Below are 57671 nucleotides of genomic sequence, written 5' to 3' on the forward strand. Positions count from 1 at the left end.
ACTTGAGAGAAGAATAAGGATAAAGAAAACCGCTAAATTTTGTCTCACTACTAATCTGTTATTATTATTTTACTTGTGCCTAATGTAGCAATAATTCCCGCATACCGTGTGCTGTGTTGAGGTTTGCGCTGTGAAGCACAGGTTGGCGGATGAATTTGGCGTTGGCAGCAGGTATTTTCATTCATTTAATCTTTCGGTGGATTTAAGTCATCATACACCTTTTCCACTTCGGAAAAATAGGGAGATAAGAACTTATCCGCTTGTTTGTACAACTTTCCTCGCTTTAAGACATAGACTTGAAATTCATTGTGTAAGCTATCATCTTCTTCATCATGAAAGTATAACATCCCGTAACTTCCTTTTCCTTCTTTGGCTACCCATTCAAATATTTTTAAGGCATAAAACTTTCCTTTATGGTTATGCTGTGTATGTAGGGAGAAACAGTCTAAGCCATTATATACAATTAATTTACAATAATCCTCCTGTAGTAACCAATCATAATTGGCTTGAAGATATTGTTTGAAATGAGCAATGAATTTCCTCTGATACTCTTCTTCCGTATCATAGTCATCATAGCGAAGAGTAATCCATGCGTGTATTTCTATCATTTTCTTCCTTACTTGCTGCCTATTAAGTGAATATACGCAACTCTTAGCAACAGGTGCGTATAGCTGCCCGGATAGACGAATATACGCAACATTTGTAGCAGCAGCATCCTGCACTGATTTCTTAAAAAGTTGCAATCATCAAAAGTATATAAGCTACTTAAACAAAAAGGTCTTTACTTAGCAGAAGTTCTGTTTTACCCGATAGCCAGTAATTCTTCAAACACCGGATGCTTCTCCTGAAATACCTCACCTGCTACCTGCCGGATTACCTGGATGCCTGCCACATTGCAGCAGAAAACGGCTTCAGCGGACAATAAATCTTCCTTAAAGAACAGCCCTTCCTGTATAGGCACTTGCAGCTCAGGTGCTTTTCTAAAAATCTGTTTCCGCATAATGCCTTCAATACAGCCACTTGCCAGCCCAGGGGTATACAGCACATTTTCCTTTATCCAGAATAGATTAGAAGCCACACACTCCGATATATGGCCATATACATCCAGTAAAATCATGTCATGGGCTCCTTTTTGCTTCATGGCTATACCGGCCATTACATATGGCAACGCATTGCAGGTTTTGAAGCGGGAAAGGGGAGAGGCCACCAACCGTATATCTTCATAGAAATATACGTTTTCTTTCACAGCAGAGGCTGTAGCAGAAAGTGTATGCGCGGTTATGCAAAATTCGGCCTCATGGTGAAGTGGGGTATACGTACCGCCGGCTTTCCGCCACATATGAATGCGTATCCTGGCCGAATTTCCCAGATTATTCGCTCGAACAATCGCCTGGATGCTCTCCTGCAGATAAGGCAACGAGAATTGTATAGGTACCTGCATCCCAAAAGCATTTGCCCCTTGCATTAGCCGCGTATAATGATCTTCCAGGAAGCGGGTCTGGCCTTGCTTGTAGATAATGGTCTCAAATAATCCATCGCCATACTGAAAAGCCCGGTTGCCTGGCTCGGGCATCAGTGAAAATTCTTTGGCCCACTCAAAATTATAGATAATATTCATCTGGCTTGCAGCAAGTTGACAATAGTAATAACGCAGAAACAAAGTTCATCTAATCATTTTGCCATTTATCAATAATTATTTCAGGCCCTTAAAAATACTATGTATTATTGAAAAAGCTTAAATTAAGTAAGCCATCCCTATGATATAATCGGCATATTTGTACAATGAGTAGCAGAAGCAGCATTTTTGATATGATTGGGCCGGTAATGATCGGGCCTTCCAGCTCACATACAGCCGGGGTGGTGCGTATTGCCAGAGTGGCCAGACGGATACTTGGCCAGCAGCCAGATGAAGCTACCATTACCTTTTATAATTCTTTTGCCCGTACCTATGAAGGGCATGGCAGCGACCGGGCCGTAGTGGCTGGATTGCTTGATTTTAAAACAGACGATACCCGCATAAAAACGGCGTTTGATCATGCCAGGGAAGCTAATCTGGTGTATAGCTTTAAGTCCGTAGGCAATGCTTCTACCTTGCATCCCAATACAGTGAAGCTGAATTTAACAGCCGGTGGCAGGAAGGTAGAAATAGTAGGCGAAAGCAGAGGAGGGGGGCTGATTAACATTGCCCAGGTAAACGGTTTCCGGGCCGATTTTTCAGCCCAGTTGCATACACTCATTATTACAGCGGAAGATATAAAAGGCAGTATTGCTTTTATTGCGGATGTAGTAGCCCACGATGATTGTAATATTGCTACCATGAATGTTTCGCGGAAAGGCAAGCATGACCTGGCCTGCCAGTTTATTGAAACAGACTCTGGTATCCGGCCATTAACGCTGGAATACCTGCGGAGCCTGCGGTGGGTAAATGAAGTAATCTACATTCCGGATATTGATCTTTAATATATTTGTTCACCCTCCTGCAATAGGAGTATACCTTAAAACATCTAACGACTATCACCTACTTATTACACCCTTATGTCAACTTCTAAATTTTTATTGTTCTGCTTTTTACTCCTGGCCGGCATTGGCAGCACCCAGGCACAAAATCAAAAGACCACCTGGTCGCTGCAGGAGTGTGTAGATTATGCGTTTGCCAACAGTATTAATGTGAAGCGTAGCCAGCTGCAATTCGATGCCGATAGAGCCATTCTGTTTCAGTCGAAAGCGGCTTTTCTGCCAACGGTGAATGCCGGAGCCAGCTACAGTTTTAACTCTGGCCGTTCGCTTGATCCTACCACGCAGGATTTTATTACCCGTAATCAACAGACCAGCAATGTTAGCTTAAATGGAAGCTTAACTCTTTTTCAGGCTGGGCAACGTCTTAAATCTATCAAACAAAGCCAGAGTGCGGCTGAATCCTCTCAGTATGCCATAGAGCAGTCTAAATATACTGTCGGGTTAAACGTGGCTTTATTTTATTTGCAGGTAATCTCTAACCAGGAGTTACTGGCCATTGCCAGAAACCAGGTAGAACAATCTGACCTGCAGGTTCAGCGTACCCAAAAACTGGTAGAAGCTGGTTCTTTACCACAAACCAATCTATTAGACTTACAAGCTCAGCTGGCCATAGACAGAGCTTCATTGGTAACTGCCCAGAATAACCTGAACCTGGCTAAACTCAACCTGATGCAAGCCATGAATTTGCCGGCACAAAATGACTTTGAAGTAGAAACAATTGAGGTACAAGATCCGGCCTTATCCCCCTATGATAAAACAGCTGTAGAAGTATATGCAATTGCCGAAAAAACACTGCCCAGTGTAAAAAGTGCAGATTTATTGGTAGAAAGCAATACGTATGGCGTACAAGTAGCCAAAGGCGCTTTGTATCCATCTTTATCTGCCGTAGCTGGCCTTAATACGAACTACTCTGACCAAAGCCGCTTATTGGACAATCCAAGTTCTGGTGGCCCTAGCCCAACAGGCGAAATTCTAGGTTACGTACGGGGCAACAACGAGGCACCTGTTTTTAAAGAAGCCATTCAAACCACACCAACGGCTACCAGAGAATATCCGTACTTCCGGCAGTTAGGCGATAACCTGAGTAACTTTGTGGGTTTGCGATTGAATGTGCCGATCATTAACGGCTGGCAAACCCGCACACAGATTAGCCGGGCGGTGGTTCAACGAAAGTTAAGCGAACTGGATGCACAAAATGTACGCATTACCCTGCGCCAGGATATTGAGCAGGCGTATAACAACATGCTGGCTGCTGCTGCTTCTTTTGCTTCCTTCAAAGATCAGGTAGCTTCGCTGGAACTGGCTTTCCGCGCTACCGAAAGCCGTTTCAATGTAGGTTTATTGAATTCTGTGGACTATAACCTGGCCAAAGTAAATCTGGACAGAGCCAGAGCCAACCTGATCAATACCAAATATGAATACATATTCAGAACCAAAATATTAGACTTTTATCAGAATAAACCTCTATCTTTCTAATTAAAAACTACCTGAATGGCTAAACGCAAAAAATCCAACAAGTTATTATATATCCTGGGTGGCATAGTGCTGTTACTGGTAATTACAGCGGTAGTAGCTAGGCAGGCGGGGTGGATTGGTAAACCAAAGCCTGTAGAGGTAGAGTTAGCCAAAGCAAAACGGACAGAGATCATCGAAAAGGTAAGTGCTTCCGGAAAAATTCAGCCAGAAGTAGAAGTAAAAATCAGTCCTGATGTGTCCGGTGAAATTACCGAACTCCATGTAGCCGAAGGCGATTCTGTCGTGCAAGGCCAGTTGTTACTAAAAATCCGGCCAGATAATTACCTTTCTGCCGTAGACCGGGCGCTGGCAACCGTTAATAACAACCGCGCTAACCTGGCTCAGGCACAGGCACGCTTAGCCCAAAGCCGAGCACAACTTGCCCGGTCTGAAGTAGAATTTGCCCGCAATAAAAAGTTATATGAAGAAAAGGTAATTTCTGATTCAGATTTTCTGCAGGCACAAACAGATTTTAAAGTGGCTCAGGAAGAAGTGTTATCTGCCGAACAGAATGTGCAAGCATCTAAATATTTAATTAGCAGCGCCGAAGCCGGTTTACAGGATGCCCGCGAAAACCTCCGTAAAACAACTATACTGGCACCGGTTAGTGGCACCATTTCTAAGCTAGATGTAGAAAAAGGCGAACGTGTGGTGGGAACTTCCCAAATGGCTGGTACCGAAATGCTGCGCATTGCCAACCTTAATAATATGGAAGTATTGGTAGATGTAAATGAGAACGACATTGTGCGGGTAAACCTGGGAGATACGGCAGTTATTGAGGTAGATTCCTATGCGAATACCGATAAAAAGTTTAAAGGAATAGTTACGCTGGTTTCTAATACTGCCAAAGCTGCTGCTTCGCAGGATGCCGTAACAGAATTTGAAGTGAAAGTGCGTATCCTTAATGAGTCGTTTGCCGATCTGGTACGGGATAATAAAAAACTGCCGCCTTTCCGCCCAGGCATGACGGCTTCTGTGGATATTATCACCGAACGGAAATCAAGCGTATTGTCTGTTCCCTTGGCTTCAGTTACTACCCGGAATCCTAATGTACCGGTACAAGGCACAGAAAATCCGGAAGGTGGTCCGGAGAATACTAATCCGCCGGCCCGCCAAGTTGCCAATAAGGCCGATGAAATTAAAGAAGTAGTATTTGTACACAATAATGGCAAAGCCGAGATGCGGGAAGTTAAAACCGGCATTAGTGATTTCGAAAATATTGAAATTTTAAGTGGCCTGAAAGAAGGCGACGAAGTAGTATCCGGACCATTTATTGTAATTTCTAAGCGGCTTAATAATGGCGATGATGTAGCCAAAAAGCAAGCTGGCAAAGGAGATAAGAAAGATAAAGCTACTCAGGGCGGACCTCAGTCCTAAGAAGTAGGAAGGCACGGAAATCCCTGCTAAAAAATAGTTTTACCCTGGTTGCGAAAGTCCGGTAGTGGATAACTGCCGGATTTTTTGTTTATACCTGCTGGTCGTGTATATATTTGCATACAGGTTCCGGGTAACAGAGCCTTCAGCATTAACTTTTTACTTTTGAAACCAAAATCCACCTATACCTCTGAGCTGCCCTGCATAGCCATTATCGGCGGCGGAAGCTGGGCCACGGCTATTATCAAAATACTTTCTGAAAAAGAGCTGAAAATTAAGTGGTGGCTACGAAACGAAGAAGACGTAAACTACATCAGCCAGTATGGCCATAATCCGCATTACCTGAGTGATGTACAGATCAATCTGCGGAAAGTAAAAGCCTACACCGATATTCGTAAAACAGTAGAAAAAGCCCGCTACGTCATTATGGCTGTTCCGGCAGCTTTTGTGCAGCAAGCCATGCAAGGGTTGTTGCCGGAGCATCTGGCAGGCAAAACCCTGATTTCAGCCATTAAAGGGATGATTCCGGGCGAAAACCTACTGGTAACCGATTGGGTGGAACGCGACTTTCGTGTGCCGGCAGAGCGGCTATGTGTTATTGCCGGCCCTTGCCATGCCGAAGAAGTAGCCCTGGAAAAGCAATCGTACCTGACCATTGCCTCTCAAAGCATAGACCAGGCTGCAGATTTTGCCAACCTGATGAGCTGCCGTTTTGTACAGGCTTCCCCGACAGATGATGTATATGGTATTGAGTACTGTGCTGTTATGAAAAATATTATTGCCCTGGCCTGCGGTATCACCCATGGCTTAAACTATGGAGATAATTTTCAGGCAGTGCTGGTGTCGAATGCGATGCAGGAGATTAAGCGGTTTATCGATCATATTTACCCCAAACACCGGGACCTGAGTGGCTCGGCTTACCTGGGCGATCTGCTGGTTACAGCTTATTCGCAATTTAGCCGCAACCGTACCTTTGGCAATATGATTGGCCGGGGCTATAGTGTAAAATCGGCACAAGTAGAAATGAATATGATTGCAGAAGGCTATTATGCTGTAAAAAGTATTCATGAGATAAACAAAGAACATAAAGTATCCATGCCGATTACAGAAATGGTGTATAGCATTTTGTATGAAAAAACACCTCCGCATACGGCAGTGCAAGCATTAAAAGAAGTTTTAAGGTAAATTCAGGCAATCATCAGCACATCAGCATATCATTTAATCAGCTCTATCAACATATGTCTTCCAGAAACCCCCTGACGGCTGAACAATTATTATATGGCTATGCCAATGGTGTGTTTCCGATGGCCGAAGGCAAACGTGGCCGCATTTACTGGTATGCCCCAGATCCCAGAGCCATTATTCCCATTTACACCTATAAACCACAAAAATCATTAAGGCCCTTTATTAACCAGAAGAAATTCGATATCCGCTTCAATACTTGTTTTGAGCAGGTAATGCACTACTGCGCAGCCCCCCGCAAGGATGATGATAATACCTGGATATCGGAAGAAATTATCCGTGCCTACACCCAGTTGCACCAAATGGGCTTTGCACATAGTGTAGAAGCGTTTGAAGGCCAGGAACTGGTAGGCGGCTTGTACGGCGTAGCCCTGGGCGGGGCATTCTTTGGCGAATCTATGTTTTACCTGAAACCCAATGCCTCCAAAGTGGCTTTTTACTACCTGATTGAGCAGCTGAAAAGGCAAGCATTTGAACTATTGGATACCCAGTTTATCAACGATAATGTAGAGCGGTATGGTGCGGTAGAAGTAGCCCGAGAAGAATATATGCTGCTGCTGGAAAAGGCCCTGCTGAAGCAAACTTCCTTTTTGTAATGAACAACTGCTTTAGTTGCAGATTTTGGTACATGTACCTGCTGTAGCTAGTCTCGTTAAAAAGCAAAGCCAATGGTAGCTCCTACCCGGAGGCCTGCCGGATTTACTAACCTTCTATTTGCAAGGTCTGCTTCCGAATTGGTAAGTAGGATGTTTTTACTCAGATGAGGCCCAGCAAATAAGTCTATGGATAGGTGCTTGTTGAGCAAAAGCTTTTGATAGCCTACAGTGAAACCACCCCCATAGGCGGTTCTAATTCTATACCCATCATTGTAATAATAAAAATACGTCGTGTTCCAATAATGGTACCTTAAAAACCCGCTTACATACAAACCTTCCAGAGCCATGGTCTGTTTTTTTGGGTAATACTTTACTTCTCCAATCCCTCCATAGGTAGTTTCTGTAGCATTTATCCAGGGAAACGCTACGCCAGGTGTATGAGAGAGGCCTAGTTGCAGGCTCCAGCGTTCACTAAGGGCTCTTTCATAATAGCCGGAAAATGTTAGTACTCCTAAACTTAAAACATTTAGCTTAACCGCATTTTTGGGTTGCGCTTGTAAGCGGTGGAGGCATACTAGAAGAGTCAGGACACTCATTAGAAAGAATCTCTGTAGTAATTTAGCATGTCTCATGTCTGTATAGATCAGGGTTTGATTGGCTAGTTGTCCGGTAGTAGTTATTTCCTATCCATGCGTTTACTGATAGATTTACTACTTTGCAAAGATGACCTACAAACAGAATGAGACCTGTGAGGTTTACAAAACCTCACAGGTCTCATAAACTAGGGCACCATATTATACAAATTCTTTAGCTTCTCATTCTTCTCATTTTCCCGGATTTCTTTGCGGATGGTTTTTACTTCTTCCATCTCTTCAAACAAGCCCAGCCACTGATAGGCCGAGAGCCGCACCTGGTAGGCCGGATCTTGGCGGGCTACTTTTTCCAGTACTTTTATGCCTTCCATCTTTTTTTCTGCCGGAAGTTTGGTAAGGTAGGCAGCAAAGAATTGAATAAATTGCTGTTGCATCTGCGTACTGCCCCCTTGCAGCCTTTCCACAAACCAATCGTAGGCACCTGGGTCGCCAGATTCAGTGTAGTAATAGGCAACGGTGAATATAATATTGTTGTCGGTATACTGTTTAAACTTGGCCACTTTTTCAGCCAGATCTGGTGCTCCGGTTTGCATGTAGGCAAACAGCGAAGCAGCCGCTACGGTATACGACTTATCTTCCAGGCCTTGTGCATACAAAGCTGTATAATCTTTGCCTTCCCAGGAAGAAAGCACGTTAATGGCTTCCGCCCGCACATACGATCTGGGATCGCTGGTAGCCAGGTTTCTGAGCTTTGCTTCCACTGCAGCTGCCTGGGAGCCATTGTATTTTTCAAAACTCTGAATAGCCAACTGGCGCAAATGCCAGAATTTATCATCTAATGCACGGATGGCTATTTTTTCGCCCAGGGAATCCATCGCCGGACGGATGCCGGTAGAATCTTTGGGGTCATCTACGTGGGTAAGTTCAGCTATGGCTTCGTAGCGGGCCAGGTATTTGTCGCTGTTGGCATACTGGAAAGCCCATTCTTCCGGTGATTTCTCATGCATTATCAGGCCCAGTAGCTGCGTTTCTCCGTCAAATAAAACCAGATCAGGTTTGGCAGCAGCTGGAATTTCAATGGTCTGGCTGGCTTGGTTCACAACTACCTGGTGCCGTTCTTTTTTGCCATTCACCCATACGTCTACTTTCAGAGGTAGTTTATAGATAGGTGTATAGACCGAATCTTGTAGCTGATTTACCTGTAATAGTACCTTTCCATTGGTATACTGATGGCTTACTTCCAATTCCGGATGGCCGGGAGAGAGAAACCATTGATTAAAAAACCAGTTCAAATCTTCACCGGTAACTTCTTCAAACGCCAGCCGCAGGTTATGTATCTCTACATCTGAAAACTCATTCTTCTTCAGGTAAAGATTTAACGCTTCAAAGAAGGCATCGTCCCCCACATATTTACGGAGCATATGCAGCACCCTGCCTCCTTTGGCATAGGAATGGCTGTCGAACATATCTTCTTTGTCTACATAATTATAGCGGATAAGCGGTTCTTGCTTATCTTCCGATTCGGCCAGGTATTGGTCTTCTTCGCCTTGTGCATGAAAATCGGCTTCGTCTATGCCATACTTGTGCTCGTTCCATAAGTATTCCGAATAATTGGCAAACGACTCGTTCAGCGGCAGATTTGCCCACGATTCAGTAGTTACCAGGTCGCCAAACCAGTGATGGAACAGTTCATGCGCAATAATGTTATCCCAATGCTCATCCAGCAGCGAACGGTTGTCTACCTGTACGGCTTCCATAAAAGTTACGGCGGAAGTATTCTCCATGGCTCCGGAAACAAAGTCGCGCACAATTACTTGTGAATATTTATCCCAGGGAAACTTGTACTTTAGTTTGTTAGAGAAAAACTCCAGCATTTCCGGAGTACGTCCAAAAATATCTTTGGCATATTTCGCATACGCTGGTTCTACATAATAATTTACAGGTATATTATTCCATTTGTCTTCCACAACCGCATACTCACCTATAGCCATCATAAACAAGTACGGCGCATGCGATTTGTCTTGTTTCCAGTAGTCAGTGCGGCTGCCATCGCGGTTAGTGCGGGAATAAACCAAAGCTCCGTTGGAAAGGGTAACAAAATTGCTGTCTACGGTGATGTACATCTCCTGCGTAGTGCGCTCATTGGGCGAATCAATGGTGGGGAACCAGGCAGAGTTGGCTTCTGTTTCGCCCTGCGTCCATATCTGGCGGGGCTTGTTAGGATTGGAGCCATCAGCATTGATGAAATACAAACCCTTGTCTGAGGTAATGGCTTCGCTGCCTCCTTCTGGCAGTTCATTCGGCTTGGCGGTATATACAATTTCTACCACATATTGCTCTGCACGGGTATAGGTTTTATCTAGCTGAATGGTCAGGTGCTTACCGTCGTACTGGTGTTGCAGCGGCGAGCTTTTTTTGGTTTTCTCATCTAGTAACTTAATTCCTTTAATATCAAACCCTTTGGCATCCAGTATCAACGTGTTTTGCGGATAAAAATAGGGCTTGAAAGTGAGGGTAGCTATTCCATTCAGGTATTGCTTCTGCCAGTCGAAGCTTACTTCCAGCTTGGTATGCAGCAGGTCGTTAAGCTTAGTCCGTTCCGGATTGTATTTTCCTTTGCTGGCGGCCCATGCAGGCAGGGTGTCTGTTTCTGTAATCTCTGCACTCTCCAAACTGTCGGTTGCTGCTACAGGTTCTTCCGTTACCGGGGTATTGGTGTTGGTAGTAGTTTTAGCAGGTTTGGTAGTCTGGCAGGCACTCATTATCCCTACGCAGATAAAGGTATATATGAAATTTTTACGCATATTTGTTTTTACTAGTGAGTATAAATAAATCCTGTAGGGCGTATAGGAAACCAGTGCTAACCGGAATGAGCTGTCTGACCGATCAGGAACTTTACAGGTTTTTCTGTAAAGAAAATGATATTACTTTTCCTAAACAACAAGACTGATGTTCAAAATAACAGTTAACGACCAACAAACCTACGAAATTATACAGGATAATGGGCAGTTGGTAGTGGATGGAAACCTCTTTGCCTGGGATGTACAGCCTGTAAACGCTCATACCTTTCATATATTGAAAGATAACCAGTCGTATACGGCAGAAATACTACAGGCAGATTATGCCAGAAAAGTACTTGTTATCAAGATCAACGGACATATCTATCATATAAAAGCCCAGGATCGCCTGGATTTATTGCTGGAAAAAATGGGTATGGCTAATGGCGGGGCCAGGCAGGTAAAAGAAGTAAAAGCACCAATGCCCGGCCTTATTTTGCAAATACAAACAACCGTAGGCGCCACCGTAAACAAAGGCGATATTTTATTGATTCTGGAAGCAATGAAGATGGAAAACGCCATAAAAGCTCCGGTAGATGGCATTATTAAAGCCCTTCCAGTGAATATTGGTAAGAGTGTGGAGAAAAATCAGGTACTGGTGCAGTTTGAGTAATAACCAACGACTAATAATGAATAACCCATGACGATATACGAAGAGACTGATTTTTATACGATAGCTATTGATGAAGAGGTACCCTGTTTTCATGGTATGCTAAGGGGCTATGCCAGATCCAGTGAAGACTTCCGGGCAGTAATGGTGAAAGCTTATACCTACGCTGCTGAACATGCAAAAAAGTATCCCAGATTTTACTGGCTTAGCGATGTGCGGGATTTAAGAATAGTAATAGACGAGGACATAGCCTGGCTGGTAGAGTGGCTAAATCCCAGACTGGTAGAAGCCGGCATCACGCATATGGCTGCTGTACAGCCAATGAGCTTTTTCGGACAGTTTTCAGTTAATGAGTATGCTGCCATGACTGATCCTTCAGGGTTAGTCATTTCCTTTTTTCCCGATGTAGAAAAAGCCAAAGCCTGGCTGAAAAGTTTATAAAAAGTCAATAAACAAAAAATCTCTGGTGATCAGGACTGTGCTGCTCACCAGAGATTTTTTGTGTACCTACGTAAGCCAGTTTCCACTATTTTTAAATTCCTTCCCCTTCAAAAAGTAATTTCATTATCTTTGCCAGATTTTTATACGTACTTATTTCAACTTTAACGTATAGGAACCGGAAAAGCTCTTAGCCACAGGCCAGTATATTTCTGTGCAAAAACCTGGGAGCCGCCTTCACCGGATATTCCCTGTAACCAGTAGAAATAAAATTAGATATACATGAAATACAAAAGAATCCTTCTCAAGTTGAGCGGCGAAGCCCTCAGTGGTACCAAAGGCTATGGCATTGACCCTAAAGTTTTATTGCAGTATTCGGAAGAAATAAAAAAAGTGATACAGGCTGGCACACAAGTAGCCATTGTAATTGGAGGAGGAAACATCTTTAGAGGAATAGAAGCCCAGCAAGCCGGCATAGACCGTGTGCAAGGCGACTATATGGGTATGCTGGCAACGGTAATTAACGCCATGGCCTTACAAGGAGCCTTAGAAAAAGTGGGCTTATATACCAGAGTGATGTCGGGCATCCGGATGGAACAGGTATGCGAGCCGTTTATCCGCCGCCGGGCTGTACGCCACCTGGAAAAGGGAAGAGTGGTTATTTTTGGCGCAGGCATAGGTAATCCGTATTTTACTACTGATTCTACCGCCAGCTTGCGGGCCATTGAAATAGAAGCCGATGTTGTATTGAAAGGCACCCGCGTAGATGGCGTATACAGTGCCGACCCAGAAAAGGATAAAACGGCCACCCGTTACTCCACCATCTCTTTTGATGATGTATACAAAATGGGCCTGAATGTAATGGACATGACCGCCTTTACCTTGTGTAAAGAAAACAAATTGCCCATTATAGTATTTGATATGAATAAATCCAACAATTTATATAAACTAGTACAAGGAGAACAAGTAGGTACATTGATTAGCATGGATTAATATACTACTCAGTGGGTAGTTATACGTTAGTAGCCTAAGATGCCGTCAGACAAGACAACGCCTCTTTTAAAAACTATATCAACGAAACTTCAAAAAACATACACAAACCGATGGAAGAGATACAACTATTTCTGGAAGATGCCAAAGATTCCATGGAGAAGGCTGTCAAGCACACAAGTATTGAACTGAGTAAAATCCGGGCAGGGAAAGCCATGCCTTCTATGCTGGATGGCATTTCTGTGGAGTACTATGGTACCATGACTCCCATAGCTCAGGTAGCTTCTATCAATACGCCTGATCCACGCACTATTTTAATTAAACCTTTCGAAAAAAAGATGGTGGGTGAAATCAACAAAGCCATTAATAACAGTGACCTGCGCCTGACACCTATGCTGGATGGCGAATTCGTCAGACTGAATATTCCTCCCTTAACCGAAGAACGGAGAAGAGACCTGATGAAGAAGGTGAAAAATGAAATCGAAAGCGGCAAAGTAAGCATCCGCAACATCCGCAAAGACACCAATGAGTCTTTGAGAAAACTGCTGAAAGAAGGAGCTTCTGAAGATGAAGTAAAAAGAGCCGAAGAAAAAGTACAACAACTGACAGATAGCTACATTGCCAAAACCGAAGTGCTGTTGACTAACAAGGAAACTGAGATTATGACAGTTTGATGTTCTTAAACAAGTATATAGTTCAATACAAAAAGCCTGATGTATAGCCAGGCTTTTGTTTTTCAGGAAATGTTCTGGAAGCAGATAAACCTGTTAGGTTTCAAAAACCTAACAGGTTTAGAGTGCTATACTAAATTAGTTTGCTCCGGCGGCTTTGGCTTCCGGCATAGTTTTGCGGGGAAGTTTCTGGTCACGCATGGCGGTGTGGTACACAAAGGAAGCTACAATAACAGCGGCCTGCTTCAAATCTTCTTCCTGTAAGCGTTCGTAGGTATCCATGTTGGTGTGGTGCGTACGGGTGTTATAATCTACCGGATCTTGGATGAACTGGAAACCGGGTAATCCTACTGCATCAAAGGACTGGTGATCGGTGCCGCCAGTATTGCGGATGGTGACTGTTGTAGCTCCCATATCTTTAAACGGTTCCAGCCAGGCCTGGAAAATGGACCGTAATGCTTCGTTCCCCTGCAAATACACTCCCCTGATTTTTCCTGTGCCATTGTCTACATTATAATAGGCGGAAAGCTTGACATGGTCTGGCAGTAATTTCATGGTCTGGGCATCGCCAAAGTGATTTTTTACATAGTTGCGGGAGCCAAATAAGCCCTGTTCCTCAGAGCCCCACAAAGCAATCCGGATCGTACGGCGGGGCTTTATCCCAATGGTTTTTAGTATCCGCATGGCTTCCATCATCACTGCGGTTCCGGCAGCATTATCGGTAGCTCCGGTAGCCGAATGCCAGGAATCCAGGTGGGCACCCACCATCACCAGTTCACTTTTTAGCTTTTTATCGGTACCCGGAATTTCAGCTACCACATTGTAGCCGGTTAGGTCAGTATTGAAGCGGGTTTTGATCTCTGTTTCTATTTCTACTTCCTGCTGTGCTTGCAAGAGGCGCAGCATACGGGCATAATGTTCGGCTGCCATTTCCAGTTCAGGCAATACAGCTGGGGCATCTGCCGCGTAAGAGGCTCCATTAGAAGTAAAATAGGTGCCATGCATGCCGCGCCCATTGGAAATAACCAATGCTGCTCCTTCTTCCATCAGGAACTGGCTCAGTTTCTCCCGCACGGCCCGGCGGGCCCGGTACTCGGCCATGCGTTCTGGAGATAATCCGGAAGAGGAGGGAGCCGATGCTGCAGTACCGGCCATTTCTGCCAGCCGGTCGTCGGTAAAACGTCTGGCATCTGGCTCAAAGGTGGTTTTTATATCAGGAGTAGTTTGCACCAGAATAATTTTATCTTTTAGCTGGCCTTTGTATTGGGCAAAATCTTCTTCTTTCTCGGCATTTACCAGCATCAGTTTTCCTTTCACCAGGCCATTGGTACCGGGTGTCCAGGCTTTAGGCGAAGCAATAAGCGGCTGGTAATAAGGGGCCGTCATGGCTGCATACGATTTTTCAATATCCCAGCCCCGGCCAAACTCTCCCCAGGGTTCAATAGTGGCATTGGCCAGTTGCCAGTCAGCTAATTGCTGGCGGGTCCACTCATTAGCATGCTTCAGGCCTGCGGAGCCGGAAAGCCTTGGGCCAATCACATCGGTCAGGTAAAAAGCCGTTTTCATCACCTGCGAACGGTTCAGGCCTTCGTCTTTAATCTTTTCAATCATTTGCAGGTCTACCGGCTCTTGCTGGGCATAGGCAAGGGAAACAAAAAGCAGCAAAAAGAAAGGTATTATTAGTTGTCTCTTCATACGGGTTAGGTTGTGAGGGTTAAGTAAGGAAGGTTTAAATATATACAGAAGCAATCCTATTCACAAAAGTTCTTAAAAAACTGGCGGGTGTTTGCCATTCAGGCTGGTCTGGCGCATACATTTCATTTGTTTTTGTGTTGTTTACGGACGCCCATTGTATCAGAACCGGACATTTATAAATCCGATAAATTGATTTAAATGTCTGAAAAACAGATATTTGTAAACTTTGCATTATTTTTTCTAGTCATTAATCTGCACCCATCAAACTGAAATAGCCATGCTGAAAAACTATTTGACCATTGCTTTCCGCAACTTGTGGAAAAATAAAGTATATTCTTCTCTCAACATTGGTGGCTTAGCCGTAGGCATGGCGGTGGCTATACTGATTGGACTTTGGATGTATGATGAGTTTTCCTACAACCGTTATCACCAGAATTATGACCGCCTTGTGCGCGTGATGCAGCATAATGTATATAATGGAAAAAAAGAATCTCAGGTATCCAACCCGGCTGTAATGGCTGAAGAAATCCGCCAGAATTATGGCAGCGATTTTACCTATGTTTTGCAGTCATCATGGAATTCTTCACACATCCTAGCCTATGGAGATAAACGGCTTTTACAATCTGGAAACTACTTTGAACCGGCTGTGACGGAAATGCTGTCGCTGAAAATGTTGAAAGGTACGCGTAACGGGTTAAAAGATCCTTATTCTATTTTACTTTCCCAGTCAACCGCCTATGCCATCTTTGGAGATGCTGACCCCATGAATAAAGTAATCCGGCTGGACAGTAAATATGATGTAAAAGTAACTGGGGTGTATGAGGATATACCGTATAATTCGGAGTTCCGGGAGATGAGTTTCCTCTTGCCCTGGGAATTGTATATCAGCAGCAATGACTGGATTAAGAATATGACCGACCCCTGGGGCAGTAACTTCTCGCAGACCTTTGCCCAGGTAGCGGATCATGCAGATATAGCGCAGGTATCGGCAAAAATCAAAAACGTAAAACTCAATAATGTCTCCGAAGAAGATAAAAGATATAAAGCGGAAGTTTTTCTGCATCCAATGAGCCAGTGGCATTTGTATTCTGAATTTAAGAATGGCATAAATGAAGGCGGAAGAATTCAGTTTGTCAGGCTGTTTGGGGTAATTGGTGTATTTGTATTGCTGCTGGCATGCATCAATTTTATGAACCTGGCCACCGCCCGCAGTGAGAAACGGGCTAAAGAAGTAGGCATCCGGAAAACCGTTGGCTCGGTGCGGCAGCAACTGATTTTTCAGTTCTTCAGCGAATCTTTAGTAGTGGTTGTCTTAGCATTCGTCTTAGCGTTGATTCTGGTCGAACTGTCCTTGCCTTTTTTCAATGAGGTGGCTGATAAGCGCATGACGGTATTGTGGACCAATCCACTGTTCTGGCTTTCCTGCATCAGTTTCATTCTCCTAACCGGGTTAATCGCTGGCAGTTACCCGGCTTTGTATTTGTCTTCTTTTCAACCAGTAAAAGTATTGAAGGGTACCTTCCGGGCCGGCCGGCTTGCTTCTGTACCCCGCAAAGTATTGGTCGTATTGCAATTTACGGTTTCTGTTACCTTAATTATTGGTACGGTTGTCGTATTCCGACAGGTGCAGCATGCCAAAGACCGCCCGATCGGGTATGACCGGGATGGCCTCATACAAGTAGATGTGGTGATACCAGAAATCCACAAGCATTGGGAGGTGGTGCGCAATGAACTGAAAACCGCTGGTGCCATTGTAGAAATGACAGAAGCTACCAGCCCTACGACAGACGTATGGAACACCAATGGGGGGTTCACCTGGAAAGGCAAAGACCCGAATCTGGCGCTAGACTTTCCTAATAGTGGCGTAACACATGAGTTTGGTAAAACAGTTGGCTGGCAGTTTGTTGCCGGGCGGGATTTTTCCAGAGAGTTTGCAACTGATTCTTCGGCCTTTGTTATTAATGAAGCTATGGCAAAATTCATAGGCATGGAAAATCCGGTTGGCGAGCAAATCACCTGGGACGACAATTCATACACCATCATTGGCGTAATTAAAGATATGGTGGTGCAATCGCCTTATCATCCGGTGCGGGCAGCACTCTTTCATTTGTCCAAAGACAATGGCAATGTAATTCTGCTTAAATTGAATCCTGCCAAAAATGCCCGGGCATCTCTGAATATTATTGAACAGGTTTTTAAACAATACAACCCGGCTGCGCCTTTCGAATACAAATTTGTGGATGAGCAGTATGCCCAAAAATTTGGTGATGAAGAAAGAATTGGAACCTTGTCAGGGGTATTTGCCGGATTTGCCATATTTATTAGTTGCCTGGGTCTGTTCGGCCTGGCTTCCTTTACAGCGGAGCAGCGGACCAAAGAAATTGGCGTGCGCAAAGTCCTGGGTGCTTCCGTAACAGATTTGTGGATGCTGCTTTCCAAAGATTTTGTCCGGCTGGTATTTATTTCCTTGCTGATTGCAGCACCAGTAGCTTATTACCTGATGTACACCTGGCTGCAGCGCTACGAATACCGCTTGCAGATTTCCTGGTGGATTTTCATAGGAGCGGCAATAGGCGCCTTGCTCATTACTCTGCTTACGGTAAGTTATCAATCCATTAAAGCAGCGCTGGCTAACCCGGTGAAAAGTCTACGGAGTGAGTAATCGCTAATGACAATAAAAAATATCGGCTAATGCCTACCTAATCATTAGTCATTAACCATCATAAAACCATGATAAAAAATTATATAACTATCGCCCTGCGGAACTTCAGCAAACACCGGATATACACCTTGCTGAACATATCCGGGCTAGCCGTAAGCCTGGCTGTGGCCACCTTAATCATGCTGTATATCCGGCAGGAGCAGAGCTATGATACCTGGATTCCGAATGCGGAGAACATGTACAGGGTATACCGGCAATGGGGTGGAGGCCCGGGGGGAAGTGCCTGGACTCCGCCACCGCTGGCACCTACCATGAAGCAGCTGTTTCCGGAAGTAGAGGCTGCTACCAGTCTGGCTAACAATGGCCAGATACTGCTGACGACAGAAGAAAATAAATCACTCTATACCCAGTTAGCCGTTACCACCGACAGTAGTTTTCTAAAGGTCTTTCGTTTACCCTTAATCCATGGAGACAGGCATACAGCCTTAAATCAACCTTTCTCGGCCGTGCTTACCCAGCCATTAGCTCAGAAACTTTATGGACAGGAAAATCCGGTGGGCAAAACCTTACGGGTAAACGATAAACAAGATTATAAAATTACCGGGGTACTGGCTCCCTATGCCGGGAAAACACACCTGGAAGCCGAAATTTACTACACAGATCCAGGCAGCTATTTTGAATCATGGGGTGGCAATAATCCTGAAACCTATGTAGCCCTTCATGCCCAATCGAGTATTGATGCTTTAGAGGCAAAAGTAACAAAAGTAGCCACCGACCGCACAAAAGAAGAAGCCGCCAAATACAACGTGAAATATGGGCAACTGCCAGACTGGAAATTGCAACCGCTGAAAGCCATTTATCTACATTCCGACGACATGGGCGGCCCTTTCACCATTAAAGGAGATTACCGCAATTCTGTTATTCTGGGTACGGTAGCTATTGTGATATTACTTATTGCCAGTATCAATTATATGAATCTGGCCACCGCTCAGGCAGCCAAACGGGCAAAAGAGGTAGGTGTTCGTAAAGTAACCGGAGCTTCCCGCCAGGAGTTGGTTACTCAATTTTTGTCAGAATCGGGATTGCAAAGTCTGGCCTGTGTGCCTTTGGTGATCTTACTGGCATACCTGTTCCTGCCAGCTTTCAATATCGTTACTAACAAACACTTGCAGCTGGAATGGACGCAGTGGATAGATATAAGCCCCTATCTGCTGATGTTAGTGCTGCTTCTGGGCATAGTTTCGGGTTTGTACCCGGCATTTTTTCTGTCGTCGTACCGTCCGGTAGAAGTGCTGAAAGGAAAAGGGTTGCAGCGTGACCGGGGGCAGTTTTTACGGCAGGGTCTGGTCATTGCGCAGTTTGCGATGGCTATTACAGTAGCAATTGTGATGAGCTTTATTTACCGGCAGGTACGGTATATGCAAGACCAGGAACTAGGCTTTGCGGCTGAGCAAATTTTAGTAGTGCCTATCAATACTCCGGAAGCGGTAGATCAGATACAAGCCTTAAAGTCCGAAATGATGCAGAACCCCAGGATAGCTGGAATTACTGTAGCTTCCAGCCTGCCTGGTACCTGGAGTCCGGATAATATGTTTAAAATTGCCGGGGTAGAGGAAGACCAGGATGCGTTTATGTACTGGACAGATCCTGATTTCATAAAAACAATGGATTTGCAAATGATACAAGGGCAGTTTTTCTCCTGGCAGGATTACACAGATACTACCGGCCGGTCTTTTATTGTAAATGAAGCTTTCGTCCGCAGATACAACCTGCAAAATCCGGTGGGCCATCCGATAGGCTCCAGCGGCCAGGAAAAGCTGGGTACCATTATTGGCGTAGTGAAAGATTTTCATTTTCAGAGCCTGCAGTTAAAGATAGAGCCGCTTATTATGCTGCCTAATTTAAAATCGCGTGGAGCCAGATATGCAGCTATCCGCATGGCTTCGCAGGACATCCGGTCTACGGTAACTTATGTAGAAAACTTCTGGAAACGCATAGAGCCGGCTCATCCTGTACAGTATAGCTTCCTTAACGAAGATTTTTCCAGACTCTATGATAACCAGACGCGGCTAGGCCAAACCTTATTGTATACCACCTTGCTCACTATTTTCATTGCGGCTTTAGGCTTATTTGGCCTGGCTTCTTTTATGGCTGAGCAGCGGGTAAAAGAGATTGGGGTGCGCAAAGTACTAGGCGCCTCCATGAGCCAGATTATCCTGCTGTTAGGCAAAGATTTTCTGAAACTGGTATTGATTGGCGGCTTGGTAGCCGTTCCGGCTGCCTTATGGATCACTAATGAATGGCTGGCGAATTTTGCCTACCAGATTACAATTAGCCCGGCTCCATTTCTCATAGCCATAGCTGTATCCTTAGTGGTAGCTGCCCTCACTGTAAGTGGCCGGGCTATTAAAGCCGCCCTAATGAACCCTGTCAAAAGCCTGCGGAATGAATAATGATGAATGATTATTGACCAATGAACATATACCATAAGTAACACTTGGCTAATCATTTATCATTAGTCATTAACCATCTTAATCCTATGTTAAAGAATTATTTCATCATTGCCTTCAGGAGTTTGCTCCGGCATAAAGTATTCTCTCTGATCAATATCTGGGGCCTGGCTATTGGTATGGCGGCTTGCCTGCTGATTGTGCTGTTTATTGCTGATGAACTACAATTCGACCAGCACCATGTGAAGAAGCAGCGGATATACAGGGTAGAAGGGGCTTCTATACGGGGCGGGCAGAACATGGAGCCCTTTGCTAAAACTAATTTTGGCCTGGCTCCTTTGCTGCAAACGGCTTTTCCGGCTATAGAGAGTTATGTGCGGATGGATATTGTGCCAGACCTCGTGAAATACAAGAATCAGCAGTTTATTGAAGGGCGGATTGGCTTTGCTGACAGCACCTTTTTTGATATCTTCTCTTTCCAGTTTGTACAAGGGAACCCTGCGAATGCTTTAGATGAACCTAATTCGGTAGTCATTACTGAAAACATAGCCAGAAAATATTTTGGTGCGGAGAGTCCGCTGGATAAGCAGTTAACCATTAATGAAGATCTGGTGAAAGTGACTGGGGTTATTAAAGAAGCCCCCCGTACATCACATTTCCAGGTAGATCTGGTCGTCTCTATCCGCACAGTTGAACCCCGCTATCCGGACTGGATGCGCCATCCACGAAGCGGAGGCACTTCTCACTATACATATGTGCTTCTTCCGGAGAATTATAACTCGCAAACCATAGAATCGCAGTTCAACGGCTTTATTAACAAATATGTGGGGGAGAATGCCACTAATTATATGCAATTAACTCTTCAGCCGCTCACCAACATTCATCTCTACTCTCAATCTAACGATCAGATAGAAGCCAATGGCAGTATTACCTATGTCTATATTTTTGCAGCAGTGGCATTCATCATTCTGCTCATTGCCTGCATCAATTACATGAACCTGACTACGGCCCGGTCTATAGAACGGGCAAAAGAAGTAGGCTTACGGAAAGTAGTAGGTGCCAGCAAATCTCAACTGATTTCTCAGTTCCTGGGTGAATCTGTGCTTATTTCTATCCTGGCTCTGATGGTGGCCTATGTCATAGCTTTTCTGGCTATGCCCTGGTTCAATGAACTTTCCGGAAAAGAACTCTCGGTTAGCTTTACCAATAACCTCTGGATAGCTGTTGGGTTATTTACTTTTTCTTTATTAGTCGGATTGCTGGCAGGCAGTTATCCGGCATTCTTCCTGTCTGCTTTTAAAATGACAAGTGTGCTAAAGGGGAATGTCACCAAAACCGGAAGCAGCTCTCTGGCTTTACGGAAGAGCCTGGTGGTGATGCAGTTTGGTATATCTATTATCCTGATTGTGTCTACGCTGCTTATTTCTACCCAGATGCAGTTTATCCGGAACACCAAATTAGGCATCAACACCGATCAGATCCTGACTATTCCCTTATCATCCAAGGTATCTGCCAGGTTTGAAGCAGTAAAATCAGCGTTGCTGCAAAACAGCCAGGTGCTGGGTGTAACAGGTGCCAACAATGAACTGACAACCGGCCGTACAAACTGGCGGCAGTACAAGGTAAGAGACAATACTAAGGAAGAAATCAGTATTGCTACCATGGATGTAGATCCGGATTTCTTCAAAACCTTGCAAACAGAAATTATTGCCGGCCGTGGGTTCTCTAAAGATTTTCCTTCCGATGTAAAAGATGCCTGGGTGGTTAATGAAACAGCTGCTAAATTCCTGAACCTGGACAATCCGGTAAATGAACCTCTTTCAGGCAATGTATTTAATGGAAAAGACTGGGGTATGAAACAAGGACGGATTATTGGCGTAGTGAAAGATTTTCATTTTTCTTCGTTGCATAATGAAATTAAGCCGGCGGTGTTTAACTTATCTTCTCCGGTATCTAATCCTATACAGTTTATGTGGGTTCGTATCCAAGGAAAAGATATGCCTGCCACCATTGGTTTTATTGAACGTACCTGGAAAAAGTTTGACGCTGAGTTTCCGCTGCAATATTCCTTTATGGATGAAGATATACAGAACCTCTATGTGGCGGAACAACGGTTTCTGCAAGTGTTTATCACCTTTGCCACCCTGGCTATCTTCATTGCCTGCCTGGGCATATTCGGGTTGGCTTCTTACACTGCTACGCAGCGCACCAAAGAAATAGGTATCCGCAAAGTATTAGGCGCTTCGGTGCCGTCTATTGTGCTGCTGCTTTCTAAAGATTTTACCCGGCTTGTGCTTCTGTCATTTATTATAGCTGCACCCATTGCATGGTATATGATGCACCAGTGGCTACAGAACTTTGCTTACCGCATAGATATTGGCCCCAGTGTATTCATAATCTCAGGTTTACTAGCCTTACTTATTGCCTGGCTTACGGTTAGCTACCAATCTGTTAAAACGGCCCTGATGAACCCCATCAAAAGCCTCCGGAATGAATAAGTAAAGGCAGAGCGCAGAGGGAAAGTTTATATATTTGAATATATCTTTTAGTGTACTGCCCTTTGCGCTCTGCCAATATTTCTTGTTACTCATTACTCATTAACTACTCTACCCGCATGTTCAAGAACTACCTCACGATTGCTATACGTACATTGCTGAAAAATAAAGTGTTTTCCCTGATTAATGTGGCTGGCCTGGCCATGGCCACCACAGCTTTTCTGCTGATTATCTATTATGTGCAGTTTGAGTACAGTTATGAGAGTTTTCATACCAAGGCAGACCGTATTTACCGCGTAACCCTGGATTTATACAAAGGGGCTGAGTATGTAGCAACCGACTGCGAAACCTATCCTGCTTTAGCGCCAACGTTGAAAACACAAATGCCGGAAGTGGCCGATTATGTACGTGTTCAGCAGATAGGGCAATGTGAAGCAGGAATGAAAGAAAAATCCATACTGGTAGAACGGGTATACGCCGCAGACCCTTCTCTGTTTTCTATGTTTAGTTTTTCATTTCTGAAAGGCAATCCGGCTGAAGCTTTACGACAGCCGATGCAGGCGGTACTTACCGAAACAGTAGCCAGGAAAATTTTTGGCAGTACAGACGTAGTAGGCCAGGTATTTCACGTAAAGCCGCTTGCTGATAATGTAATGGTAACAGGTGTTATTGAGGATATTGCAGAGAATACGCACCTGAAACTGGACATTATTCTCTCCTTTCTTACCCTTGAAAAACTTGGCTGGGACATGAATAACTGGAATGGAAATAATAATTATACCTATGTGGAGCTAACGCCCGGAACTTCCCTCGCGCAGCTTAACCAGGCCCTGAAAACTATCTCCGGAGAAAGGCTGAAAAACGAAGTACTAACCGCTGAGCCTATCAAAAATATTCACCTGTACTCTCACAAAGAGTTTGAACCCGAAGTAAACGGAGATATACAAATCGTTCATTTCCTGCTGGCTATTGCCTTTGTCATCCTGCTGATTGGCTTAATCAATTACGTAAACCTAACTACCGCCAGAGTAATGGAACGGACCAAAGAAGTAGGCATCCGCAAAACCCTGGGTTCGTCTAAACTATCCCTTATTCATCAGTTTCTGGTAGAATCAGCCATAATTAATATAGCTGCCCTGCTGCTTTCTTTACTTCTCATACAAATCTGCCTGCCCTTATACACAGAGATTATTGGCAAACCCATTCCCACTACTATTTTTCAAAGTCCGGATTTCTGGTATACCCTGGCTTTTACTTTTCTTATAAACAACTTGCTTTCCGGTATTTATCCGGCCATATTTTTATCTTCCGCCAGGCCAAGCCTCATTTTGCAAAAAAGATTTTCTGGTACTCACCAGAGTAGCTATTTACGTAAAGGACTGGTTATAACAGAGTTTGCTGCTTCCGTTATACTAATTGCTACCACCTTTATTGTGTACCAGCAGGTACATTTTATGCGAAGCCAGCAACTAGGCATGGATGCCAGCCAGATTCTGGTGGTAACATCACCTGCTATGAGCAGTGGTGATTCGGTTTCTTTACTCACCAAAGAGGTTTTTAGAAATGAACTGTTAAAAAATCCATATGTTCAACAGGTAGCCGGATCAGGTTCTGTCCCTGGCGTAAGCGTACATGAACTGAATACCAATAACTCAATTGTCCGGTATGGGTCAGATGACAAAGGCGGATATAATTACTATATGTACGGGATTGATCACCAATTTATTCCTACTCTTGAAATTGAAATGGCAGCCGGCCGTAATTTTTTTGAATCTTCCCCCAATTCCGGAAATGTGATCGTTAATGAAGAGGCAGCCAGACAACTGGGTTTTGCTTCACCTGCGCAGGCTTTAGGCGGAAAGATCAGTTTGCGAGCAACAGATGCAGGGTATTCAACCATTGTAGGGGTGATCAAAAACTTCCATCAGCGTTCGCTGAAAGAGACCCATTTGCCCATGATTTACTGGTACAGTGGCAATTATAATACTTTCTATTCGATCAAAATAGACACCAGGCATGCCAAAGACATCATAGCAGCTACTGAAAATACCTGGCAACGATTATTTCCAGGGCAAACGGTTAACTATTATTTCCTTGATGAAATGTTTGACCAGCAATACAAAAGCGAATTTCAATTTGGCAAAATCACCAGTATATTTTCAGGTCTGGCTATATTCATTGCCTGTTTGGGCTTATTCGGCCTGGCTTCCTTTGCTATATCCAGGCGTACCAAAGAAATTGGCGTGCGCAAGGTACTAGGGGCTTCGGTAGGAAATATTGTAGTGCTGCTTTCCAAGGATTTTCTACAGCTTGTGCTTATTGCCTTTGGCCTAGCAGCGCCGCTTGCCTGGTATGGGCTGCATCAATGGTTGCAGAATTTTGCTTACCGTATTAATGTAAGCCCCTGGTTACTGATACTGGCAGGCGTACTCACCGGAATTATTGCTTTACTCACCATCAGTTTCCAGGCCATCAAAGCAGCTTTGGCTAATCCGGTAAACAGCCTGCGCAATGAGTGAGTCTATAAGGTAATTTCATGCTTCAGAAAGAAAAAACTTTCTTATGGGTGTGCGGAAAGTGTGCGTAATTAAACACATACCTGATCAGTTACCTGCCAAAACGGCTCTTTTTAGCTTATATACGCCTTTTTAAGATTGGCAAAGGCTTTGTATTTCCAGTAAGTAAAGCAGGCGTAATACCTGCGCCATGCCATTCAGTTTGTTCCTCACCTAAACAATTGTATATGAAGTCCATTCTCTTACTTTCTATGCTCTTACTATTTGTAAGTAGGCTATGCCTGGGCCAAACAGCTGCCAATACAGCTATTAGTTACCTGAATCAGGAGCCGCCTGGCCTTACACCTAAGCTGTTTGCTCCGGGTATCGTATCTCTGAAAGACCGCTATGAGTTTGGGTCGGTATTCTCACATGATGGAAAAGAGTTTTATTATGCGGTGGAGATTGCGCAACGGCCACATATCGAATATATGAAGTTTGAAAATAATAAATGGAGGGAGCCGGTAAAGTTGCTGAGCAGTGATAAATATGGCTATAATGATCCTTTTCTGTCGCCTGATGAACAAAAGCTGTTTTTTATCTCCGACCAGGCCATGGATGGAAAGGGAGACAAGAAAGATATAGACATCTGGTATGTGCAGCGGGAAAAAAACGGGTGGTCGAAACCGATTAATGCGGGAAAAGAAATAAACTCTGCCCATAACGAGTATTACATTTCTTTTACCAAAGAAGGGACGATGTATTACTCTTCCAACAAAGAAGCTGAAGATGTAAAGTCTAAAAAGTATGATATTTACCACTCTCCTTTCGTAAAAACTGCTTTTAGCTCCTCTACTAAATTAGGCAGTGCCATTAATACTGATCATTACGAAGCAGATGTTTTTGTCTCTCCAGAAGAAGATTACCTGATCTATTGTGCAGAAAGGCCGGATGGATATGGCCGCGGAGACTTGTTTATTAGCTTTAAAGATGCAAAAGGCCAGTGGACAAAGGCAAAAAATATGGGAAATGCGGTAAACACGCAAGGCTATGAATTCTGCCCGTTTGTAACAGCTGATGGAAAGTATCTGTTCTTTTCCAAAGATGGGGACATTTATTGGGTAGATGCCAAAGTAATCAGCCAATTAAAATAAGCAGTAAATGCAGGCATGGTGTAAAGGGCTAAAAGATATATTCAGAAAATTCATTCTCTGCTCCTTCACCAGGCATTATACCTTAATCTACTGTTCACCTGCGTGCAGCCAGTGTTCATTTCCGGACACCTTCATTGGAGAGATATAATTAATGTATATTGTAATGTGCTGATTATTAGATATTTATTGTAAGGGCAAATTTATTGTGAGCATATTCTGCGCAGGTGCAACTTAATAGCTTCAAAGAGTCAAAAGAGATTCTTGCAAATCATATAATCCTTTAACGCCAGGTTCAGAATCATACGCCTATGCTACGCAACTACTTAACCATTGCCTTCCGGAACTTGTTGAAAAACAAAGTATATTCCTCCATTAATATTGTGGGTTTATCTATTGGGATGGCCGTAGCTATGCTTATTGGCCTTTGGATCTGGGATGAACTTTCGTTCAACAAGTATCACCAGCATTACAACCGGCTGACGCAGGTATGGATGACTCAGACCTGGAATGGGGAGGTAAACCCGCAAAAGGCTATGCCTTTTCCACTGGCAAATGAACTCCGCACTAAATTTAAAGACGATTTTCCTTATGTGGCGATGAGTTCGTGGTGGGGAGACTATATACTGGCCTATGGAGATAAAAAAATTACCAGAACGGGTACAGCAGCAGAGCCTGATTTACCAGTAATGTTAAGCCTGAAAATGTTGCAAGGCACCCGTAACGGACTTACCGACCCCTCTTCTATACTTATTTCCCAGTCACTGGCTACCACCCTTTTTGGCGATGAAGATGCGATGAATAAGGTGATAAAAGTAGACAACAAATTAAATGTGAAAGTGACCGGGGTGTATGAGGATTTGCCGCATAACTCAGATTTTCATGAGTTGTTGTTTATGATTCCCTGGCAACTGCATGTATCCACGCATGAATGGATAAAAAATTCACAAGATGCCTGGGATAGTAATTCGTACCAGATTTTTGCACAACTAAGCCCACAGGCAGATGCTACCCAACTTTCAGCCAAAATCCGCAACGTCATTAAGGACCACCTGAAAGAAGATAAATTTGCTACACAACAGGTTTTTCTGCATCCGATGAATTTGTGGCATCTGCATTCAGAATTTAAGAATGGTGTAGTTTCCGGCGGAAGAATCGAGTTTGTATGGCTGTTTGGCATTATCGGCGTATTTGTGTTGCTGCTGGCCTGCATCAACTTTATGAATCTTTCTACCGCACGTTCTGAAAAGCGGGCAAAAGAAGTAGGTATCCGCAAAACATTAGGTTCTATCCGCCAGCAACTCATTTATCAATTCCTGAGTGAATCTATCTTAATGACTCTATTGGCCTTTGCTCTGGCATTGGCCTGGGTAATACTTGCCTTGCCTGCGTTCAATGAAGTAGCTGATAAAGCCATCGTGCTTCCCTGGAGCAATTCCGTTTTCTGGGTGCTATGCCTGAGTTTTACAGTACTCACCGGACTTATTGCAGGCAGTTATCCGGCTTTTTATTTATCCTCTTTCAATCCGGTAAAAGTCTTGAAAGGCACCTTCCGGGCCGGACGTTATGCGGCTATTCCCCGCAAAGCATTGGTAGTACTCCAGTTTACAGTTTCTATCAGTCTTATCATCGGAACAATGGTTGTATTCCGGCAGGTACAACATGCCAAAAACCGCCCGGTAGGCTACTCCAGAGAGGGATTGTTGTATGTAAATATGAATACCAAAGAAATCTACGACAATTATGAGGCATTAAAAAATGACCTGCTGGCCAGTGGGGCGGTAGAATCCGTTTGCGTGTCGTCTAGCCCGGTTACCAATGTGTTTTCTACCAATGGTGGGTTTGAATGGCCCGGCAAAGATCCTAATCAGAGTGTGATGCTGGGTACTATAGCCGGCGATTATGGCTATGGCAAAACAGTAGGTTTTCAGCTCATTTCCGGAAGAGATTTCTCCAAGGATTTTTCTACCGATTCCTCAGCCATTATCCTTAATGAAAAGGCTGCAAAGTTTATGGGACTTGAGAATCCGGTAGGCCAAACCATTAAATGGCATAAAGACGCCTATCATGTTATTGGGGTAGTAAAAGATATGGTAATGGATTCGCCGTATTCACCGGTGCTGCCTACCGTATTTCTGTTAAAACCCGACTGGGCAGGCCTGGTAAATGTGAGAATTACCCCTGCTTTGAGTACCCGCGAAGCCCTGAGCCGCATTACGCCTATCTTTCAGCAACATGATCCTGGCAGCCCATTCGACTATAAGTTTGCCGATCAGGAATATGACTTAAAATTTAAGAGTGAAGAACGCATTGGCCAGCTGGCAAGTTTTTTTGCTGCACTAGCCATATTTATCAGTTGCCTGGGTTTATTCGGTCTGGCTTCTTTCACTGCTGAGCAGCGGGTAAAAGAAATTGGGGTGCGCAAAGTTTTGGGTGCTTCTATCCTGGATTTGTGGATGCTGCTTTCCAAAGATTTTGTAAGCCTGGTGCTTGTTTCCCTGCTGATTGCTGTGCCTGTTGCCTGGTACCTGATGTACATCTGGCTGCAGCGGTATGAGTACCGGTCGGGCATATCATGGTGGATTATGGTAAGTTCGGCGGCAGGGGCTCTGCTGATTACACTGCTTACGGTTAGCTATCAATCTATCAAAGCTGCGCTGGCTAATCCGGTAAAAAGCTTGCGCAATGAATAATGACGATTAATGAATGAATACCTATTATCGAGTAATGCCTGAGTAATCAGTAGTCATTATTCACTAATCACTATACCTATGTTAAAGAACTATGTAACGATTGCGCTGCGGAATATAAGCCGGCACAAAGGCTATACGGCCCTGAATGTTGCCGGGCTGGCGGTGGGTATTGCCTCCTGTATTCTTATCTTTTTCTTCATCCGCAATGAGCTGAGTTATGACACCTACCACCAGGATGCTGACCGCATTTACCGGGTAGCCATCGATATTCAAAGCAAGGCGGATAACCGCATATTTGCCAAAACATCTGCTCCGCTTGTTGAGGCCCTCAAAAAAGATTTTCCGCAGGTAGAAGAAGCCGTGCAGTTGTGGCAATGGAACAGCCAGCTGGTAAAATACGGCGAAGAAAAGAGTTTTTATGAAGATAACTTGTTTCTTACCACGCCTGATATCTTTACTGTATTTACCATTCCGTTGCTGAAAGGTGATTCCAGAACAGCCCTAAGCCGGCCTTTAACAGTGGTGCTTGCCGAAGAAACTGCCCGGAAATACTTTGGCCAGGAAGAACCGGTAGGGAAAATGCTGAAAATAAATGATAAGCAGTATGAGGTAACAGGCGTAATGGCTAGGCTGCCCTATAACAGCCACCTGAACTTGAACATGCTTACCTCCATAACGATGCTGCAAAACGAAGCCTGGTACCAGGATGAAGCCGCCAACTGGCATTCTACTATGTTTTTTACCTATATCAAAGTGAAAGAGAACATAAATCTGCCTCTATTTGAAAAGCAAGTGGCTACAGCTGCCAATGCATATGTAGGAGACCTGCTAAAAGAATGGGTAGTGAATTACGTGTTTTTTCTGCAGCCGGTAACAGACATCCATCTGCATTCTAACCTGAGTGGCGAAGCCGAAGTGCCAGGCAGTGCTATGAATGTGTATATTCTGTCGGTAGTTGCGGTACTTATTTTATTAATCGCCTCCCTTAATTATATTAACCTGACTACTGCCCAGGCGGCTAACCGGGCGAAGGAAGTAGGCATACGGAAAGTAGTAGGGGCTTCCAGAACTCCACTGGTATTCCAGTTTATAGCTGAATCATTATTGCTTACCCTGGCTGCTTTGCTGATGGCTCTAGGAATGGTGTATACCGTGCATCCCTGGTTTGAAGCCCTTTCCGGACAAACAATAGATTTGGGTCAGGTAATTACACCTCAGGCAGTGGTTACGCTGCTTGGTGCTACCGTGTTGCTGGGCATTAGCTCGGCCGCCTATCCGGCCCTGTTTTTATCATCGTTCCGCCCGGTATCAGTATTGAAGGGAAAGCTCAGCATGGGAGCCAAAGGAGCTACTTTGCGAAAAGTTTTAGTGGTATGCCAGTTTACCATTTCCCTGATGCTGATGGCAGGCACCATTATGGTATACCGGCAGCTCAATTTTATGAAAAATGAGAACCTGGGCTTTTCCAAAGAGCAAGTAGTAGTACTTCCGGTGAGGGGAGGGGCTTCTATTAAGGAGAATTATGAGCAAATAAAAAATGAGTTTAAAAGCCATTCTTCTATTGCAGAAGCCACTACGTCGGCCAGTGTACCAGGGAGAGGCGTAGATAATTTTGCTATTGCCCTGATGGATGAAGCCGATGACAAGGGCCAGTCAATGTACTACCTGTTTGTAGATTTTGATTTTCTGAAGCTGTACAACATTGGCCTGGTGGCCGGACGGGCATTTGATAAAACACGGGCCACCGATGCCGAAAGTACTTTCATGATTAATGAAAAAGCAGTGAAGGCTTTTGGCTGGGCTTCGCCGGAAGAAGCAATCGGGAAGAAATTAAGCACTGGCTTTGGCCGGGATGGGGAAATTATTGGTGTTTATAAAGATTTTCATTACCGCTCGCTGCAAGCCCCCATTGAGCCGCTGGTAATGGCCGTGAATATAGCTAGGTTCAACCACATCAGCCTGAAAGTGCAGACAAAAGAAATCGCTTCTACCATGGCTTTTGTAGAGAAAAAGTGGAAAGAGCTTTTCCCGAACCATCCCTTTGAGTATTTCTTTCTGGATGAGGAGTTTAATAAGCAATATGCTGCCGATGAGAAAATTGGCCGTACGTTTCTGGTATTTACAGGTATAGCTATTGGAGTAGCTTGCTTGGGCTTATTCGGCCTGGCTACCTTCACTGCTGCCCAACGCACCAAAGAAATAGGCGTACGCAAAGTATTAGGAGCCACGGTACCCAACATTGTGCTGCTGCTCTCCAGAGAGTTTACCAGACTGGTCATTATTGCTTTTCTGATTGCTACCCCGCTTTCGTATGTGCTGATAGATAAATGGCTCGAAAACTTTGCTACGCGCATTGGCATTGGCTGGGATACTTTTGTAATAGCCGGAGCCGGGGTGTTGCTGATTGCCTTGCTTACGGTAAGTTATCAATCCATTAAAGCGGCGCTGGCCAATCCTGTGCAAAGTTTACGGAATGAATAATAACTAATCCATACTGGCAAATGCATAAAAAACAGGCATGTGTCCGTATTCACAATTCACAAAAACGATGTTCAAAAACTACCTGAAAATTGCCTGGCGGAATCTGCTCCGGAAGAAGACGTATACTATCATTAATGTGTTTGGCTTATCGCTGGGCATTGCCTTTTGTCTGCTGGTGTACCTCTACATTGAGCAGGAACGGTCATTCGATACCTTCCATACCAATGCTGAATCTATCTACCGGATAGAGAGCAGCAGTTTTCATACGCCCGCCCAGGCTAAACAACCAGAGGAATCGTTGTTTTCTGTTTTTCCGCAGCAGGATCAGGAAAGGAACCAGATTGTAATGCCAGTGGTGCTGGCCCCTGAATTAAAAGCTTCCTTTCCGGAAGTAAAACAAACCTTGCGCCTAAAGTCTGGCTGGCGCGAAACTATCCGGTATAATAACCAGAGCTTCCGGGAGGAAAAAGCCCTGTATGTAGATACTAACTTTTTTGAGGTATTTACTTTTCCGCTGGTGCATGGAAACCGAGCTACTGTGCTGGCTAGCCCCAATAGTGTAGTTATTTCTGAATCCATAGCCCATAAATATTTTGGCACAGACAATCCTGTAGGTAAAACCCTGGAGTTTATCTGGGAAAAACCAGTATTGTTCACTATAAGCGGGGTAGCTAAAACAGTACCGGCTAATTCCAGTATCCAGTTCGAATTTTTGCTTCCCATACAGGCTTATCCTGGCTATCAAAATTACCTCGAGGCAGGATTGAGTACATCTTCCGTGCTTACTTTTGTTGAACTAAGAGAAGGGGCATCCAGACAAGCTTTTGCAAAAAAACTGGATGATTTTGGCAGAACGTATTTTAAGCCATTAATCGAAGGCAACGAAACCTTTCAGGCCAATGATTTTCACCTTAGCTTGCGTCCGCTTACAGAATGTCATTACAATGCAGCTTCTCCCTGGGGCCATTATACCTCTCTAAAAAACATATACCAGCTTGCCTGCCTTACTATCCTTATTCTACTGATTGCCTGCCTGAATTATTTCTTACTTACCTTAACTAATACAGCGGCCCGGATGCAGGAAGTGGGTTTGCGGAAGGTAATAGGCGCACCAAGATGGCAGCTGGTCAGCCAGTTCTGGGTGGAAACACAGGTAATGGTGTGCATGGCAGTAGTAGCCGGTTGGTTGCTGGTAGTTGCTTTATTGCCTTATTTCAACCAGATTACAAATGCCCGCATAGAGATTACGGCCGCACATGCTTCTGGTATTCTGCTGGCTATGCTTAGTACTGCACTGGCCGTTGGAGTACTGGCAGGCGTCTATCCGGCCTTGTTCATTTCAGGTGTGAAACCGCTCAGCATTATTAAGCGCCATCAGACGTTCCGCATCAGTCCCGGGCTTTCCAGGGTTTTAGTAGTCTTGCAATATACGGTTTGTATGAGCCTGCTGATTGGTTCTTTGGGTATTGCCAGCCAGATGCACTATATCAACACCAAAGACTTAGGCTTTGATAAGGAACAAACTTTACTTGTAGAAAATCCGGATTGGGGCAATTCTCAAAAAACACTTGCTATAGCCCAGCGGTTGCAGGCATTCGCTACTACTGAACCTGCTTTAGCTGGCTTTTCGGCTGCCGGGCATACCTTTAGTTCCGGCTTCGATACCTATATGCATACCATTGACGGCAAACAGGTAGGCGTTAGTGTAATGCGGGTAGATTACAACTATGCCAATATGATGAAGCTAGAGATCGTACAAGGGCGAGATTTTTCACCTGCCTTCTCTACAGACACTTCCACCACTGAAAGAGCCGCCGTAGTAAATGAAACCTTGTTCAATATGCTGGGCAGTGAAGCTACCGTAGGAGAATATAATTCAACGCTTGGCTACCGGATTATAGGCGTAGTAAAAGATTACCACCACACTAGCCTGCTTTCACCAATAGGACCTGTTGTACACCGCTTAGAACCACATCGGGCTGCTTTTTTCTGGTTTAAGCTAAAACCCGGAGATATGGCAGGAACCATCCATAAAATACAAGACCAATGGAACGTACTTACCGCAAATTCTCCCTTTACCTACAGATTCTTAGATGAAGACGTGGCAACCCTGTATGAGGCACAACAGCAATGGCTGAAAACCATACATGGGGCTACCCTATTTGCTATTGTGGTAGCCTGCCTGGGCCTGTTCGGCTTATCGGGTATTCATGCCTTGAACCGTACCAAGGAGATAGGTATCCGCAAAGTGTTGGGGGCTTCTGCCGGGCAAATATTGATACTGCTCAATAAAGATACTGTTCGGCTGGCTCTTATTTCTTTTGCTATTGCTATTCCGGTAGGGTATTATTTTATGCACCAGTGGTTACAGGATTTTGCCTACCGGATAGATCTGGGCTGGGAGTTATTTGCCACAGCCGGAGTTATGGGTGCCTGTACGGCCTTGCTGGCAGTAAGTTATCATTCTATTAAAGCTGCCTTAACTAACCCGGCTGATTCACTGCGGGACGAATGAACGGGCACAGATAGGCATGGAGCGAAGGGTGAAAGCAAAACATTCCACGTACCATGTTTTATGCGCTCTGCCAAAAGATACACCTTTAAATAATTATACGTATGGGACAAATTGCTATACCAATTCCACAGTTGCCTGGCAAACAGGACATTGAAATTGAAGTAAAAATCAATGGCGTAAAAAAAGAGTATAACTACCGGATAGAAATTTTCTACTGGGAAGACTGCAACCTGGCAGATGCCGACCGGGTTGCCTGCCTGCGCAAAATGCTGAACAGCTACGATAAAGACTGGCTTGTGTACGACATTGGTACGCCTACAGATGACCTGATACCGATCACCTTTGTCCGCAGAAGGAGTGCAACCAATGACTAATGATCAATGACGGATGATTACCGGAAGAGTAGTCATTCGTCAATATTCATTTGTATTCATTCATCATTAATCAATACTTATTATCCCTATGTTTAAAAATTATTTAGCTACTGCCTTACGGAACCTGGGCAGGAACAAGAGCTATGCGGCTATAAATATTTTTGGTTTAGCCCTGGGCATTACTTGCAGCCTGGTGATATTTCTGGTTGTAAAATTTGAATTAAGTTTCGATGCCTTTCATACAAGGAAAGACCAGATTTACCGCATTAACACCCATGTGGTCTTTAACGGGCAAGATAATGCCTTACCTAATGTGCCTTTCCCTTTTATAGAAGCTATGCGGAATGATATACCTCAGCTGGAAGAAGCTACTATGATAAACTATGTAGGTGGCGGTATGGTAAGTATAACCAGAGATGGCCAGGAGCCAGTACGCTACCAGGAGGAAAATGGCATTGCCTATGTTGAACCCAGGTTTTTTTCTATGTTCGACTATACCTGGCTGCATGGCAATCCGCAGAGTTCGCTTACAGAGCCCCGTTCAGTGGTGCTTACCGAAACACAGGCGATAAAGTATTTTAATGATAAGGCTCCTATAGGCAAAGTGCTGCGGCTCAACAATACCTACGATCTGAAAGTAACAGGTATCCTCAAAGACTTCCCGGCTAACACCGATTTTCCGTTTACAGTACTCATTTCTGATGCTACCCTGAAAGAAGTATTTTCAGAAGAGAACCGTACAAACTGGATTAACCTGAATTATTATACCCAAGGCTTTATTGTATTGCCCAAAAATGTAACTACGAATACATTGGCGGCACAACTGAAAACATTCGCTGCCAAGCATATGGGGGCTGAAGCAGCCAGAAGCATTTCGTATGTACTGCAGCCTTTGTCTACCATCCACTTCGACGACCAGTATGGCAATTATACCGGTAGGGTGGTAGCGAAAGAAACGATATGGGCATTGGCCTTGGTAGGAGTATTCTTAATCATTACAGCCTGCATCAATTTCGTGAACCTGGCTACGGCGCAAGCTATTAAGCGGGCTAAGGAAATAGGCGTACGTAAAGTATTAGGCAGCAGCCGGAGTCAGTTGTTCTGGCAGTTTATCTGGGAAACGAGTTTAATTACTTTTTTTGCCATGCTGGTGTCCGTAGGATTAACCATACTGGCTTTACCTTCGCTCCGTGAAATTCTGGACCTGGAAATCTATTTTACCCCGCTGCAAGATCCGGTAGTTATTGCCTATATGGGGGCAATATTGCTTGCTGTTAGCTTCTTATCTGGTTTCTATCCGGCCCTTATTTTGTCTGGCTTCAATCCCATTCAGGCTTTGAAAAGCAAATTTGCTACGCACAGCACTGGCAGCTTATCGTTGCGGAGAGGGCTTGTAGTTGTACAGTTTTGTATTTCGCAAGTGCTTATTATCGGCACCATTGTAGTTGCCAGCCAGATGGAGTATTTCCGCACCAAATCGTTGGGGTACGATAAAGAAGCCGTACTGACAGTACCTCTGGCCAGTACTCAGGATTTGAATTTTGAAACCATGCGTTCTGAGTTGATGTCGCACCCTGGAGTAGCTAAGGTTAGTTTTTCCAACCTGAGTATTTCATCCACCGGGCGGTCGCGGACTGGTTTCAGTTATGCCAGAAACGGAGCAGTAGAAGACTTTATTACCGATGTAAAATTTGGCGATGAGCAGTATCTGGAATTATACAAGCTAAAATTACTAGCCGGCCGCAATTACCTGAAAGGAGATACTATTAAAGAAGTGGTGGTAAACGAAGCACTGATCAGGCAGCTAGGGTTTAAGAGCCCGGATGAAGCCATTGGTCAGCGGATTTCGTTGTATGGCCAGGTTAATATACCCATTGTGGGAGTGGTGGAGGATTTTCATGTAACCTCTTTGCGGGAAGGAATTGAACCTTGTATTCTGGCTACGTATAACCGGACTTACCGGACAATCAACATTAAGCTAAATACCGTTCAACTGAAAGAAGCCATAGCGCATGTAGAAAAAGTATGGACTAAACAGTATCCGGAAAACATATTCCGCTATGAGTTTTTAGACCAGACCGTTGCCAGCTTCTACCGGAATGAACAGCGGACTTCCAGCCTGTTTAAGCTGTTTGCCGGAATAGCCATATTTATTGGCTGTCTGGGCTTGTTTGGATTAATTGCCTTTATTACTACCCAGAAAACCAAAGAAGTAGGTATCCGCAAGGTGTTAGGGGCTTCAACTGCACAGATATCCTTGCTGTTTTTCAAAGAATTTGCGGTACTTGTGATATTGGCCTTCCTGGTTGCCGCACCCATTGCTTATTACCTAATGAACAGCTGGCTTGAAAACTTCCAGTATAGTATTCCTTTGGGAGCTGGTATATTCCTTGTAGCCATAGCCGTTTCGCTGCTCATTGCAGGCATAACCGTGAGCTACCAATCGATAAAAGCAGCATTAGCTAACCCAATTAAAAGCTTGCGGAACGAGTGAGCCAAGAGCATTTTTGCAGAGGGCACGATGAAATGAATAGTTCTGTATTTCTACATGCCCTCTGCTCTATGCCCTCTGCCACTAATATACATTTAAAATTTTCTTGATTTTGCCTTCTGCCAGGCTGTTTACATAGTAGGTATTCGCATTGCGTTTAGCAACGGAGGTAGGCAGGTTCAGCTTATCAACCAGGACTAAGCTGGAATCTGGCGTAACCCTGGTGAGGCGGCCTGTATTGGGTTTAAATCCTTGCTCTCCAAATTCAGCAAATTGCAAAGCTAGAGGCTGATGTTTGGCATCCAGGCTGATATCGGTGAGCATTGTAAATCCTTCTTTATATACTGAAACCTCTCCGGCCATATTTACCTGATAGATTCTGGCTTTTCCGGTAGGGAAGGGGAAACCTGTTAACGTAGAGACAAAAAAGCGGTGACCGTCATAGGCAATACCAGTAGGCACAGAATGGATGCTGGGTGGCCCGATAGGAAGTGGATTGGGTATATTAGGGAACGTAGCAAACACACTTAACTGGCCGGTTTTGCTGCGGCGGATAATAGCATTGGCCGCTGCATCATTAATAAATAGATCGCCTTCAGGGCCTGCTGTTAAATTAAATGGATTAGATTCTCCGGTGTCTTCAGCAAATTCATACTCCAGCACAAACGTGCCAATATCTTCGGTTGCCAGATCTTCCGCTTTTACGGGAGCATCGCCAGGATGATAGGAAGCCATATCAAATTTATAAAGCTCGCCAAAGGCATGCAGAATCCATACAATGCCATCTTTTACCAGTAAATGGTTCAGGCCTACCGCTGTCTGGTCCTGTTCATTATATTCGGAAGGAAATCCCTCAATCACTGTATACTTGGTACCATTTTCAGTGATAATAAGTACTTTGCCATCGTTATTGCCAGTACCAATTTCCGTTACCCATAGGTTGCCCTTGGCATCAAGCGTCATACCAATGGGTGCGGCAAGTCCGGAGACAAACTCCTTTACCTCAATTTTGCGGGGTTTTACTTCATGAAAAATGTCTAATAATTCCTGGCAGCCGGTTGTCATCAGCAAGGCTGCCGCAGCCAAAAGTGTAGATAGTTTGAAACGCATAAAAAAATGGTTAAGGTGGTAAAAAAAAGACCTCTTACAAAAACAGGGAAAGGTTGTTACCGAAGGATGTAAAAACTGTTTTTGCAATGGTTTTCTGAAGAGAAATATAGAAAAATTTTTATGCCAATAGCAAGCAAGCAACGGACTTTATTTTTCTGTAATTAGCTTACTTTCTATAGGTTAACGTATAGGCAGCAAATGGTACGTTGCTTTGATCGTATGCGCTACATTCTTCAAGACACAGGTAGTGCGTGTGTGATAGCTGCCAGCTTATATAACTACTTAGCAAGCCGGTGAATTAGGTACTAATAGGTTGTTGATCCCCTAAGTTGGGGATTTCTATGGTAAAGGTGGTTCCTTTGCCAGGCTCAGAGGCCAGGGCTATGGTTCCTTTTAGTTTCTTTAAATTTTCTTTTACAATATACAAGCCCAGTCCGGAGCCTACGTTTTTATCGGTAGCCCGGTAAAACATCTCAAACACTTTAGCCTGGTGCTCTTTGGCAATGCCTTGTCCGTTATCTGCAATAATGATTCGTATACGCTGCTTGCCTTCAGGCCTGGCTGTTATAGCAATAAACTGCTCTTTGGAAGGATCATGGTAGCGGATGGCATTGGCAATAATGTTATGCAACACCACCGTTAAGCGGTTTTCGTCGGTATAAAATTTAGAAGGCTGTTTAATATCTGTGCGGAAGTCAATGGATTTGGCTTCTTCCATAAACTTTAAATCATCTACTGTGCTGCTGATCATCGCGGCAAAGTCTGCTTCGCTGACAACAAGTTCAGTGCGGGAGTTTTTAGAGTAGTAAATGATATCCTGAATGAAGGTATCCAGCTTACGTACACTCTTTTCCATTAAAACCAGGTACTGTCTTTTTTGCTCTTCATCTTTCTCCAGGTGCGATAAGTTTATAAGACCCATGATCGAAACCAGCGGAGCGCGTAAGTCGTGCGATGCCCTGTATACAAACTGGTCTAACTCATGATTAATCTTTTGCAGCTGGAGGTTATAATTTTGCAGATTTTCTTCTGCCTTTTTCCGCTCGGTAATATCTCTGAAATAAACCGTAAGCCCTTCTTCAGAAGGATAGACGTTTACTTCTGTCCAGACATTGGCCGGTGTGTAGCATTCCTCAAAATGCACTGGTACTTGTTCATCCAAAGCTCTGTTGTATTCTTCATAATATTTTAAATTTCGTGTAGCCGGAAAAACTTCCCAGAAGGTTTTACCTGTTATTTTCTCCCGGTTAATATTCGTTATTTTCTCAGCGGTTTTATTCCAGTACGTAACCGTAAAATGTTTGTCTAAGGTAAAAAAACCGTCGCCAATGCTGTTCAAAATATTATTGAGCCGTTCTGCGGTTTGTTCTACGAGTTTCTGGGCTTTTTTCGTAGGGGTTATATCTTTCAGGATACAGTAAACTCCGGTTATTTCTTTGTTGATAATAATAGGAATATTTATTAAATGTGCCATCAGGAGGTCGCCTGTGGGCATAATAAAATTAATTTCCAGGTCTTGCGGATGCCCTTCACAGGCTTTCTTAAAATAATGCACTGCCTGATCCCGGTCCTGTGGGGCTACCAGCGGAACAAACGATTTATTGAGTAATTCTTCTATAGGTGCGCCAGCTAACGTAGCCATTGCCGGGTTGAGGCTTATAAAATTGCCTGTTAAATCCATGGCGCACACCGCATCGGGGTGGTATTCGAACAACGATTTGTAGCGTTGCTCGTTTTCCTGTAACTTTTGCTCTATCTGCTTACGGCTGGTAATGTCTTGCGTTACTACCAGGATATGATCTATAGACTCATTTTTAATTAGGGGAACGGTGGTGCATAAATAATACCTGGTATCAAAATGCAGTTCCAGGAATAAGGATTCCCCTTCAAATGTAGGGGCTATTTTCTCTTTGATATATTCACCAACGTGTAATCCAAATATTTCATTTAGTTGCCTGCCCGTAAGCATATCCGAGGTTACGTTATAACGGGTTAGTTCCTGGCCTTCCATCAGCAATACGTTGAACTCTTTATCGCAGATAGAGATGGTACCATTGGGGTAGTTTTGCGACAAAGACCTGTATAATTGCTCACTTTGCTTTATCCGTTCTTCGGCAGCTTTTTTTTCACTGATATCCCGGCCAATCGTAAACATACAACTGCTCTCTTCCGACCATGAACCCGTCCACAGCATAGGGATGAGCCGGCCGTCTTTATGGACAATGCGGTGTTCAAAATCAGTCATAATGCCTTCAGCCATAAACTTCTCTGACATGGCAATGGTTTTCTCCATATCTCCCGGATATACTAATTTTCCCAGCGACTGGCCGATCAATTCTTCCGGATTATATCCCCATAGGCGTTGGCAAGCCTGGCTTACCTGGACAAAGTGTACCTCTTTATCAAACACACAAATGACGTCTAGGGAATGCTCAAAAATCCCTTTGTTAATTTGCAGGGCTTTTTGTAAAGCCTCATTTTTCTCTGAGAGCATTTCCTCCGCCTGCCTTTTATGGGTAATTTCCCGCTGAATAGACACATAATGAGTAACCGTACTATTTTCGTCTGGTACTGGTACGATGGAAAACTCCACCCAGAAGGGCTGCCCGGATTTGGTGTAATTAATAAGTTCAACCGTTATAGGGGTATTTGTTTCCAGGGCTTTACGGATTTGGTCGAGTGCTGTACGGCTGGTGGCTGGTCCCTGTAAAAACCGGGGGCTTTTACCCAGCACTTCTTCCTGCGTATACCCAGTAATCTGCGTAAACGCAGGATTGGTATACACAATCTGAGGTCCAGGTTCATCAATAGGGTGGGCTTTCGTAATCATTATGGCATCATGGGCATGTTTTACAAAGGGCTCCATTAGCCGCAGGCATTCTTCCGGATTGTCTTTACCAGAAGTGCTTTTAAAATAAAGCATAGCTCCCAGGATGGTTCCATCGGCTCCGGTCAGCGGCTTTGCTTTGGCTTGTGCTGGTATACTTTCTCCGCTTACTGTTCGAAGCCAGACATCTCCCGTCCATGGTTTATTAGCTGAAATATGGCTAAAAATGCTATTGTAAACGTTTGCAGGCAGCAAGCCAGTTAAACCGCCATATGATAAAATTTGCTCCTGGCTGCTCCCCTTTAACAAGTGCTGACAGGCGGTATTAATAAACGCAAGTTTTCCTTCAAGGGATAGGATACACACAGCATCTCCTATATCCTCTACTAGCGAGATAAAGGGTTGTAGTTTTTGGTTCTTTTCTTCTGCCCGCATAGGCGTGGAGTAAATCAACTACTTACGGTGTATCAAAAAATATTAACATACTGCAGCCTAGTAGTATACGGAAACTGGCATATAAAAGTAGCTGCTTATCCACTACAGATTAAAAAAAATAATTGAAAAATTCAATTTTATATGCCTAATAATTAAGTATATCTGTACCGACCCTATCAGTGGGAAACTTGCCGGACGTATAGTAAAGAAATGTAGGCTACTTACCCGCTCCATAGTTACCCATTGCATACAGATTACAGTAGGTGTAATACGCACACAAAAAATGTTGTAAAATGTATGTCCGATAACGTACGTAAAAGTGTTCGTTTCCGGACACTTTTTTAAGTAGATATTACTAAGGCAGCATGTAATATATTGAATACTAATACTTTACTCTAAAGGCAGATTTCTTGAAGTAGCCTCTCTTACCTTCACCTGTAGACCGTTATGCTGAAAAACTATCTCACCATTGCTATACGCAATCTGCTCAAATATAAGGTTTATTCCTTCATTAACATTTTTGGGTTAGCCGTTGGAATTGCCTGTTGCTTGTTTATTTTTCTGTTTATCCAGAATGAGTTAAACTACGATAAGTTTCATGCTGATGGCAAGCGTATATTCCGCTTGTTGCGCAGCTCAGATGAGAATGGCGATAGAAAGGGTACCCCTGCCACATCCGGCCCGTATGCCCCCAGCCTGCAAAACGATTTTCCCAGTGATATAGAAGAAACCATGCGTGTGCTGCATATTGGGGGCGGTGTGTTAATTACCCTCAACAACCAGTCGTTTATGGAAAAGCAGTGCATGTTTGTAGACTCTACTTTTTTTCAGTTCTTTTCTTTTCCTCTGGAAATTGGAGATCCTAAAACGGTACTGAATGCACCTAATAGCATGGTACTGAGCCGGGCCGCTGCTAAAAAATATTTCGGTAATGCTGACCCTATCGGAAAAGTGCTGACCATGGACGGAGAAGACCAGTTTACAGTAACTGGCATTATGGGGCCTCTTCCAGGGAACTCACACATTGTACCAGATATGCTGGTGCCTATGAGCTTGTTTAAAAATCAGGAGTGGTTTAATGAGTGGTGGAACAACAGTATGTCTACCTATGTGAGGCTGTCGCCCAACGTAAGCGAACAGCAGTTGGAAGCGAAACTGCCTGTTTTTATGGATAAGTACATGGGGGAAGAATTTAAAAAGTTTGGGAGCAAAGTAGCCCTAACCTTACAGCCGCTGGAGAACATCTATTTTGATAACGAAACCCAATACGACCAGGCATCGCATGGCGATAAGAAAGTAGTATACATATTTACAGCCATTGCCTTGTTTATCCTGGTGATTGCCTGCATTAACTTCATGAATTTGTCTACCGCCCGCTCCATGGGACGTGCCAAAGAAGTTGGCCTGCGAAAAGTAATGGGGGCGTACAAATCTCATCTGGTTGCCCAGTTCCTGAGCGAATCTATTGTGCTTTCCTTTATTTCCTTGCTGCTTGCCATGGGTATCGTATGGCTTTTTAAACCTGCCTTCAATACATTTATTGAAAAAGAGTTAACCATTCCCTTCGGTGCTTTCTTCATTGCATTGATTCTGCTGGGAATAGCCGTATTGGTGGGGTTATTTGCAGGCACGTATCCGGCCTTTTTCCTGTCTTCGTTTCAGCCGATTAAAGTACTTAAGGGCCGTTTTAAAGCCAATCCGCAAAGCGCCTGGTTACGCAAAGGCCTGGTAGTCGTGCAGTTCAGCATTTCCATCATTCTTATTATTGGTACATTTATTATTACCAGGCAGATGGAATTTACCCAGCAAAAGAAACTAGGCTATGACAAAGAACATGTAGTGCTCGTACGCATTAACAACAACGATATCCGTACAAACAAAGACCGGTTTAAAACTATACTCGAGCAGGAATCGGATATTCTAAGTATTTCAGCCATGTCTGGCGAACCTGGCGGCTTTCACGATAGATTTATTGTAGACATTCCTGAGAAAAAAGAAGACAAATGGCAGTTCCGCACGGTATTCACCGATTTTGATTATATAAAAACTCTGGGTATGAAAGTAGTAGCCGGGCGGGATTTTTCAAGGGATTTCGGTACGGATACCACCCAGGCAGCCATTATTAATGAAACGGCAGTAAAACAACTCGGATGGACCAATGAAGAAGCCTTAGGAAAAGACATTACGATTACCTTACGGGAAGATGCTCCCCGCAAAATTGTAGGCATTGTGCAAGATTTTCACTTCTCTTCCCTGAAAGACAAAATAGATCCTATGATACTTGTGGTAGCCAAAGATAACCGGGTTATGGCTGTTAAAATTAAGCCCGGCAATCCGCAGCAGGCCCTCCAGAAAATAGAAAAAGCCTGGTTAACGGTAGCCCCGCAATACCCCTTCGAATATACCTTCCTCGACCAGGTTTATGAAAACCTGTATAAATCGGAGCAAAAGCAGATGGCTGTATTTAGTGTATTTGCTTTTATTGCCATTTGTATTGCGTGCCTGGGTTTGTTCGGGCTGGCAGCTTTCACAGCTGAGCAACGAACCAAAGAAATGAGTGTACGCAAAGTGTTAGGTGCCGATGTTTCCAATATTGTACTGCTCTTATCTAAAGATTTTGTAAAACTGGTACTGCTGGCGATTGTGATAGCCTCACCGGTTGCCTGGTATGCCATGACCAAGTGGCTGGAAGATTTTGAGTACAGTGTAGCTATCCGGCCTGATACTTTTCTGATAGCAGGTATCTGTGCCATTGTAATTGCCTTGCTTACGGTGAGCTACCATGCCATAAAAACGGCTTATACAAACCCAGTGAAAACGTTACGCAATGAATAATGATGAATGACCATGGACGACTGAATATAGATTGAGTAATGCCTGAGTAATCAACCCTCATTATTCACTAATTCTTATAAACAACATGCTGAAAAACTATCTGATTATTACGGTCCGGAATATCTTACGCCATAAGCTGTTTTTCTTTATTAACATCTTTGGTCTGGCCACCAGCATGTGTATCTGCCTGATTGCTCTGATGGCTATAAAAGATCAACTGAATTATGATACATTCCATCCGCAGGCCGACCGCACGTACCGCATCACTACAGAAATAAAAAACCCAGATGGCAACCATTTTCAATTGGCTAGCTCTCCGCTACCTTTAACAGAGACTATCCTGAAAGAGTATGCGCTGGCAGAACATGCCGTGCGTTTATATCCCGCGTTAAAAGGCATGGCCAGTAGCCGTGGTAAAGAATTAGACCTGAAGGGGGCATTTACTGATCCTGCTTTCTTTGCTGTTTTTGGCTTTACGTTGGAAAAGGGCGATATTAAAACAGCACTTTCAGCTCCCAATAGCCTTATACTCAGCAAAGAAACAGCCAGTAAATTTTTTGGAAGTACTGAACCCATAGGCCAGGTTATTTCTCTCCAAGAACTAGGAGATTTTCAGGTTACTGGTGTACTGGCAGATGCTCCCGGCAAATCGCATATTACATTTGAAGCTTTTGCTTCTATGGCTTCTGTACCCGTACTGGAGAAGTCAGGCAAACTTACTGAAAAACTCACCCAATGGAATTCTGTGATGGAAGGCTATACCTATATCACGTTAAAGGAAACAGCCAGTAAGCGAAAACTGACAGAGGCGCTAAACCAGATTTCAGCTCACCTGACAGAGCTGGATAAATCAAATAATGGTTCGACAATAAATTTTGAAGCGCAAGCCTTACCTAGTATCACACCCGGCAAAGATCTGTACAATGACATTGGCAAAGGATACACCCGGAAAATGGTAGCAGGTGTTATCAGCATTAGTTTAATTATCCTGTTATCGGCTTGTTTTAATTATACTAACCTTTCCATTGCCAAATCCTTAACCAGAGCCAAGGAAGTTGGTATCCGGAAAGTAGCTGGTGCCTTCCGGTACCAGATTTTTATGCAATTCATTCTGGAAGCCATCGTAATAAGCCTTCTTTCACTGGGAGTGGCCTGTTTGCTATTGATGCTAATAATAGATTATACCCCATTCGGCCCCGAAACTCCACCGGATACGTATATGTTCCTGTACTTTTTAGTATTTAGCCTGTTTGCCGGATTAATGGCAGGAACCTTGCCGGCCTGGGTGCTTTCTTCTTTTCAGCCGGTACGAGCCTTAAAAAACCTGACGGCTGTCAAATTATTTGGCAGTGTCAACGTACGAAAATCGCTAATTGTCAGCCAGTTTGTTTTGTCACTGGTGGCCACTATTTTCCTGATGGTCACCTACCGGCAGTTCAATTACATGATACATGCTGAGTATGGATTCAGTGCAAAAGATATCCTCACTATTCCCTTGCAAGGTACCAGCTATCCATTATTGAGCAGTGAACTATCGAAAGTAAATGGGGTAGAACGCATCTCAGCTGTTTCAACTAACATGGGAAGAGATGTCACCGATAATATAGAGCTAAAAGTACAGCCAGGTAGTAATCCTGTTCGGGTAGGTTATTATGCGGTGGATGCTAATTTTATAGCTAACATGCGCTTGAAGCTATTGGCTGGCCATACTTTTCCTGCTACTGCTTCCTCCATAGAGAAACAGATCATTATCAATGAGAGAGCCTTGGCAGCCTTAGGTATACAAACACCGGTTGAAGCGATTGACCGCGTACTCTGGATGAATGATTCAAGCCAGGTCCGGATAGCAGGCGTGTTAAAAGATTTCCATTACCAGCCGCTAAGTAACCCAATTGGCACCATGGCTCTCTACTATAATCCGGAAGCGGTTAATTACCTGAATGTAAAAGTAACGCATATCCATTCGTCCGTACTTATCCAGCAACTGGAGCAGGCATGGAAGAAAATAAATCCGTCACAACCTTTTACCTACAGCTGGTTTGAAAAAGACCTGAATGAGCGCCGTAGTGCCTGGGATTTAATTTCAACACTGGGTTTTCTGGCATTTCTGGCTATTACAATCGCTTACTTAGGCTTACTCGGCATGGTTACTTTTACGGCCGAAACCCGCCAGAAAGAGATAAGCATCCGCAAAGTGATGGGTGCCAGTGTATGGGACCTGGTAGTATTGCTTTCTAAAAGCTTTGTGGTCTTATTGCTGGTAGCTGGCTTAATTGCATTACCGCTAGGATACCTGGGCGGCACCGTTTTCTTATACAATTTTGCTTACCGGGTGGCTATAGGCGCAGATATATTAGTGATCAGTTTTATGGGTTTGCTAGCTATAGGCTTACTGGCTATAAGCACACAAACATATAGGGTAGCGGCAGCCAATCCTGCAGACATATTACGAAATGAATAATGACGGTTGATTCATGAGCCGTTCCTGGAGAACTAGCAAAAAGGAATTATTTGTCACTCATCACCAATTAGTATAGGTCTATGTTAAAAAACTATATCACCGTTGCCCTGCGCAACCTGATGAACCAAAAGTTCTACTCCATTATCAAAATATTGGGCCTGGCGGTAGGTCTGGCTTCCAGTATTTTAATTGCCCTGTTTATTTACGAAGATTTATCCTACGATGGATTTAATACGAAAAAAAACCGTATAGTCCGGATACTTACCATCGACAATGCTGAAGGAGTAAAAAGTAAACTGGTCGGCGTGACTTATCCGGGTTTTGCCCCGGCCATAGGGCGGGATGTGCCAGAGGTGGTAAATTCGGTGCGGATATTTAACCAGGGCCGTGTGCCGCTGCGGGTGGGTGACAATCTGCTTAGTTCGGAGGGGGCTTACCGGACAGAAAGTTCTTTTTTTGACATTTTCGATTATACCTTATTAAATGGGGAAGTAAAAGGTATTCTGGATGAACCAAATGCAGTAGTGCTCACCCAGTCTCTGGCTACTAAACTGTTTGGCAAAGAAAATCCGGTAGGCAAGGCCATTCAGATGAATACCACTGCACTGAATGTAAAGGGAGTAATGGCCGATCCGCCTAAAAATTCGCATTTGCAGTTTGATATGCTGCGTTCTATTACCCCTACTCCCGCTGATTCCAGTTATGCACAATACCTCAATTCTTTTAATGGCATTGGTGTACACGCCTATTTGCTGCTCGACAGGCCACGGGATCTAAAAACCATTATTCCTAAGCTTAAACAAGTAGCCGACAAAAACCAGGGCTACGAGTTTTTTGAACCAACCTTACAATATTTGTCGGATGTACACCTGAACTCTGGCGAAATTCTGTTTGAACAAAACCATAACAAAACCGAAGGCTCCAATCTATATGTACTGGCTTTTGTAGCCCTGTTAATTGTACTGCTGGCAGCTGTGAACTTTATGAATCTGGTAACGGCACATGCAGCCGGGCGTGCAAAAGAAGTAGGCTTACGCAAAGTGGTAGGAGCCGTGAAGGAGCAACTTATCGGGCAGCACTTACTGGAGTCGATGGTGGTAACGGCTATCTCATTCGTCATTGCTTTTGCTCTGGCTATTTTGCTCTTACCTGTGCTTAACAATGTGTATCAGCGGTATGCTACCCTGGCTCCTTTGCTTTCGCCAGTGGCAATTATAGGTGCTTTGTGTCTGGTGGGGTTGTTAGGCCTGCTGGCGGGAAGTTATCCTGCATTTGTCTTATCGAGTTTTAAGCCGGTAGCTGTATTAAAGGGTGCATTTAAAAATAGTAACCGTGGCATCCGGCTCCGGCAAACACTGGTGGTATTGCAGTTCACCATTTCCATTGCCTTAATGGTGGGCATGGGTATTGTGTTTCTGCAAATGCATTATATCCGTAGCAAAGATCTGGGTTTTAGCCGTGAACAGGTAATTTCTATACCTTTTAAGGGCCAACAAGCGCAGCAGCGGGCCAGGACTTTACAAAATGAGTTAAAGCGGAATCCGAACGTACTTAGCACTGGTACCGCCAGTGTGAAGCTGGGGCAGCAACTGGGCCGTACCAATATTCTGCCTGAAGGCAAACCCACAGACATTAATTACATTACCAGCATCATGGCCATTGATGAATCATTCATCCCGACTATGGGCATACAGGTGCTGCAAGGCCGCAATTTCTCCACCGAATTTCCGGCCGATTCGGCTTCCTCCATGATCATTAATGAGGAAATGACCCGGCTATTGAATTGGCCAGACCCCATTGGAAAAACCATACGCCTGGAAACCGGACCGCAGCAATATACTACGTATCAGGTAGTAGGCCTGGTAAAAGATTTTCACTTTGCTACTATCCGCCACAAAGTAGAGCCTGTATTTATGCTCTATAATAAAAACAATGGGCAACTGGCTGTAAAAATCAATACGGCTGAGGTGTCCCAAACCCTGAGTTTTATAGAACAGACCTGGAAACGGGTGAATGCTGAAACCCCTTTTGAATATAATTTCCTGGATGAAGATTTTGCCAACCTGTACCGGAGTGAACAAACCTTTGCCACCATGTTTAGCCATTTTACTCTTCTGGCACTGTTCATTGCGGTATTGGGTTTATTAGGCCTCTCAGCTTTTACAGCCCAGCAGCGGCGCAAAGAAATAAGCATCCGCAAAGTATTAGGGGCCGAAGTTTCCCAGATTATGTTTTTACTGTCCAAAGATTTTCTGCGCCTGGTTCTGGTGGCCGTAGTAATTGCCCTGCCAGTAGCCTGGTATTTTATGCGGCAGTGGCTCGAAGATTTTGCCTACCGCACAGACATGAACCCTTTGATTTTTGTAGGGGCGGCGTTAACAGCCATTCTGGTAGCGCTGCTCACGGTAAGTTATCTGTCCTACAAAGCGGCCCAGGCTAATCCGGTGAAGAGTTTGAGGAATGAATAATGACGATTGACGAATAAGTGTATATCGGGTAATAGCTGAGTAAGTAGTAATTACTAATCCGTACAAAAATATGCTGCAAAATTATGTAACCATTGTCTTGCGGAATCTGCTCAGGCATAAAACATTTTCGCTGATCAATATTTTAGGTTTAGCTACTGGTATGGCTGTTACCTTACTGATTGTGTTATATGTAGCGCATGAGTACAGCTATGACCATTTTCACCAGAAAGGCGGCCGGATTGTAAGGGCAGAATTTAAACACCAGGCAGGTAATGAATCGTATAGTGTACCTTGGATGTCCTATAGGTTTGGAGAGGCTGTAAAAAATGCCTGTCCGGAAGTGGAGGATTTTGCACGTTTTAAAGAACCAGGTTTTGGGAGTAAACTGGTACAAAGTGATAGTCAGCACAAGTTTTTCGAGCCTGAGTTTGCATTTGCCGATGAAGGTTTTCTACGCGTATTCACTTTTGACTTTCTGCAAGGCGATCCTAAAACAGCACTTTCGCGGCCTTTTACTGTTCTACTCACCGAGCAAACAGCCCGGAAGTATTTTGGTGATGCTCATCCAATAGGGAAGACCCTCCTATACGATAAGCAGTACACGTTTGAAGTGGTAGGTATTCTCCGGAATTTACCGCCTAATTCCTCTATTCAATTTGACTTCCTGGCTGATCTTTCTTCATATCGGTCTATTGAGCGGAAAATATATGAAAAGTTTATGAGTGCCCAGGAAATGGATAAGCAATTCGAACGTGTAGGGGCTAGCGGTGGATACAGCACCTATTTCTTATTGCACCCACAAGCGTTGGCAAGCCGGGTTGCCCAAAAGATACCATCCTTGTTAACTATTGATGATAAGATTAAGAGTTCACATGCTAGTTATATCCTCGATCCGCTTTTTGACTTACATTTTAATAGCCTGTTACCAAGTGCCAGGCAGGCAGTTACTATCTTTTCAGTAGTAGCCATACTTATTCTGGCATTAGCATTAATTAACTACATCAACCTCACTACCGCCCGTTCAACTAGCCGGGCAAAAGAAGTGGGAATACGGAAGGTGGCAGGGGCAGCTAGAAAATCCCTTATAATTCAATTCTACTTGGAATCCAGCCTTTGTGTGTCCCTGGCTTTTAGCCTGTCCGTAATAATTTTTATCCTGCTGCAACCGCTTTTTTTCCAGATACTTCAATTCAGCGTAGATGAGTCATTCCTGAAAAGCCCATATTTCTTAGTTCCTACATTTATCTTTTATATCATCTGTATCATCCTTTCAGGAAGTTATCCGGCGCTTCTTCTTTCTGGTTTTGCCCCGGTAGAGGTGTTGAAAGGTCGTTTTAGCCCTACAGGAAATGCTGCCTGGATTCGTAAAGGGCTCACCGTATTTCAGTTTGCAGTTTCTATTGCGCTCATCATTGGTTCTATTCTGATAAAAGGCCAACTAAATTTATTCATGCAAAAAGATACAGGGTTGGACCGGGAAAGGGTAGCAGTAGTTCACTTGGATATAGAAGATGGGCTTGATAAATATTACAAAGCTATCCGAGAAGAAATACGGCAAATCAGAGGAGTAGAACACATTACAGCCTCTTCACTGGTCATGTATGGTAGATACGGTAATATCTGGAGTATAAAAAGCCCAGATTCTATAAAAGATGTATCTGTTCATTATTTTGCGGTGGATGAAGAGTTTATTCCTGCACTCGGTTTAAAATGGGCCATTCCGCCCCAGCGAGGGCAGGCGCTTGTTACCAAAGATCAGATGGTTATCAATGAAATGGCAGCTAACCAACTGGGAATACATGCCGGAAATTATCAGCAAAGAATCGATGTAGGAGAGGGCATATCGAAAAATGTAATAGGCGTCTTGAAAGATTTTAATTATGCTACCTTGGCCCGGGAAATTAAACCAATGGCTTTATCTATTGCTCCCGACTCTGTATACCGGGATTATTTATATATTAAGCTGTCACAATATGCTTCCATCCCCGAAACAATAGGGGCTATCGGGCAAGTTTACAACCGCTACAAAACGGATAAGCCCTTTGACTATACTTTTCTGGATGATACGTACCGGAAGCAATATGAAAATCAGATCAGCACAGCAAAAATTATGTTTGCTTTCACCGCTTTTGCCATCATAATTGCCTGCATGGGCTTATTTGGTCTGGCCACTTTTACAGCCGAGCAACGCACCAAAGAAATAGGTATCCGCAAGGTATTAGGTGCCTCTGTCTCTCAGATTGTGGCTATGCTCTCTAAAGATCTTCTAAAGCTTATAGCTGTTGCCTTTGTCATTTCTACGCCAATTGCCTGGTATTTTATGCATAAATGGCTGGAAGATTTTGCCTACCGCATTGATATAGAGTGGTGGGTATTTGGTCTGGCTGGCGTGGTTGCCTTATTTATTGCGTTGTTCACAGTCAGTTTCCAAGCTATCAAAGCAGCTCTTTCCAATCCGGTGAAAAGCTTGCGGAATGAATAAGCAGACGTAATAATATAACAGGAGGGCAGAGAGCATGAAAGGAAAATACTTGTTTCTCTCTGCGCCATGCCCTTTGCTATTACACCGCTAATCAAGTAAATGTGGTAAGGAACAGCTTTTATGAATTATTTAAACAATCGCTCTAGTTCTGCAAAATCTTAACGCTGCACATATATGTTTAAAAATTATTTTACCATTGCCTTGCGGAACCTGGCCCGGCAGAAAGGGTATACGTTAATCAACGTTGCCGGTTTGGCTACCGGCATGGCTTGCTGTTTTCTGATTCTGCTGTTTGTAAGCCATGAACTCAGCTATGACAAGTTTCAGGCGAAAGCCGACCGTATCTACCAGCTGGAGTATGAAGCAGGTTTTGGAGGAAATCCGGTAAAAATTGCTACAGCTCCTCCGCCCATTGCTCCCTTGCTCAAAGATTTTTTTCCCGAAGTAGAAAACGTGGCCAGGGTGTACTTCCGCAATGCCAGTCTGCAAGCAGTAATTCCCAATAAAACGGTAGCAGATAAATACGAGGAAGAAGATTTTGGCTTTGCCGATTCCACGCTGCTTACTATTCTGAGTTTTGATTTTATTGCAGGCAATGCGAAAACCGCCTTGAATGCACCTTTCAACATCATCATTAGTGATGAAATGGCCGGGAAATACTTTGGTAACCAGGAAGCCTTAGGCAAAACCTTGTTGTTTGACGGCAGACATCCAATGAAGGTAAGTGGTGTGTTCCGCAAGTACCCCGACAATTCGCATATCCATCCGCATTTCTTTGCTAATTACGAAACTATGTTTGCAACTTCTCCGGAAGGAGCCAGAGAAAACCTGCCACAAAACTGGGTAATTTCCCATTCCTATTATTACATCTTGCTTAAGCCCGGGCATTCGGCCAGTGCAGTCAATGCCCGCTTCCCGGCTTTTCTGGAAAAATATGGCAACCCGCAATTACGCAAAGACCAGAAATTTTCGCTGGTGCCATTGCTGGATATTCACTTGCGTTCGGAAGCACAAAACCAGGTAGAACCTATTGGAGATATTACCTATGTATACGTGTTTATTGGGATAGCCCTTATTACGCTGCTTATTGCGTGCATCAACTTTATTAACCTGGCTACGGCCAGCTCGCTGCGCCGTACGCGGGAGGTAGGGGTACGTAAAGTGCTGGGTGCTTACCGCTGGCAACTCATCTGGCAATTCCTGGGCGAATCCATGCTGATCTGCCTGATTGCCTTTATTCTATCGCTTGTGCTGGTAGCCATAGGGTTGCCCTTTCTCAACGAAATTACCGGCCGGCAATTAAGTATCTATGATCTGGCAGACTGGCGGATGCTGACTGGTTTCGTGGCGGTTTTTATGCTGACTGGCCTGGTGGCTGGCAGTTATCCGGCGTTTTTTGTGTCTGGCTTCCAATCAGTGGTATCTTTAAAAGGAACCAGTTTGCCAAGCAAAGCCGGAGGGGTAGGCTTACGGAAAGTACTGGTTGTGATGCAGTTTGCGGTGTCTATTGCCTTAATAGCTGGTGCATTAGTGGCTTTTCAACAGTTACAGTACCTGCGTAACCGGCCTATGGGTTTCCAGAAAGAATATACTCTAGTGGTGCCTTTATTCAGTGCTAATCTGAATAATATCTTTGGTGGAGTAGATCCGCAGATGCGAAGCAAAACCAATGCTTTTGAAGAACTGATTGCCCAGAATCCGAGAATCAAATCCAGTACACTTTCGGCAGGTACGCCAGGCAATGGAGCCATCCGGCGGGGAACCGTGCCAGAAGGATTTACCCAGGAAGACAACCTGTTTATTGCTGGAATGCCGGTAGATTATGATTTCCTTTCTTCTTATGGACTGGAGCTGGTTGCCGGACGTGATTTTTCCAAAGAATACGGCACCGACCATTTGCAGGCATTTATTGTGAATGAACAGGCTGTAAAGCAATTTAAGTGGGGAAGTCCGGAAGAAGCCATTGGCAAAACCATTAACCGGGAAGGCAAAGATGGAAAGGTAGTGGGCGTAGTAAAAGATTTCAATTATATATCCCTGCAACTGCCTATAGAATCGTTTATTTTCGATGTAAATCCCTCTTTGTTCAACACCTTTTCCATTAAAATACAATCTGATCATATTCCGGAAACCGTGGCGTATCTGGAAAGGCAATGGAACGGGTTTTTCCCTGAAAAAGCCTTTACTTATACGTTTCTGGATGAAGACATTAACCAGGCATATACTGCTGACCAGCGTCTGGGCCGGATCATTAACTACTTTGCTTTTATGGCCATCTTTATTTCCGGCCTAGGTTTGTTTGGTCTGGCCTCTTTCACAACCGCTCAGCGCACCAAAGAAATTGGTATACGCAAAGTACTGGGGGCCACTGTTCCGCAGATTGTGCAGCTATTATACAAAGATTTTGCCTTACTCGTGGGCATTGCCTTTCTGATTGCAATCCCATTTGCCTGGTATGCCGCCAACAAATGGCTGGAAGATTTTGCTTTCCGGATTGATGTGGAATGGTGGATGTTTGCCCTGCCGGGTTTACTGGTAATTATTATTGCCTTATTGACTGTCAGCTGGCAAAGCATTAAAGCTGCGTTGATAGACCCTGTGAAAAGTTTGAGAAATGAATAAATAAATGGCCTGACGCAAAGAGCCTAGAGGTTAGCTGAATCAACGCTGATGTATCATCTTGATCTTGGTTAATAAGAACAGTGTGATTTCACTTTGGGCAGATATATAATTTTAGAAATACATCTTTAGTTGAAGTACGATAGGAAATACACAAAGCAATCAGTTTTTGTGCTATGCCTCTGTCCCATGCCATGGCAATAAATCACCTAAACACCTATACCTATGTTCAGAAACTATTTAACTATTGCGTTTAGAAGCATCCTACACCAGAAAGCATACAACCTGCTGAACCTTGCCGGATTGGCCATTGGCATTACCTGCGGCCTTATAATGGCTTTGCATGTACAGGAGGAATTGAGTTATGAAAAGGACTTTCCCGGATATGATAACATTTACCGGGTGCATGTAAAAGAGTGGGCAAAAAGTAGCCCTGTTTTAGCTGAAGAGATTGAAAAGTTTATGCCGGAAATTGAAGCCATTGGCCGCTTTGCTTATGCAGGGACACCAATAGTAGGTTACCAAAAAAACAACGCTGCTGAGAGCACTGGCTATTATGCCGATGCAGAGGTGCTGAAAGTTTTTGGCTTGAAGCTACTGCAAGGCAAATCTGACCAGTTGCTGACGGTACCTAATACCATAGTACTTACGCAACGTATGGCCCAGCGGTATTTTGGTAAGAAAGATCCGGTTGGCGAAGTACTGAACTTTGATAATAGTACTGAGTATACAGTAGTAGGCGTAATGGAAGATTTACCTAAAAATTCCCACCTAAAGTTTGACTTCCTGGTTTCCATGCCTACTTTTTATAAGCAACTGCCACCAGACTTATTGACTAACCGTGGTTGGATGGTGATGTATACCTATGCAAAGTTTGCCTCTGCCAGCCAGAAAACGAAAGCGCAGGAAAAGATGCCTGCTTTTATCGGGCATCACTACGCAGACTGGGACAATAAAGAGCAGATGATTGCCGAAGGAGCCCTGGCATTTCAGCCAGTAACAGATATTCACCTAAAATCGAATCTGGAGCAGGAAATGGGAGCTAATAGCAGTATTGCCTACATCTATATATTAGTGGCTGTGCAGATACTGGTACTGGTAATTGCCTGCGTCAACTTTATGAATTTGTTTACTACACAAACTATTAAACGCCTGAAGGAAGTAGGTATGCGAAAAATACTAGGAGCCAATAAAAGCCAATTGGTATTGCAATTCCTGACAGAAGCTTTCATTTTGGCTCTCTCATCTGTGGTACTTGCCATTGTGTTGTATCAGTTTGCGCTTCCAGTATACAATAGCATTACAAGTAAAAATTTAACTTGGGACGTACTTTTTACCGCAGATAATATTTTGCTGCTTATCAGTATCATGCTGTTTGTGTGGCTGTTTTCAGGGCTTTACCCAGCATTGTTTATTTCAGGCATTGAGCCGGTAAGTTCACTGAAAGCTACCAAAACTCCGCGTTCTTTTCCGGTAGTTATCCGCAAAAGCCTGGTTGTATTTCAGTTTGCCGTTTCTCTGTTTCTGATTACTGGTACCATCTTTATTTCCCAGCAAATGCATCTCTTGCGGAACAAAGAAATGGGTTTCGACAAAAACCAGGTGGTGTATATAAAGTTGTATGGAGACTTATATAAAAGCATGGTGGAAAAGCCCCAAACTTTTAAAAGTGAGTTTTTACGTAACCCTAATGTGCTCACCGTAGCTACAACTTCCAATTACATAGGCGACGATTTGAGTGTAGAGGGTATTACTCCACAAGGCACCAATGGGCAAGAATTTCCGTCGGTACGGGTTATGCGGACAGATGGTAATTATTTGAAGACGCTAAGTATTCCGGTGATAGCTGGCCGCGATTTCTCCACAGACTTCAATGATTCTGCTTCCGTAATTATTAACGAACAAGCTGTGAAAGATTTGCGGCTGGAAAATCCTATAGGAACAGTTTTACAAGGCCTGGTGGGTAACAGAACAGCGAAAGTAATTGGAGTAGCAAAAGATTTTCATTTTACCTCCCTGCACAACACCATTGAACCCTTAATTATAGAGTACCGGCCAGAGTTTACTGGTAGCTTGGTTGTCAAAATGCAGGCTGGTAAAACCAAAGAAACCTTAGCGTACTTGAGAAAGGCAACACAAACCATTGCTCCCGGCAGTCTATTTGTCTACAACTTTCTGGATGAAAAGCTAAATGAGCTGTATAAAACAGAAGATAGCTTAAGCACTATTTTGCAGATATTTTCGGTACTGGCCATCATTATTGCTTGCCTGGGATTATTTGGCTTAGCGGCTCATTCCATAGAAACACGCACGAAAGAAATAGGCATCCGCAAAGTATTAGGGGCAACGGTAACATGTATTGTCGCTTTATTTTCCAAAGACTTTATTAAACTGATAGGAATAGGATTTATTATTGCCATACCCCTTACCTTGTATGCTATACAACAGTGGCTACAGAACTTTGCTTACCAAATTGATATACAATGGTGGGTATTTGCCCTTTCTGGTTTACTAGTGTTAGTAATTGCTTTGCTCACCATCAGCTTTCAATCCATTAAAGCTGCCTTAGCCAATCCTATAAAGTCATTACGAAATGAGTAAACTAACTTTGTTCATTCTTTAATATGGGTTAAACAAATGTCCGGACTGGTACAAATACTGTACGTTTCCGGACATATTTATTGCTGCCTATATACTTGTAAGTATCCAAGTTATTTATTATGAGCTATTTATATATTAGGCTGACTTATTGCTCTTTGCTTCCCAACGTTCACTTATTGTTTTATAGTTATGCTCAAAAGCTACTTTGTAACTGCATACCGGTACTTAACCAGGCAGCCAGGCTATAGTCTGCTCAACATTACCGGACTTACGTTCGGGATGATTTGTTTTTTGCTTATTGCATTGTACGTAGTGGATGAACTAAGTTTTGACGCCTTTCACTCCGATGCGGACCGGATATACCGGGTAATAGAAACAAAAACCTCAGGCGATGGCAAGCAGACTAAAACAGGTACGGTGGCCTATAATATATCGGCGCAAGGAGAGAAAAATTTCCCTCAGATTGTGGCCAGCACCCGGGCGTTCGGAATGGGCCGAGCCAATATGCTAAACCCAGCCAATGACCATGTGTTTTATGACGACTTCTGGATGGGTGACAACAATTTTCTGCAAGTATTTGATTTTCCGCTGCTGGAAGGAGACCGGGCTACTGCCTTACAAGAACCCTACTCGGTAGTGATTACGGCTGAAATTGCGAAAAAATTGTTTGGTAATAAGTCAGCCATGGGAGGGCTCATACAAACGGAACGCTTTCCTACACCCTTTAAAGTAACAGGCGTGTTAAAAGAAATTCCGTCTAATTCGCATCTGCAATTGCGCCTGCTGTTTTCCGAAGCCACCATGCATTCCAACACGGAGTATGCCCAGTTCATTGCCAGTGACTGGACTGGTAATGGGTTTTTCACCTATATCAAAACAACAGAAGAGGCATCTATACCCAGCCTCACTGCCAACCTGAATAAGTTGGTTACATCCAATCGTACAGCG

Annotated in this window: 33 protein-coding genes (1 of these 33 running past the window's edge); 26 read left to right on the top strand and 7 right to left on the bottom strand. The window is 43.9% G+C overall.

Features of this window, described 5'->3' with window-relative positions; all coding sequences use genetic code 11:
* Nucleotides 1-185: 185 nt before the first annotated feature.
* Together Q0590_RS13825 and Q0590_RS13830 are read right to left on the bottom strand one after the other, a co-directional pair.
* Nucleotides 186-743: an Imm7 family immunity protein gene (locus Q0590_RS13825; RefSeq protein WP_302038146.1), complete on the bottom strand. Its 558-nt coding sequence runs from the start codon at nucleotides 741-743 to the stop codon at nucleotides 186-188.
* Between the two features lie 59 nt (nucleotides 744-802).
* On the bottom strand, nucleotides 803-1618 hold the full coding sequence (locus tag Q0590_RS13830) for an aminotransferase class IV (RefSeq protein WP_302038147.1): 816 nt from the start codon (nucleotides 1616-1618) through the stop codon (nucleotides 803-805).
* Between the two features lie 164 nt (nucleotides 1619-1782).
* Between Q0590_RS13830 and sdaAB the strand changes: the two genes are divergently transcribed.
* The 5 genes from sdaAB to aat all read left to right on the top strand — a co-directional run bounded on the left by sdaAB (nucleotide 1783) and on the right by aat (nucleotide 7244).
* Entirely contained in the window at nucleotides 1783-2460 is a 678-nt protein-coding gene (gene sdaAB / locus Q0590_RS13835) for an L-serine ammonia-lyase, iron-sulfur-dependent subunit beta (RefSeq protein WP_302038148.1), read from the top strand.
* A gap of 75 nt (nucleotides 2461-2535) precedes the next feature.
* Nucleotides 2536-3993, top strand: coding sequence for a TolC family protein (locus Q0590_RS13840; protein WP_302038149.1), 1458 nt, complete (start codon nucleotides 2536-2538; stop codon nucleotides 3991-3993).
* A gap of 15 nt (nucleotides 3994-4008) precedes the next feature.
* Nucleotides 4009-5409, top strand: a complete 1401-nt coding sequence (locus Q0590_RS13845; protein ID WP_302038150.1) for an efflux RND transporter periplasmic adaptor subunit — start codon at nucleotides 4009-4011, stop codon at nucleotides 5407-5409.
* 162 nt (nucleotides 5410-5571) lie between these two features.
* Complete coding sequence (locus Q0590_RS13850) at nucleotides 5572-6591, top strand: NAD(P)H-dependent glycerol-3-phosphate dehydrogenase (protein ID WP_302038151.1); 1020 nt, start codon at nucleotides 5572-5574, stop codon at nucleotides 6589-6591.
* A 53-nt stretch (nucleotides 6592-6644) separates the two neighbouring features.
* Entirely contained in the window at nucleotides 6645-7244 is a 600-nt protein-coding gene (gene aat, locus Q0590_RS13855) for a leucyl/phenylalanyl-tRNA--protein transferase (protein ID WP_302038152.1), read from the top strand.
* 56 nt (nucleotides 7245-7300) lie between these two features.
* On the opposite strand, the gene Q0590_RS13860 is transcribed toward aat, so the two are convergent.
* Nucleotides 7301-7876: a DUF3575 domain-containing protein gene (locus Q0590_RS13860; RefSeq protein WP_302038153.1), complete on the bottom strand. Its 576-nt coding sequence runs from the start codon at nucleotides 7874-7876 to the stop codon at nucleotides 7301-7303.
* A gap of 149 nt (nucleotides 7877-8025) precedes the next feature.
* The gene (locus Q0590_RS13865; RefSeq protein WP_302038154.1) at nucleotides 8026-10641 is read right to left on the bottom strand and encodes a M1 family metallopeptidase; all 2616 of its coding nucleotides are present in this window, start codon (nucleotides 10639-10641) and stop codon (nucleotides 8026-8028) included.
* A 145-nt stretch (nucleotides 10642-10786) separates the two neighbouring features.
* Between Q0590_RS13865 and Q0590_RS13870 the strand changes: the two genes are divergently transcribed.
* From Q0590_RS13870 to frr, 4 genes are all read left to right on the top strand, one after another.
* Nucleotides 10787-11287, top strand: a complete 501-nt coding sequence (locus tag Q0590_RS13870) for an acyl-CoA carboxylase biotin carboxyl carrier protein subunit (RefSeq protein WP_302038155.1) — start codon at nucleotides 10787-10789, stop codon at nucleotides 11285-11287.
* A gap of 27 nt (nucleotides 11288-11314) precedes the next feature.
* The gene (locus Q0590_RS13875; protein WP_302038156.1) at nucleotides 11315-11725 is read left to right on the top strand and encodes a hypothetical protein; all 411 of its coding nucleotides are present in this window, start codon (nucleotides 11315-11317) and stop codon (nucleotides 11723-11725) included.
* A 279-nt stretch (nucleotides 11726-12004) separates the two neighbouring features.
* A complete protein-coding gene (pyrH, locus tag Q0590_RS13880; RefSeq protein ID WP_302038157.1) occupies nucleotides 12005-12715 on the top strand; it encodes a UMP kinase in 711 nt (236 codons plus the stop codon).
* A gap of 110 nt (nucleotides 12716-12825) precedes the next feature.
* The gene (frr, locus tag Q0590_RS13885) at nucleotides 12826-13386 is read left to right on the top strand and encodes a ribosome recycling factor (protein ID WP_302038158.1); all 561 of its coding nucleotides are present in this window, start codon (nucleotides 12826-12828) and stop codon (nucleotides 13384-13386) included.
* A gap of 135 nt (nucleotides 13387-13521) precedes the next feature.
* Here the strand turns inward: frr and Q0590_RS13890 are convergent, their stop codons facing one another.
* Nucleotides 13522-15078, bottom strand: coding sequence for a M28 family metallopeptidase (locus tag Q0590_RS13890; protein WP_302038159.1), 1557 nt, complete (start codon nucleotides 15076-15078; stop codon nucleotides 13522-13524).
* A gap of 277 nt (nucleotides 15079-15355) precedes the next feature.
* Here Q0590_RS13890 and Q0590_RS13895 point away from each other — a divergent pair, with 277 nt between their 5' ends.
* The 10 genes from Q0590_RS13895 to Q0590_RS13940 all read left to right on the top strand — a co-directional run bounded on the left by Q0590_RS13895 (nucleotide 15356) and on the right by Q0590_RS13940 (nucleotide 36888).
* Nucleotides 15356-17740 carry an ABC transporter permease gene (locus Q0590_RS13895; RefSeq protein ID WP_302038160.1) on the top strand — a complete coding sequence of 795 codons (2385 nt, stop codon included), beginning with the start codon at nucleotides 15356-15358 and terminating at the stop codon, nucleotides 17738-17740.
* A 68-nt stretch (nucleotides 17741-17808) separates the two neighbouring features.
* Nucleotides 17809-20193, top strand: coding sequence for an ABC transporter permease (locus Q0590_RS13900; protein ID WP_302038161.1), 2385 nt, complete (start codon nucleotides 17809-17811; stop codon nucleotides 20191-20193).
* Between the two features lie 86 nt (nucleotides 20194-20279).
* Nucleotides 20280-22688 carry an ABC transporter permease gene (locus Q0590_RS13905; protein WP_302038162.1) on the top strand — a complete coding sequence of 803 codons (2409 nt, stop codon included), beginning with the start codon at nucleotides 20280-20282 and terminating at the stop codon, nucleotides 22686-22688.
* A gap of 116 nt (nucleotides 22689-22804) precedes the next feature.
* Complete coding sequence (locus Q0590_RS13910) at nucleotides 22805-25204, top strand: ABC transporter permease (protein WP_302038163.1); 2400 nt, start codon at nucleotides 22805-22807, stop codon at nucleotides 25202-25204.
* 224 nt (nucleotides 25205-25428) lie between these two features.
* Nucleotides 25429-26334 (top strand): TolB-like translocation protein, encoded by a 906-nt coding sequence (locus Q0590_RS13915; RefSeq protein WP_302038164.1) that lies wholly within the window; start codon nucleotides 25429-25431, stop codon nucleotides 26332-26334.
* A gap of 308 nt (nucleotides 26335-26642) precedes the next feature.
* Entirely contained in the window at nucleotides 26643-29024 is a 2382-nt protein-coding gene (locus Q0590_RS13920; protein WP_302038165.1) for an ABC transporter permease, read from the top strand.
* 78 nt (nucleotides 29025-29102) lie between these two features.
* Nucleotides 29103-31505 carry an ABC transporter permease gene (locus Q0590_RS13925; protein ID WP_302038166.1) on the top strand — a complete coding sequence of 801 codons (2403 nt, stop codon included), beginning with the start codon at nucleotides 29103-29105 and terminating at the stop codon, nucleotides 31503-31505.
* Between the two features lie 67 nt (nucleotides 31506-31572).
* A complete protein-coding gene (locus tag Q0590_RS13930) occupies nucleotides 31573-34020 on the top strand; it encodes an ABC transporter permease (RefSeq protein WP_302038167.1) in 2448 nt (815 codons plus the stop codon).
* Between the two features lie 101 nt (nucleotides 34021-34121).
* Nucleotides 34122-34394, top strand: coding sequence for a hypothetical protein (locus Q0590_RS13935; RefSeq protein WP_302038168.1), 273 nt, complete (start codon nucleotides 34122-34124; stop codon nucleotides 34392-34394).
* Nucleotides 34395-34482: 88 nt separating this feature from the next.
* On the top strand, nucleotides 34483-36888 hold the full coding sequence (locus Q0590_RS13940; RefSeq protein ID WP_302038169.1) for an ABC transporter permease: 2406 nt from the start codon (nucleotides 34483-34485) through the stop codon (nucleotides 36886-36888).
* Nucleotides 36889-36969: 81 nt separating this feature from the next.
* Here Q0590_RS13940 and Q0590_RS13945 read toward each other — a convergent pair whose 3' ends face one another.
* Nucleotides 36970-37995 carry a ScyD/ScyE family protein gene (locus Q0590_RS13945; RefSeq protein ID WP_302038170.1) on the bottom strand — a complete coding sequence of 342 codons (1026 nt, stop codon included), beginning with the start codon at nucleotides 37993-37995 and terminating at the stop codon, nucleotides 36970-36972.
* A 298-nt stretch (nucleotides 37996-38293) separates the two neighbouring features.
* Entirely contained in the window at nucleotides 38294-41257 is a 2964-nt protein-coding gene (locus tag Q0590_RS13950) for a PAS domain S-box protein (RefSeq protein WP_302038171.1), read from the bottom strand.
* Between the two features lie 447 nt (nucleotides 41258-41704).
* On the opposite strand from Q0590_RS13950, the gene Q0590_RS13955 reads away from it, so the two are divergent.
* The 7 genes from Q0590_RS13955 to Q0590_RS13985 form a co-directional block, all read left to right on the top strand.
* Nucleotides 41705-44092 carry an ABC transporter permease gene (locus Q0590_RS13955; protein ID WP_302038172.1) on the top strand — a complete coding sequence of 796 codons (2388 nt, stop codon included), beginning with the start codon at nucleotides 41705-41707 and terminating at the stop codon, nucleotides 44090-44092.
* A gap of 85 nt (nucleotides 44093-44177) precedes the next feature.
* On the top strand, nucleotides 44178-46553 hold the full coding sequence (locus tag Q0590_RS13960) for an ABC transporter permease (protein ID WP_302038173.1): 2376 nt from the start codon (nucleotides 44178-44180) through the stop codon (nucleotides 46551-46553).
* 80 nt (nucleotides 46554-46633) lie between these two features.
* On the top strand, nucleotides 46634-49021 hold the full coding sequence (locus Q0590_RS13965; RefSeq protein ID WP_302038174.1) for an ABC transporter permease: 2388 nt from the start codon (nucleotides 46634-46636) through the stop codon (nucleotides 49019-49021).
* A 70-nt stretch (nucleotides 49022-49091) separates the two neighbouring features.
* Nucleotides 49092-51503, top strand: a complete 2412-nt coding sequence (locus Q0590_RS13970) for an ABC transporter permease (protein ID WP_302038175.1) — start codon at nucleotides 49092-49094, stop codon at nucleotides 51501-51503.
* A 174-nt stretch (nucleotides 51504-51677) separates the two neighbouring features.
* Nucleotides 51678-54125: an ABC transporter permease gene (locus Q0590_RS13975; RefSeq protein ID WP_302038176.1), complete on the top strand. Its 2448-nt coding sequence runs from the start codon at nucleotides 51678-51680 to the stop codon at nucleotides 54123-54125.
* A gap of 222 nt (nucleotides 54126-54347) precedes the next feature.
* Nucleotides 54348-56723, top strand: a complete 2376-nt coding sequence (locus tag Q0590_RS13980) for an ABC transporter permease (protein WP_302038177.1) — start codon at nucleotides 54348-54350, stop codon at nucleotides 56721-56723.
* Between the two features lie 189 nt (nucleotides 56724-56912).
* On the top strand, nucleotides 56913-57671 hold the 5' end (the start) of the coding sequence (locus Q0590_RS13985) for an ABC transporter permease (RefSeq protein ID WP_302038178.1). Its footprint extends 1686 nt past the window's final position; 759 of the gene's 2445 nt are visible here — the first part of the coding sequence; it begins with the start codon at nucleotides 56913-56915; its stop codon lies beyond the right edge, outside the window.

Source organism: Rhodocytophaga aerolata, from assembly GCF_030503435.1.
In the GTDB taxonomy this organism is placed as follows: domain Bacteria; phylum Bacteroidota; class Bacteroidia; order Cytophagales; family 172606-1; genus Rhodocytophaga; species Rhodocytophaga aerolata.

What these genes read in the sequence shown, in the direction of transcription:
- Q0590_RS13945 (WP_302038170.1), bottom strand. Translation starts at nt 37,995, where the DNA reads ATGCGTTTCAAACTATCTACACTTTTGGCTGCGGCAGCCTTGCTGATG.
- Q0590_RS13965 (WP_302038174.1), top strand. Translation starts at nt 46,634, where the DNA reads ATGTTAAAAAACTATATCACCGTTGCCCTGCGCAACCTGATGAACCAA.
- Q0590_RS13950 (WP_302038171.1), bottom strand. Translation starts at nt 41,257, where the DNA reads ATGCGGGCAGAAGAAAAGAACCAAAAACTACAACCCTTTATCTCGCTA.
- Q0590_RS13980 (WP_302038177.1), top strand. Translation starts at nt 54,348, where the DNA reads ATGTTCAGAAACTATTTAACTATTGCGTTTAGAAGCATCCTACACCAG.
- pyrH (WP_302038157.1), top strand. Translation starts at nt 12,005, where the DNA reads ATGAAATACAAAAGAATCCTTCTCAAGTTGAGCGGCGAAGCCCTCAGT.
- Q0590_RS13940 (WP_302038169.1), top strand. Translation starts at nt 34,483, where the DNA reads ATGTTTAAAAATTATTTAGCTACTGCCTTACGGAACCTGGGCAGGAAC.
- Q0590_RS13890 (WP_302038159.1), bottom strand. Translation starts at nt 15,078, where the DNA reads ATGAAGAGACAACTAATAATACCTTTCTTTTTGCTGCTTTTTGTTTCC.
- Q0590_RS13870 (WP_302038155.1), top strand. Translation starts at nt 10,787, where the DNA reads ATGTTCAAAATAACAGTTAACGACCAACAAACCTACGAAATTATACAG.
- Q0590_RS13955 (WP_302038172.1), top strand. Translation starts at nt 41,705, where the DNA reads ATGCTGAAAAACTATCTCACCATTGCTATACGCAATCTGCTCAAATAT.
- Q0590_RS13935 (WP_302038168.1), top strand. Translation starts at nt 34,122, where the DNA reads ATGGGACAAATTGCTATACCAATTCCACAGTTGCCTGGCAAACAGGAC.
- Q0590_RS13830 (WP_302038147.1), bottom strand. Translation starts at nt 1,618, where the DNA reads ATGAATATTATCTATAATTTTGAGTGGGCCAAAGAATTTTCACTGATG.
- frr (WP_302038158.1), top strand. Translation starts at nt 12,826, where the DNA reads ATGGAAGAGATACAACTATTTCTGGAAGATGCCAAAGATTCCATGGAG.
- Q0590_RS13925 (WP_302038166.1), top strand. Translation starts at nt 29,103, where the DNA reads ATGTTAAAGAACTATGTAACGATTGCGCTGCGGAATATAAGCCGGCAC.
- Q0590_RS13845 (WP_302038150.1), top strand. Translation starts at nt 4,009, where the DNA reads ATGGCTAAACGCAAAAAATCCAACAAGTTATTATATATCCTGGGTGGC.
- Q0590_RS13960 (WP_302038173.1), top strand. Translation starts at nt 44,178, where the DNA reads ATGCTGAAAAACTATCTGATTATTACGGTCCGGAATATCTTACGCCAT.
- Q0590_RS13920 (WP_302038165.1), top strand. Translation starts at nt 26,643, where the DNA reads ATGCTACGCAACTACTTAACCATTGCCTTCCGGAACTTGTTGAAAAAC.
- Q0590_RS13930 (WP_302038167.1), top strand. Translation starts at nt 31,573, where the DNA reads ATGTTCAAAAACTACCTGAAAATTGCCTGGCGGAATCTGCTCCGGAAG.
- aat (WP_302038152.1), top strand. Translation starts at nt 6,645, where the DNA reads ATGTCTTCCAGAAACCCCCTGACGGCTGAACAATTATTATATGGCTAT.
- Q0590_RS13975 (WP_302038176.1), top strand. Translation starts at nt 51,678, where the DNA reads ATGTTTAAAAATTATTTTACCATTGCCTTGCGGAACCTGGCCCGGCAG.
- Q0590_RS13915 (WP_302038164.1), top strand. Translation starts at nt 25,429, where the DNA reads ATGAAGTCCATTCTCTTACTTTCTATGCTCTTACTATTTGTAAGTAGG.
- Q0590_RS13900 (WP_302038161.1), top strand. Translation starts at nt 17,809, where the DNA reads ATGATAAAAAATTATATAACTATCGCCCTGCGGAACTTCAGCAAACAC.
- Q0590_RS13895 (WP_302038160.1), top strand. Translation starts at nt 15,356, where the DNA reads ATGCTGAAAAACTATTTGACCATTGCTTTCCGCAACTTGTGGAAAAAT.
- Q0590_RS13875 (WP_302038156.1), top strand. Translation starts at nt 11,315, where the DNA reads ATGACGATATACGAAGAGACTGATTTTTATACGATAGCTATTGATGAA.
- Q0590_RS13905 (WP_302038162.1), top strand. Translation starts at nt 20,280, where the DNA reads ATGTTAAAGAATTATTTCATCATTGCCTTCAGGAGTTTGCTCCGGCAT.
- Q0590_RS13860 (WP_302038153.1), bottom strand. Translation starts at nt 7,876, where the DNA reads ATGAGACATGCTAAATTACTACAGAGATTCTTTCTAATGAGTGTCCTG.
- sdaAB (WP_302038148.1), top strand. Translation starts at nt 1,783, where the DNA reads ATGAGTAGCAGAAGCAGCATTTTTGATATGATTGGGCCGGTAATGATC.
- Q0590_RS13840 (WP_302038149.1), top strand. Translation starts at nt 2,536, where the DNA reads ATGTCAACTTCTAAATTTTTATTGTTCTGCTTTTTACTCCTGGCCGGC.
- Q0590_RS13910 (WP_302038163.1), top strand. Translation starts at nt 22,805, where the DNA reads ATGTTCAAGAACTACCTCACGATTGCTATACGTACATTGCTGAAAAAT.
- Q0590_RS13970 (WP_302038175.1), top strand. Translation starts at nt 49,092, where the DNA reads ATGCTGCAAAATTATGTAACCATTGTCTTGCGGAATCTGCTCAGGCAT.
- Q0590_RS13865 (WP_302038154.1), bottom strand. Translation starts at nt 10,641, where the DNA reads ATGCGTAAAAATTTCATATATACCTTTATCTGCGTAGGGATAATGAGT.